At 70.8% G+C, this 57,671-nt stretch carries 45 protein-coding genes, 2 tRNA genes, 1 pseudogene and 1 riboswitch (1 of these 49 running past the window's edge); of the genes and pseudogenes, 35 read left to right on the top strand and 13 right to left on the bottom strand.

Annotated features, from left to right (window positions below):
* On the bottom strand, positions 1–343 hold the beginning of the coding sequence (locus tag NGB36_RS08005) for a TetR/AcrR family transcriptional regulator (protein WP_255919447.1). It extends 389 nt beyond the left edge of the window; the window shows 343 of its 732 coding nt (coding positions 1–343); it begins with the start codon at positions 341–343; its stop codon lies beyond the left edge, outside the window.
* Complete coding sequence (locus NGB36_RS08000) at positions 340–1,329, bottom strand: acyl-CoA desaturase (protein ID WP_255919446.1); 990 nt, start codon at positions 1,327–1,329, stop codon at positions 340–342. The genes NGB36_RS08005 and NGB36_RS08000 overlap by 4 nt, the downstream gene beginning before the upstream one ends.
* A 299-nt stretch (positions 1,330–1,628) precedes the next feature.
* On the opposite strand from NGB36_RS08000, the gene NGB36_RS07995 reads away from it, so the two are divergent.
* The 6 genes from NGB36_RS07995 to NGB36_RS07970 all read left to right on the top strand — a co-directional run bounded on the left by NGB36_RS07995 (position 1,629) and on the right by NGB36_RS07970 (position 6,465).
* Positions 1,629–1,700, top strand: a tRNA-Gln gene (locus NGB36_RS07995).
* Between the two features lie 127 nt (positions 1,701–1,827).
* Complete coding sequence (gene glmU / locus NGB36_RS07990) at positions 1,828–3,291, top strand: bifunctional UDP-N-acetylglucosamine diphosphorylase/glucosamine-1-phosphate N-acetyltransferase GlmU (RefSeq protein WP_255919445.1); 1,464 nt, start codon at positions 1,828–1,830, stop codon at positions 3,289–3,291.
* A 162-nt stretch (positions 3,292–3,453) separates the two neighbouring features.
* On the top strand, positions 3,454–4,431 hold the full coding sequence (locus tag NGB36_RS07985) for a ribose-phosphate diphosphokinase (RefSeq protein ID WP_255919444.1): 978 nt from the start codon (positions 3,454–3,456) through the stop codon (positions 4,429–4,431).
* A gap of 181 nt (positions 4,432–4,612) precedes the next feature.
* Positions 4,613–5,218: a 50S ribosomal protein L25/general stress protein Ctc gene (locus NGB36_RS07980; RefSeq protein ID WP_255919443.1), complete on the top strand. Its 606-nt coding sequence runs from the start codon at positions 4,613–4,615 to the stop codon at positions 5,216–5,218.
* A gap of 119 nt (positions 5,219–5,337) precedes the next feature.
* Positions 5,338–5,922, top strand: coding sequence for an aminoacyl-tRNA hydrolase (gene pth, locus NGB36_RS07975; protein WP_255919442.1), 585 nt, complete (start codon positions 5,338–5,340; stop codon positions 5,920–5,922).
* Positions 5,923–5,970: 48 nt separating this feature from the next.
* A complete protein-coding gene (locus tag NGB36_RS07970) occupies positions 5,971–6,465 on the top strand; it encodes a hypothetical protein (protein ID WP_255919441.1) in 495 nt (164 codons plus the stop codon).
* Between the two features lie 28 nt (positions 6,466–6,493).
* Here the strand turns inward: NGB36_RS07970 and ppc are convergent, their stop codons facing one another.
* Entirely contained in the window at positions 6,494–9,241 is a 2,748-nt protein-coding gene (ppc, locus tag NGB36_RS07965; protein WP_255919440.1) for a phosphoenolpyruvate carboxylase, read from the bottom strand.
* 273 nt (positions 9,242–9,514) lie between these two features.
* Here ppc and NGB36_RS07960 point away from each other — a divergent pair, with 273 nt between their 5' ends.
* On the top strand, positions 9,515–10,861 hold the full coding sequence (locus NGB36_RS07960) for a sensor histidine kinase (RefSeq protein WP_255919439.1): 1,347 nt from the start codon (positions 9,515–9,517) through the stop codon (positions 10,859–10,861).
* Positions 10,862–10,904: 43 nt separating this feature from the next.
* Here NGB36_RS07960 and NGB36_RS07955 read toward each other — a convergent pair whose 3' ends face one another.
* Positions 10,905–11,429 (bottom strand): SUKH-3 domain-containing protein, encoded by a 525-nt coding sequence (locus NGB36_RS07955; protein WP_255919438.1) that lies wholly within the window; start codon positions 11,427–11,429, stop codon positions 10,905–10,907.
* Positions 11,426–11,869, bottom strand: a complete 444-nt coding sequence (locus NGB36_RS07950; protein ID WP_255919638.1) for a YwqJ-related putative deaminase — start codon at positions 11,867–11,869, stop codon at positions 11,426–11,428. Before NGB36_RS07950 ends, NGB36_RS07955 begins: the two co-directional genes overlap by 4 nt.
* Positions 11,870–12,267: 398 nt before the next feature.
* Between NGB36_RS07950 and NGB36_RS07945 the strand changes: the two genes are divergently transcribed.
* The 18 genes from NGB36_RS07945 (at position 12,268) to NGB36_RS07860 (ending at position 36,713) form a co-directional block, all read left to right on the top strand.
* Positions 12,268–13,284, top strand: a complete 1,017-nt coding sequence (locus NGB36_RS07945) for an HNH endonuclease (protein ID WP_255919437.1) — start codon at positions 12,268–12,270, stop codon at positions 13,282–13,284.
* A gap of 8 nt (positions 13,285–13,292) precedes the next feature.
* Positions 13,293–15,401 carry an SUKH-4 family immunity protein gene (locus NGB36_RS07940; protein WP_255919436.1) on the top strand — a complete coding sequence of 703 codons (2,109 nt, stop codon included), beginning with the start codon at positions 13,293–13,295 and terminating at the stop codon, positions 15,399–15,401.
* Between the two features lie 267 nt (positions 15,402–15,668).
* A complete protein-coding gene (locus tag NGB36_RS07935; RefSeq protein WP_255919435.1) occupies positions 15,669–16,577 on the top strand; it encodes a DivIVA domain-containing protein in 909 nt (302 codons plus the stop codon).
* 528 nt (positions 16,578–17,105) lie between these two features.
* A complete protein-coding gene (locus NGB36_RS07930) occupies positions 17,106–17,915 on the top strand; it encodes an ABC transporter ATP-binding protein (protein ID WP_255919434.1) in 810 nt (269 codons plus the stop codon).
* Entirely contained in the window at positions 17,912–20,497 is a 2,586-nt protein-coding gene (locus NGB36_RS07925; RefSeq protein ID WP_255919433.1) for an ABC transporter permease, read from the top strand. Before NGB36_RS07930 ends, NGB36_RS07925 begins: the two co-directional genes overlap by 4 nt.
* 178 nt (positions 20,498–20,675) lie before the next feature.
* The gene (gene mfd, locus NGB36_RS07920; RefSeq protein ID WP_255919432.1) at positions 20,676–24,218 is read left to right on the top strand and encodes a transcription-repair coupling factor; all 3,543 of its coding nucleotides are present in this window, start codon (positions 20,676–20,678) and stop codon (positions 24,216–24,218) included.
* A 114-nt stretch (positions 24,219–24,332) separates the two neighbouring features.
* Complete coding sequence (locus NGB36_RS07915) at positions 24,333–25,016, top strand: SurA N-terminal domain-containing protein (protein ID WP_255919431.1); 684 nt, start codon at positions 24,333–24,335, stop codon at positions 25,014–25,016.
* Positions 25,017–25,068: 52 nt separating this feature from the next.
* On the top strand, positions 25,069–26,076 hold the full coding sequence (locus NGB36_RS07910) for a nucleoside triphosphate pyrophosphohydrolase (RefSeq protein WP_255919430.1): 1,008 nt from the start codon (positions 25,069–25,071) through the stop codon (positions 26,074–26,076).
* On the top strand, positions 26,073–26,786 hold the full coding sequence (locus NGB36_RS07905; protein ID WP_255919429.1) for an endonuclease V: 714 nt from the start codon (positions 26,073–26,075) through the stop codon (positions 26,784–26,786). Before NGB36_RS07910 ends, NGB36_RS07905 begins: the two co-directional genes overlap by 4 nt.
* Positions 26,787–26,892: 106 nt before the next feature.
* The gene (locus NGB36_RS07900; RefSeq protein ID WP_255919637.1) at positions 26,893–28,146 is read left to right on the top strand and encodes a cytochrome P450 family protein; all 1,254 of its coding nucleotides are present in this window, start codon (positions 26,893–26,895) and stop codon (positions 28,144–28,146) included.
* 387 nt (positions 28,147–28,533) lie between these two features.
* A riboswitch (cyclic di-AMP (ydaO/yuaA leader) is annotated at positions 28,534–28,659 on the top strand.
* A 5-nt stretch (positions 28,660–28,664) separates the two neighbouring features.
* Complete coding sequence (locus NGB36_RS07895; RefSeq protein ID WP_255919428.1) at positions 28,665–29,348, top strand: LysM peptidoglycan-binding domain-containing protein; 684 nt, start codon at positions 28,665–28,667, stop codon at positions 29,346–29,348.
* A gap of 229 nt (positions 29,349–29,577) precedes the next feature.
* Positions 29,578–30,858, top strand: a complete 1,281-nt coding sequence (gene eno / locus NGB36_RS07890; RefSeq protein WP_443741172.1) for a phosphopyruvate hydratase — start codon at positions 29,578–29,580, stop codon at positions 30,856–30,858.
* 139 nt (positions 30,859–30,997) lie between these two features.
* Positions 30,998–31,480, top strand: a complete 483-nt coding sequence (locus NGB36_RS07885; protein ID WP_255919427.1) for an FtsB family cell division protein — start codon at positions 30,998–31,000, stop codon at positions 31,478–31,480.
* Between the two features lie 42 nt (positions 31,481–31,522).
* Complete coding sequence (locus NGB36_RS07880; protein ID WP_255919426.1) at positions 31,523–32,083, top strand: DUF501 domain-containing protein; 561 nt, start codon at positions 31,523–31,525, stop codon at positions 32,081–32,083.
* Positions 32,080–33,042: a Ppx/GppA phosphatase family protein gene (locus NGB36_RS07875; protein WP_255919425.1), complete on the top strand. Its 963-nt coding sequence runs from the start codon at positions 32,080–32,082 to the stop codon at positions 33,040–33,042. The genes NGB36_RS07880 and NGB36_RS07875 overlap by 4 nt, the downstream gene beginning before the upstream one ends.
* Before the next feature lie 201 nt (positions 33,043–33,243).
* Positions 33,244–33,411 carry a hypothetical protein gene (locus NGB36_RS07870; RefSeq protein WP_255919424.1) on the top strand — a complete coding sequence of 56 codons (168 nt, stop codon included), beginning with the start codon at positions 33,244–33,246 and terminating at the stop codon, positions 33,409–33,411.
* A gap of 422 nt (positions 33,412–33,833) precedes the next feature.
* A complete protein-coding gene (locus NGB36_RS07865; protein ID WP_255919423.1) occupies positions 33,834–35,216 on the top strand; it encodes an NAD(P)/FAD-dependent oxidoreductase in 1,383 nt (460 codons plus the stop codon).
* 168 nt (positions 35,217–35,384) lie between these two features.
* Positions 35,385–36,713 carry a class I SAM-dependent methyltransferase gene (locus NGB36_RS07860; RefSeq protein WP_255919422.1) on the top strand — a complete coding sequence of 443 codons (1,329 nt, stop codon included), beginning with the start codon at positions 35,385–35,387 and terminating at the stop codon, positions 36,711–36,713.
* On the opposite strand, the gene NGB36_RS07855 is transcribed toward NGB36_RS07860, so the two are convergent.
* The gene (locus NGB36_RS07855; protein ID WP_255919421.1) at positions 36,700–39,264 is read right to left on the bottom strand and encodes an ABC transporter permease; all 2,565 of its coding nucleotides are present in this window, start codon (positions 39,262–39,264) and stop codon (positions 36,700–36,702) included. The two genes, NGB36_RS07860 and NGB36_RS07855, sit on opposite strands and share 14 nt — an antisense overlap.
* Positions 39,265–39,305: 41 nt before the next feature.
* A complete protein-coding gene (locus tag NGB36_RS07850; RefSeq protein ID WP_372509391.1) occupies positions 39,306–40,097 on the bottom strand; it encodes an ABC transporter ATP-binding protein in 792 nt (263 codons plus the stop codon).
* A 479-nt stretch (positions 40,098–40,576) separates the two neighbouring features.
* Between NGB36_RS07850 and NGB36_RS07845 the strand changes: the two genes are divergently transcribed.
* Positions 40,577–40,658 (top strand) — tRNA-Leu (locus tag NGB36_RS07845).
* A gap of 137 nt (positions 40,659–40,795) precedes the next feature.
* The gene (locus NGB36_RS07840; RefSeq protein WP_255919420.1) at positions 40,796–41,641 is read left to right on the top strand and encodes a Bax inhibitor-1/YccA family protein; all 846 of its coding nucleotides are present in this window, start codon (positions 40,796–40,798) and stop codon (positions 41,639–41,641) included.
* A 96-nt stretch (positions 41,642–41,737) separates the two neighbouring features.
* On the opposite strand, the gene NGB36_RS07835 is transcribed toward NGB36_RS07840, so the two are convergent.
* Positions 41,738–41,971 carry a DUF4287 domain-containing protein gene (locus NGB36_RS07835; RefSeq protein ID WP_255919419.1) on the bottom strand — a complete coding sequence of 78 codons (234 nt, stop codon included), beginning with the start codon at positions 41,969–41,971 and terminating at the stop codon, positions 41,738–41,740.
* Between the two features lie 458 nt (positions 41,972–42,429).
* Here NGB36_RS07835 and NGB36_RS07830 point away from each other — a divergent pair, with 458 nt between their 5' ends.
* On the top strand, positions 42,430–42,762 hold the full coding sequence (locus NGB36_RS07830; RefSeq protein WP_372509390.1) for a hypothetical protein: 333 nt from the start codon (positions 42,430–42,432) through the stop codon (positions 42,760–42,762).
* A 1-nt stretch (position 42,763) separates the two neighbouring features.
* On the opposite strand, the gene NGB36_RS07825 is transcribed toward NGB36_RS07830, so the two are convergent.
* The 3 genes from NGB36_RS07825 to NGB36_RS07815 all read right to left on the bottom strand — a co-directional run bounded on the left by NGB36_RS07825 (position 42,764) and on the right by NGB36_RS07815 (position 46,256).
* Positions 42,764–43,561: a hypothetical protein gene (locus NGB36_RS07825; protein WP_255919418.1), complete on the bottom strand. Its 798-nt coding sequence runs from the start codon at positions 43,559–43,561 to the stop codon at positions 42,764–42,766.
* A gap of 265 nt (positions 43,562–43,826) precedes the next feature.
* Positions 43,827–45,047, bottom strand: coding sequence for an acetyl-CoA C-acetyltransferase (locus NGB36_RS07820; RefSeq protein ID WP_255919417.1), 1,221 nt, complete (start codon positions 45,045–45,047; stop codon positions 43,827–43,829).
* A gap of 69 nt (positions 45,048–45,116) precedes the next feature.
* Complete coding sequence (locus NGB36_RS07815; RefSeq protein ID WP_255919416.1) at positions 45,117–46,256, bottom strand: SGNH/GDSL hydrolase family protein; 1,140 nt, start codon at positions 46,254–46,256, stop codon at positions 45,117–45,119.
* A gap of 137 nt (positions 46,257–46,393) precedes the next feature.
* On the opposite strand from NGB36_RS07815, the gene NGB36_RS07810 reads away from it, so the two are divergent.
* Positions 46,394–47,782 carry a cystathionine beta-synthase gene (locus NGB36_RS07810; RefSeq protein WP_255919415.1) on the top strand — a complete coding sequence of 463 codons (1,389 nt, stop codon included), beginning with the start codon at positions 46,394–46,396 and terminating at the stop codon, positions 47,780–47,782.
* A gap of 310 nt (positions 47,783–48,092) precedes the next feature.
* Here NGB36_RS07810 and NGB36_RS07805 read toward each other — a convergent pair whose 3' ends face one another.
* Positions 48,093–48,527 (bottom strand): hypothetical protein, encoded by a 435-nt coding sequence (locus NGB36_RS07805; protein ID WP_255919414.1) that lies wholly within the window; start codon positions 48,525–48,527, stop codon positions 48,093–48,095.
* Between the two features lie 204 nt (positions 48,528–48,731).
* Between NGB36_RS07805 and NGB36_RS07800 the strand changes: the two genes are divergently transcribed.
* The 4 genes from NGB36_RS07800 to NGB36_RS07785 all read left to right on the top strand — a co-directional run bounded on the left by NGB36_RS07800 (position 48,732) and on the right by NGB36_RS07785 (position 54,097).
* A complete protein-coding gene (locus NGB36_RS07800; protein WP_255919413.1) occupies positions 48,732–50,138 on the top strand; it encodes an AMP-binding protein in 1,407 nt (468 codons plus the stop codon).
* 114 nt (positions 50,139–50,252) lie between these two features.
* Positions 50,253–52,394 (top strand): MMPL family transporter, encoded by a 2,142-nt coding sequence (locus tag NGB36_RS07795; RefSeq protein ID WP_255919412.1) that lies wholly within the window; start codon positions 50,253–50,255, stop codon positions 52,392–52,394.
* Positions 52,395–52,571: 177 nt separating this feature from the next.
* The gene (locus NGB36_RS07790) at positions 52,572–53,414 is read left to right on the top strand and encodes a MurR/RpiR family transcriptional regulator (RefSeq protein ID WP_255919411.1); all 843 of its coding nucleotides are present in this window, start codon (positions 52,572–52,574) and stop codon (positions 53,412–53,414) included.
* A 101-nt stretch (positions 53,415–53,515) separates the two neighbouring features.
* Positions 53,516–54,097: a hypothetical protein gene (locus tag NGB36_RS07785; RefSeq protein WP_255919410.1), complete on the top strand. Its 582-nt coding sequence runs from the start codon at positions 53,516–53,518 to the stop codon at positions 54,095–54,097.
* On the opposite strand, the gene NGB36_RS07780 is transcribed toward NGB36_RS07785, so the two are convergent.
* Positions 54,081–55,439 (bottom strand): type III PLP-dependent enzyme domain-containing protein, encoded by a 1,359-nt coding sequence (locus NGB36_RS07780; protein WP_255919409.1) that lies wholly within the window; start codon positions 55,437–55,439, stop codon positions 54,081–54,083. The two genes, NGB36_RS07785 and NGB36_RS07780, sit on opposite strands and share 17 nt — an antisense overlap.
* A gap of 176 nt (positions 55,440–55,615) precedes the next feature.
* Between NGB36_RS07780 and NGB36_RS07775 the strand changes: the two are divergent.
* Positions 55,616–55,723, top strand: a pseudogene (locus NGB36_RS07775) (proline racemase family protein); the annotation flags it as partial.
* 113 nt (positions 55,724–55,836) lie between these two features.
* Positions 55,837–57,537 (top strand): urocanate hydratase, encoded by a 1,701-nt coding sequence (gene hutU, locus NGB36_RS07770; protein WP_255919408.1) that lies wholly within the window; start codon positions 55,837–55,839, stop codon positions 57,535–57,537.
* The last annotated feature ends 134 nt before the right edge of the window (positions 57,538–57,671 follow it).

Here is a 57,671-nt window from a genome sequence, read left to right as displayed (position 1 = left end):
GCGCGCTGGTCACCAAGTCCAGCAGCATCCGCATCTCGCGGTCCACGACGACGGCGTACAGGCCCTCCTTGCCGCCGAAGTGCTCGTAGACCACCGGCTTCGAGACACCGGCCTTGTGCGCGATCTCCTCGACCGACGTGCCCTCGAAACCGCGTTCCGCGAACAGTGTGCGCCCGATGTCGAGGAGCTGCTCGCGGCGCTCCTTGCCGGTCATCCGCACCCGCCGGGTGCGCCGTGCCGGCGGCGCACCCGGCGCACCCTGACTCGCCTTGCTCTTGCGCGCGGTCGCGCTCGTACTTCCCGCAGTGCCCGCCCTGCCGTCGATCGCCACGGGCACAATCATGCCGCCTCGGCGACGCCTTCCTTACGACGGGAGGCGATACGGTCCTCGCTCGGCCAGCGCACGTCGGTCGCCCATCCGAGCTGTTCGAACCACCGGATGAGCCGCGCACTGGAATCGAGCTGCCAGCGCAGCACGCCGTGGCGCGCCGACGTCGGGTCGGCGTGGTGCAGGTTGTGCCAGGACTCGCCACACGAGAGCACTGCGAGCCACCACACGTTGCCGGACTTGTCGCGCGACTTGAACGGGCGCTTGCCCACCGCGTGGCAGATCGAGTTGATCGACCAGGTGACGTGGTGCAGCAGCGCCACGCGCACCAGGGAGCCCCAGAAGAACGCCGTGAACGCGCCCCACCACGACATCGTCACCAGACCGCCGACCAGCGGGGGCAGCAGCAGCGAGACGGTCGTCCACAGCACGAACTGCTTGGAGACCGCCCGGATCGCCGGATCCTTGATCAGGTCGGGGGCGTACTTGTGCTGCGGGGTCTGCTCCTCGTCGAACATCCATCCCATGTGCGCCCAGAACAGGCCCTTGAGCAGTGCCGGAACGGTCTCGCCGTAGCGCCACGGGGAGTGCGGGTCGCCCTCGGCGTCGGAGAACTTGTGGTGCCTGCGGTGGTCCGCGACCCAGCGCACGATCGGGCCCTCGACGGCCATCGAGCCGGCGATCGCGAGCGCGATGCGCAACGGGCGCTTGGCCTTGAACGAGCCGTGGGTGAAGTGCCGGTGGAAGCCGACGGTGATCCCGTGGCAGCCGAGGAAGTACATTCCGGTCATCAGGCCGAGGTCGAGCCAGCTCATTCCCCATCCCCAGGCGAACGGAATCGCCGCGAGGAGGGCGAGGAACGGGACGCCGATGAAGAGCGCCAGGGTGATCTGCTCGACGGACCCCTTGGTGTCCGCGCCGAGCGTCGCGCTCGGCAGCTGTTGCTGATCGGTGGTGGCGGGATCCCGGGACTCGGTGATCACTTCAGGTGTGGTGGTCATGGTGTCCCTCGTGGGGCTGGGGGTGGCTACGGTTCCGTAACCTACGGCGACGTAAGTATGGCAGTGCTTATTCGGAGCGGAACAGGGCCACGTGGGTGCGGAGCGCGCAGTGGTATGAGGATTTTCACCCGATCAGGCGGACTTGCGGCGAAGGACGCGCGAACCGTCGCGTACCCTCGGTCGGCCATCTGCATGCCGCTCAGGCGGGTATGCCGTCGCGTGGCGGTGCCGGCGTACGGCATAGTGGTGGGGGTCAATCCGGCAGCCTGATCAACTGTCCGGTTTGGTGGTATTTTCTATCCGCTGTGGTGTAATTGGCAACACTGTGGGTTTTGGTCCCATCATTCCAGGTTCGAGTCCTGGCAGCGGAGCACTTCCCGGCTGCGGTCCGCGCGGCCATCCGGCCGACCGGCCGGTCAGGGCCCGCGCGCGTATGGCCTGTTCAGAACCGCTCGGTATCCTCGAGGTGTCCAGCACTCAACGCCGAGGAGCCCCCGCGTGAGCCCCATTCGTCCGGCTGCCGTCGTCGTCCTCGCCGCGGGTGAGGGCACCCGCATGAAGTCGGCCACCCCCAAGGTCCTGCACGAGATCGGCGGCCGCTCGCTGGTCGGCCACGTCGTCGCCGCGGCACGCGAGTTGGCGCCCGAGCACCTGGTGGTGGTCGTCGGGCACGCGCGCGAGCGGGTCTCCGCGCATCTCGCCTCCATCGACCCCGCGATCCGCAGCGCCGTCCAGCACGAGCAGAACGGCACCGGGCACGCCGCCCGCATCGGCCTCGACGAGCTGTCGGCGCAGGGCGTCGCACTCGACGGCACCGTGATCATCACCTACGGCGACACCCCGCTGCTGACCGCCGACACCCTCCGCGCGCTCACCGCGGCCCACGAGGCCGAGGGCAACGCCGTCACCGTGCTGACCGCCGAGGTCCCGGACCCGACCGGCTACGGACGGATCGTGCGGGCGGACGACGGCGCGGTCTGCGCAATCGTCGAGCAGAAGGACGCCACCGCCGGGCAGCGCGCCATCACCGAGATCAACTCCGGCGTCTACGCCTTCGACGCGGCGCTGCTCACCGACGCCCTCGGCAAGATCACCACCGACAACGCCCAGGGCGAGGAGTACCTCACCGACACCCTGTCCATCCTGCGCGAGGCTGGGCACCGCGTCGGCGCCACGGTCGCCGACGACCACCGGGAGATCCTCGGGATCAACAACCGCGTCCAGCTCGCCGAGGCGCGCCGCCTGCTCAACGACCGGCTGCTGCGCGAGGCGATGCTCGCCGGTGTCACCGTCGTCGACCCGGCGACGACATGGGTGGACGCGGAGGTCGAGTTCGAGCCCGACGCCGTCATCCACCCCGGCACCCAGCTGCACGGCGCCACCCGGATCGCGTCCGGCGCAGAGGTCGGCCCCAACTGCACCCTCACCGACACCGAGGTGGGCCGCGGCGCCCGGGTGATCAACGCGGTCGCCGACAGTGCCCGGATCGGCGAGGACGCGAGCGTCGGCCCGTACGCGTACCTGCGCCCCGGCACCGTGCTCGGACCGGGTGCCAAGGCGGGCACGTACGTCGAGATGAAGAACGCGGTCATCGGCGAGGGCACCAAGGTGCCGCACCTGTCGTACGTCGGTGACGCCACGATCGGCGAGCACACGAACATCGGTGCCGCGAGCGTCTTCGTCAACTACGACGGCGAGCACAAGCACCACACCACCGTCGGCAGCTACTGCAAGACCGGCTCGGACAACATGTTCGTGGCGCCTGTCACCGTCGGGGACGGCGCCTACACCGCGGCCGGGTCGGTGATCACCAGGGACGTCCCGGCCGGCGCCCTCGCGGTGGCCCGCGGTCAGCAGCGCAACATCGAGGGCTGGGTGGCGCGCAAGCGCCCCGGCAGTGCAGCGGCCCAGGCGGCCGAGCGGTCCGCCCGCGCCGACGACGACGGGGCCGGTGAGTCCTGACGAGGGTTACGAAACGGGCATAGGAAAACGGGCATACGGGGGCAACAGCGTATGCCGGGTGCACGGGCGCTCCGCGCGCGGCGTACCGTGTGAGGTGCACACAATTCCGCCGGCTTGCCATACCAGGGGCGAAGCTGCGTTGAACACCAAGGAGACGGTGCAGTGACCGGGATCAAGACGACCGGTGAGAAGAAGCTGATGCTCTTCTCCGGCCGCGCCCACCCCGAGCTGGCGGAGGAGGTGGCGAAGGAGCTCGGCGTCGGCCTGGTGCCGACCAAGGCCTTCGACTTCGCGAACGGCGAGATCTACGTGCGGTTCGAGGAGTCGGCGCGCGGCTGCGACGCGTTCGTCATCCAGAGCCACACGGCGCCGATCAACAAGTCGATCATGGAGCAGCTGATCATGATCGATGCGCTGAAGCGGGCCTCCGCCAAGCGCATCACCGTGATCGTGCCGTTCTACGGCTATGCGCGGCAGGACAAGAAGCACCTGGGCCGAGAGCCGATCTCGGCGCGGCTGATGGCCGACCTGTTCAAGACGGCGGGCGCCGACCGGCTGCTCACCGTCGACCTGCACACCTCGCAGATCCAGGGCTTCTTCGACGGCCCGGTCGACCACCTGATCGCGCTGCCGGTGCTCGCCGACTACGTGGGCGGCAAGGTGGACCGCTCGAAGCTCACCGTCGTCTCTCCGGACGCGGGCCGCGTCCGCGTCGCCGACAACTGGTGCGACCGGCTCGGCGCCCCGCTGGCGATCGTCCACAAGCGGCGCGACCCGCACGTGGCGAACCAGGCGACCGTCCACGAGGTCGTCGGTGACGTCAACGGCCGCGTGTGCGTCCTGGTCGACGACATGATCGACACCGGTGGCACGATCTGCGCCGCGGCGGACGCGCTGTTCGCCAACGGTGCGGAGGACGTGATCGTGGCCTCCACGCACGGTGTACTCTCCGGGCCCGCGGCCGACCGGCTGAAGAATTCGAAGGTGAGCGAGTTCATCTTCACCAACACGCTGCCGACGCCGGGCGAGCTGGAGCTCGACAAGATCACGGTGCTGTCGATGGCGCCGATGATCGCGAGTGCCATCCGCGAGGTGTTCGAGGACGGCTCGGTGACGAGCCTGTTCAACGGCGTGCACTGACCGGCGTGCACTGACCCCTTCTCCAGCGCAGGTAGAATCGTTCCGTTGCTCGGCGAGGGAGGCCGCAACCGCGTTCGTCAGGACGCGGTCGGCGCTCCGTTATCGACGCGCTTTTACAGCAGGTCCGTCGTGGACCGAGCGACGCATTCGTTAACCGTCGTCATCCACGAGGAGTGCTGACATGGCTGAGGTCAAGATCGCAGCTGAGCTGCGCAAGGAGTTCGGCAAGGGCGCCGCGCGCCGTACCCGTCGCGAGGGCAAGGTCCCGGGTGTTGTCTACGGCCACGGTGCCGACCCGGTGCACGTGGCGCTGCCGGGCCACGACCTGATGCTCGCGCTGAAGACCGCCAACGTGCTGATCAGCCTGGACGTCGAGGGCAACACCGAGCTCGTCATCCCCAAGGCCGTGCAGAGGGACCCGATCAAGGGCTTCCTCGAGCACGTCGACCTGCTGCAGGTCAAGCGGGGCGAGAAGGTCTCCGTCGAGATCCCGGTGCACGTCGAGGGCGAGCTGGCGCCGGGCGGCAACCTGATCGAGCACGTGCTGAACGCGCTGCCGGTCCAGGCCGAGGCCACCCACATCCCGGAGTCGGTCACCGTCTCTGTGGAAGGCCTGAACGCCGGTGACTCCGTCGTCGCCAAGGACATCGTGCTGCCGAACGGCACCGTGCTCGAGGTCGACGATGACGCCGTTGTCGTGCAGATCGTGGCCGCGCAGGCCGAGGCCCCGGCCGAGGGCGAGGAGGCCGCCGAGGGCGAGGGCGAGGCCGAGGGCGCCGAGGGCTGAGTGGCCCGCAGGAGCCACGTCTTTGACAGCTGATCCGAACCGCCGCCCGGACGCACCGGGCGGCGGTTCGCCTGTTGTACGTTCCCGGGTGTCCGTTGTTGGAGAGGTGACGCGAGAACATGAGCAGTTCCCCCGCCCCGGAGGGGCCCTGGCTCGTGGCCGGGCTCGGCAACCCCGGGCCCGAGTACGCGGGCAACCGCCACAACATCGGCTTCATGGTGGCCGACCTGCTGGCCGGGCGCATCGGCGGCCGTTTCAAGTCGCACAAGTCCCGGGCCCAGGTGGTCGAGGGCCGCATCGGCGGGCAGCGCGTGGTGCTGGCCAAGCCGATGACGTACATGAACCTGTCCGGCGGTCCGGTGACGGCGCTGCGCGACTTCTACAAGGTTCCGGTCGAGCGGATCATCGCCGTCCATGACGAGCTCGACATCGACTATGCGACGCTGCGGTTGAAGAAGGGCGGCGGTGACAACGGTCACAACGGCCTGAAGTCGATCACCAAGTCGCTGGGTCCCGACTATCTGCGGGTGCGGTGTGGCATCGGCCGTCCGCCCGGCCGGATGGAGGTGGCCGCCTTCGTGCTCAAGGACTTCTCCGCGGCCGAGCGCAAGGAGTTGGAGTGGTTCGTGGACCGCGCCGCCGACGCGGTCGAGTCGCTCATCGAGGACGGTCTGGAGCGCGCGCAGTCCACCTACAACAGTTGACCGGCCGACGGTTGACCTGCGGGCCGTCGATGGCCAAGGATCGCCCGCATGGTCAAACGGAGCCGGGCCCGCCGGATGGGCGAAAGCGCGTACGGCCTGCTGTTGCTCGTCAAGATGCTGGTCGCCGGCGTCGTGGTGCTCGTCGTGCTCGCCGCCGGGGCGTGGGCCTCGTGGACGCACGGGCGGGACGCGATGGTCACCGGCCTGGAACAGGGCACGATGACGGTGCAGGCCTGCGGTGACCACACCTGCACCGGGCCGTTCGCGCCGGCGGACGGTGCGGGGACGGCGCGGCCGAGCGTGACCGTCGACAAGTCGGCGACCAAGGCCACGGGTGAGAAGATCCCGGTCGCGGTGGTGCCGGGCACCGACGACGTGGTGCGCACCGGGCCGGACGGGATCCTGCACGCCTGGGTGCCGTTCGCCGGTGCGTTGCTGCTGGCTTCGCTGGTGATCGCGTTCGGGCTGCGGATGCGGCGAACGGCGGTCGGCGCGGGCCTTGTGGGGGCGGCGCTGCTGGCGGCGGCCTTCGCACTGACCTGAAGACCGCCGCCGCGTCGTCCGGGCGTGCTCAGCCGGTGTTGCGCAGGCCGGCGGCGACGCCGTTGACGGTGAGCAGCAGGGCGCGGGCCAGCGCCGGGTCGGTCTGCTCGCCGCGCGCCGCCGCCGCGCGCTGCCGCGCGAGCAGGGTGACCTGCAGATAGGAGATCGGGTCCAGGTAGGCGTCGCGCACCCGGAACGTCTGCTTCAGCACCGGGTTGGCATCGAGCAGTTCGTGCTCGCCGGTGATCCGCAGCACCTCACGCACCGTCAGATCGTGCTCGGCCTCGATGTCGTCGAAGACGTGCTTGAGCCCGTCCGGCACGAGCGTGTCGACGTAGTGGCGGGCGATCCGCAGATCGGTCTTGGCCAGCGTCATCTCGACGTTGGAGAGGAAGTTGCGGAAGAAGTGCCAGTTGGCGTGCATTTCGTCGAGCACGGCGTCGAGCCCCGCCTCGCGGGCGGCCTTCAGGCCCGAGCCGACCCCGTACCAGCCGGGCACGATCTGCCGGGACTGCGTCCAGCCGAAGACCCACGGGATCGCGCGCAGCCCGTCGAGCCCGGCTCCCGAGTCGGGACGGCGGGACGGGCGGGAGCCGAGGTGGAGCTCGGCGAGCTGGTCGACCGGGGTGGAGGCGAAGAAGTACGCGGGCAGGTCCGGGTCGTCGACCAGACGCCGGTACGCGGCGTGGGCGGCCTCCGAGACCTGCTCCATCGCCGCGTCCCAGCGGGCGAGCGCCTCGTCGGACTGGCGCGGCGCGGTGTGCAGGGCGGAGGCCTGCAGCGTGGCTGCGACGGTCAGTTCGAGGTTCTCCCGGGCGAGGGAGGGCAGCAGGTACTTGTCGGAGATGACCTCGCCCTGCTCGGTGACCTTGATCTCGCCCTCCAGGGTGCCCCACGGCTGGGCGAGGATCGCCTCGTGGGTGGGGCCGCCACCGCGGCCGACGGTGCCGCCGCGGCCGTGGAAGAGGCGCAGCCGCACCCCGTAGCGGTGGGCGACGTCGCGCAGCCGGCGCTGGGCGCGGTGGATCTCCCACTGCGAGGTGGTGATGCCGCCGAACTTGGAGGAGTCGGAGTAGCCGAGCATGACCTCCTGCACGTCGCCGCGGAGCGAGACGAGCTTGCGGTAGGAGGGGTCGGCGAGCATCTGGTCGAGGAGGGTGTCGGCGGCCTTGAGCTCGTCGGTGGTCTCCAGCAGCGGCACGATCCCGATCCGGGCGACGCCCGCGTGCAGGTCGATCAGCCCGGCCTCGCGGGCGAGGACGGCAGCGGCGAAGACATCGTCGGCGCCCTGGCACATGGAGATGATGTACGACTCGACGACGTCGGGGCCGAACCGGTCGAACGCCCCGCGGATGGTGTCGAAGACACCGAGCGTCTTGGCGCCGGCGGCGTCGAGGGGCGCCGGATGCGGGGCGAGCGGGCGGCGCGAGCGAAGCTCCTTGGCGAGCAGCTTGCGCCGGTAGTCGCGCGGCATGTCGGCGTACCGCCATGACTCCTCGCCGAGCCGGTCGAAGAGCTGGCCGAGCGCGTGGTGGTGGGCGTCCGCGTGCTCGCGGATGTCCATCGTGGCCAGCTGGAGGCCGAACGCGCCAAGCGTGCGGATCGTACGGTCGAGGCGGCCGTCGGCGATCAGGCCGCCGCGGTTGGCGCGCAGCGAGTCCTGGATGAGGGTGAGATCGGCGAGCAGCCCGGCGGTGCCGAGGTAGTCGCGCCCCTCAACGTGCGGGGTGCCGCTCGCCAGGCGTTCCCGGGTGTTGAGGAGCTTCTGCCGGATGCAGGTGGCCTTCAGGCGGTAGGGCTCCTCGGCGTTGAGCCGCTTGTAGCGTGGGCTGATCTCCGGGAGGCGGCTGAGGTCCTGCTCCAGGGAGTCGAGCAGCTCCTGGCTCGCGCCGCAGTTGCGGATCGAGTTGGAGAGTGCGCCGCGCAGGAAGTCGACCAGTTCGAGCGCGTCACTGATGCCGTGCTCGTGCTGGAGGATCAGCACGTCCCAGGTGACCTGCGGGGTGACGTTCGGGTTGCCGTCGCGGTCGCCGCCGATCCAGGTGCCGAAGGTGAGCGGGCGGGTGTCGGGCGGCAGGGGAACCCCGATCCGCTCCAGCTCGGCGGCGAGGTCCTCCAGGACGTCGCCGGCCGCGCCCTGGTGCAGCTCGTCGAGGTAGTAGATGGCGTTGCGGGCCTCGTCCGCGGGTTCCGGGCGGACGACGCGCAACTCGTCGGTCTGCCACAGCAGATCGATGTTCTCGGCGAGCCGCAGGTCGAGGCGGCGGCGGTCGCCGGAGGCCTCCTCGGAGGAGTCGAGGAGCTCGGCGATGCGGCGCAGCTTGTTCAGCACGCTGCGGCGGGCCGCCTCGGTGGGGTGCGCAGTGAAGACCGGGCGCACGCCCAGGTGCTTGACGGTCTCGCGGAGGTGGTCGGGGTCGGCGTCCTTGAGCCGGTCGGCGGTGCGGGCGAGCAGGCCGCCCTCGGCGGCGCGGTGGGCGCTCAGCTCGCGGCCGCGGTGGACCTGCTCGGTGACGTTGGCGAGGTGGAAGTAGGTGGAGAAGGCGCGGACCAGCTTGGTGGCGGTCGGCAGGTCGGTCTCGCCGAGCAGGCGGGCGGCGGCCTCGCCGTCGGAGCGGGTCAGCGCCCGTACGCGTTCGACGAGGTCGAGGAGGTCCCGGCCCTCCTGGCGTACGAGCGTCTCGCCGAGCAGCTCGCCGAGGCGGCGGATGTCGGCGCGCAGGGCTGTGTTGTCCGCGGGGTCCGGATGGGTGTCGGCGGTGTCGGCGTTGCTCACGGGTTGCGGCTCCTAGCGTGGGAACGGCTGACGGTGCGGACCGCGCTGTCCGGCGTGACCAGCATATGCAGACGCGTGCGGGCATCCCCTCTTCTGTTCGCTTCTCCGCCCCCTACGCGCCCCGCGGCCGGCCTCGTCCCTCGGCCGCCCTTCCCGGCTCCGCGGGGGTGCCTCCTCCGCTTGCTCACGTGTGTCGCTCACTCCGGCGCGTTGTCCACAGGGCCGGCACAGGTGCCAGGTGTGCTGTCGGAGGGACCGCCTACGCTGGCAGGTATGACGGAAACGGGGGTCACGGTGCCGGGCGGGCCTGAGGGCTCGCCCGGCGGGGGGCCGTGGTGGTGGCCCAGGCGGCGCAGCCTGGTGCTCGATGCGTCACTCGCCGTGATATCGGCGGTCGAGTGCACGGCGGAAGGCGCGTCCTTCGCGCACAACAGCGGCATGGTGCCGGAGCTCGGGGCGGTCCTCGGGATGCTCGTCGGCGCCAGTCTGCTGCTGCGACGACGCTGGCCCACAGCGGTGGTGCTGATCGCGCTCGCGGTCACCCCGGCCCAGACGGGCTTCGTGCTCGGGGTCGTCTCCCTCTACACGCTCGCCGCCTCCGACGTGCCCCGCAGGATCATCGCCGCGCTGGCCTCGATGACGGTTGCCGGGACGCTGATCGTCGCGTTCGTGTCGATGCACAAGAGCATCGTGCGCTCCGGCTACCACACGCCCCAGTGGCTGCTGCTGGCCATCGCGGTGCTGATGGCGGTGGGCCTGACCGTCCCGCCCGTGCTGCTCGGCCTGTACGTGGGCGCGCGGCGCAGGCTGGTGGAGAGCCTGCGGGAGCGCGCCGACGGGCTGGAGCGCGAGCTGTCGCTGCTCGCCGAGAAGGCGGGGGAGCGGGCGGAGCGGGCGCGCATGGAGGAGCGCACGCGCATCGCGCGCGAGATGCATGACGTCGTCGCCCACCGGGTGAGCCTGATGGTGGTGCATGCCTCGGCGCTGCGGTCTGTCGTGCTCAGCGACCCGCAGCGCGCGCAGGGCGCCGCGGAGCTGCTCGGCGACATGGGGCGGCAGGCGCTCAACGAGCTGCGGCAGATGCTGGGCGTGCTGCGGACGGCGCCGTCGTCGCGGATCGACGGACAGATACCGCCTGCGTCGGCTCCGCCGGAGCCGAACGACGCCGACAACGATGCCAGGGGCGCAGAGCGGACGGCGGACGGCGCCGCCGACGACGACGGCGAGGTCGGCCCGTGCCTCGCCGAGCTCGGGGTGCTGGTCGAGCAGTCACGAGCGGCCGGGATGGCGGTGTCCCTCTCGGAGGAGGGCGACCGCAGACCGCTCGACCCGCCCGTCGAGCAGACCGCGTACCGGGTCGTGCAGGAGGCGCTGACCAACGCGCACAAGCATGCCGTGGGCGCGAAAACCCTGGTCAGGGTGGCTTACCGGACCCAGGAGATAGCCGTGCTCGTGGAGAACGGGCCGCCTGCCGCCGAGCCGTCGGCCGGGCTGCCGAGCGGCGGCAACGGTCTTGTGGGGATGAAGGAACGCGTCTCTGCCCTCGGCGGCGGCTTCGTCGCGGGCGTGACGCGCACCGGCGGCTTCCGCGTCTCGGCGGTCATACCGGCCCGCGACTGACGCCGGCCGTAGGCGTCGGCCTCGGCCGCGGGCGCGGTACGGCTCACGCCGTCAGTCGTACCGGGCGGACGCCTGTGACCATCGTCGTCAGGGCCCCGTCGAAGCTTCCGCCGAGATACCAGTCGCCGGTGTGGTCGATCGCGTAGACCCGGCCCTCGGCGTCGATCGCGAGCTTCGCCGCGCCGCCGGACTCCTCACCGAGCGGGCACACCTCGGTCTCCAGCGCCCGGCCCAGATCGGCGAACGTACGCGCCAGGTGCACCCCGCGCATCGGGTCGACGACGACACCGCACGGCGCTACCTCGTGTCCCGTCCCACCGTCCGGGATCACCGACAGCGCGCCGAACTCCGCCCACGCCTCGACCGCCGCGGGGAAGACGGCGTGCCGGTGCCCACCGGGGGAGACATGCGCCCGCAGCCGGTCGGCCCACACCTCGGCCTGCTTGATGTCCCAGCGTCCCGGCTGCCAGCCCGCCGCACGCAGCGCCGCATCGACCTCGGGCGGGAAGCGCGTGGCGGCCCCGGAACGATCTCCGAGCGGCCCGGCCGCCGGCACGGCCGCCCTCACTCCCCTTCCGCGCTCGGGTCGACCGCGCGCACCCCGAAGTGGGCGAGCAGCGGCGTGCAGGCGCGGCACGGCGGTGCGTAGGCGCCGTGCTCGGGGTCCCCGTACTCCCGTATCCGGCGAGCCGTCAGTTTCGCGTGCTTCAGCGACCGTTTCGCCTCGCCGTGGCTGAGGGGCTTGCGTGCGGCGCGCCCCTTGCGTGCCGCATCGGCGGCGGTCAGGTACCGCGAGAGCAGGATGGCCTCGGGGCAGCGGCCGGTGGTGCGTTCGCGCTGCTCGACGGGGAGCGAGCCGAGGAAGTCGGCGACGAGCGGGTGGAGTCGGGGCGGGGCGTCGGCCTTGGAGCCGGTGCACGTCAGCGTCTCTCCGCGGACGCACAGCGCGGCTGCGACGGCCGGGAGGATGCCGTCGCGGCGGTGCCGCAGCACGGGTGCGCCCGTCAGCGCGCCGGGCTCTGCCGCATCGGCCGCATCGGAGGCGCCGGGCGCATCGGAGGCGCCGGGCGCATCGGAGGCGCCGGGCGCGTCCGATGCGTCTGGTGCCGGAGCGGGCGCCTCGTCGCCGGATCTGCCGGCTCGCCAGGTGAGGCGAGGATCATGGGCGGTTGTGCCGCTTTTATGTTGTTGCGTTGCATGTGTGGTACGCAAGGCCGTGCTTCCTCCTGTGCATCCCCCGTTGCGAAGGTCAGCCTGCCAAACGTGGCTGGTGGTATGGAAGCCGGGAGGAGATACGGGAGGTTCGTGACGAGTCTGTCCGGAGCTTCAGGGCCGTCAAGTCGACCCCATAGGCTGTTCCCACGCCCTACGCAGCAGAGGGCCAGATCAAGCAGGGGGCATCCACCATGACGACAGGTCGGCTCGGGCAGCAGGCCGCCCCGCCGAACGCGGCTTACGCCGGGCAGGTCGTGCACTTCCCGGACCCGGTCCGGGCCGCCCGTTATCCACAGGGTGTGTGGGTGGACGAGAACGGGTATCCGGATTTCTCGCCGTACGCGAGAGCCGCCGCCGAGATCGCCGATCCTCCCGAGGGTTTCGGTGTCGACGAGCTGCGGCTGACCGACTACGTCTCCGCCAACGCGGCGTCGTATCACGCGGGCCATGAGCTGTGGGAAGAGCTGACGCCGGTCGCCACCCCGCACGGCTGGACCTGGCACCACGTCGTGGGCGGCCGCCGCATGGAACTGATCCCGGCCGAGGTCAAGGCGTTGCTGCGGCATCACGGGGGTCTCGCGACGGCCCCCGCCGACCACGACAAGCGCGGCACACGCCCGTTGCAGGAGACCCGCCCCGTCCACTTCGGGCTGCCGGGCGTCGGTGCGGGCCCTGTCTCCGACGACGAGCAGGCACCGGTTCCGGTGGATGAGAAGCGCGTTCGCGACATTGAGGACTACCTCGGCTACCAGCTGCCCGCTGCCTACCGGGACTTCCTCAAGGCGGCAGGCGGCTGCGCGCCTGTCGGGGTGGCTCTCGACCCGGAGTTGGGGCTCCTCGTCGACCAGCCGTTGTTCACCCTGCGCGACGAGCCGGACGTCGACGACCTGCGCTATGTCAACAAGTGCCTGCGCGACCACCTCACCAAGGACTACCTGGGCATCGGTTACGTTCAGGGCGGACTGCTCGCGCTGAAGGTGAAGGGCGAACAGACCGGCACCGTGTGGTTCTGCGCCTACGACGACGTCCGCGACACCGAGGGCGCCTGGGACTCGCCGCAGCAGCGGGTCGGCTCCCTGCTCCTGCCGTGCGGTGACGATTTCGATGCCTTTCTGCTGCGGCTCGCGGGCAATCCGCCGGAGCTCGAGACCGTGGCCAACCTGATGGTGGACGGCGGATTCGCACGTGCCGTCCCGGTGGAGGAGTGAATCGTCCAGTGGTCACGCATCAGCAGGCGCAGGAGCGCGCCGAGCAGTGGATCAACGCTGACGTGCCCCCCCACCAGCGCCGGGAGGTGCAGGTGCGCCAGTTCGACCTGGGCTTCGTCGCCTGGGCGGAGGACGCGCACGACGCGCACGACGGGCAGGGCGGCCGGTCGCGACTGGTCATCGCGCACGAGGACGGACAGGTCACGCTCTGGCCGGGGCTCCCGGTCGACGAGGTGATCCGGCAGTACGCGCTGGAGTACGGCGACGGCGAACCGGACCCGGAGCCGGGACCCGTGCAGGCCCAGCAGCGCGTCGACCTGGAGGCGACGTCCTTCCTGCTCAGTCCGCCGCAGTGGCTCCAGGACGCCGCCGACAAGCTGGGCATCCCGGACCGCAGGCGCACCACGCCGGTGCTGGAGAAGCAGCAGCCGGTGGAGCGGCAGGAACAGGAGCAGGCACGCGAGCAGGAGCAGCGGGAGGAGACCCCGGCCTCGGCGTCCGCTGCGGCGCCGGCCTCCGCCCCGGCGTGGTCCGACGCGGACACGCCGGCGGTACCGCCCGCGACCGTCTCGGCACCGCCGATCAGCGGTTCCGACGCCGAGGTCCGGTCACCCCTCGTCCGGCCGGACGCCAAGACAGAACTGCTTCCTCCGCCCACCGGCACACCGGTGCAAGGCGGTTACATCCCGACCCAGCTCGTGCCGTCGCTCGGCGGTGACGAGACGGAGCTGAGCGCGCCCAGCGCGCCCAGCGCCCCCGGCACGCCTCCTCCTCCCCCGCCCCCTCCCGTGGTCGGTGCCGACGGCGATCCGCATGCCGCGGCCACGATGCTGGCCAAGCCCCCGGGCGGCCCCTCCCACGGTCCCGGTGTCCCAACGCCGCCTCCGCCTCCGCCGCCCCCCGCAGCGGCCGCGCCCGCACCGATGCCGCCGTCGCCCCCGTCGCCGCCATCCCCGCCGCCCGCGTCCCCGCACGCCGCGCCCACGGTGCTCGCCGGTCCGCCCGGTCCGCCGGTTCCGCCCGTGCCGCCTCCGCCGCCGGCCCCGGGCGGTCTCCCCGCGGGCTACGGCTACCCCCAGCCACCTCAGCCGCAGTCCCAGCCGCAGGTCCCGCAGGGCGCACCGATCGTGGGCCCCGGCTATATGGCCGTGCTCCGCTACCGTGCGGGCGACGGCTCCGAGCAGCAGATCATCCGGCGCTCCGCCCCCGGCACCCCGCACCCGGAGTGGCAGATCCTGCATGAGCTGCACGGCCTCGGGGTTCCGCCGCAGCAGGTGCTCGAACTCCACACCGAGCTCGAATCCTGCGACCTGCCTGGCGGATACTGCGCGCGGATGATCCGCGAGACCTGGCCGCAGGTGCGGGTCAGCCACACCGCCCCGTACGGCCGCGACCACGCCTCTCGCCAGCAGGGGTTCCAGCAACTCCTTGCCCACCAGGGTGAGTTGCACCAGGTGGCGGACGGCCCGGCCCGTCCGCGCCCGCAGCGCGTCCCGCTGCCGGCCCCGCGGCAGGTGCAGCCCGCGCCCCCGATCCCGCTCGAAGCGATCGGGCAGGAGCTATTGCAGGCGTTCGGGCCGCAGACGGTCTTCCGGTACGACCAGCGCGCGGTGGCGCGCGCCGGTGTGCCGGACGTCGTCGCGCAGTCCCTCGTCTGGGCGGGGCTGCCGCGGGACTTCGGTCCGTTCTTCTGGGGCTACGTCCCGCAGCCCGGCCGTCCCGTGCCGACGCTCGCCGAGGTCGCGGCCGAGCGCGGCGTGCAGGCGGCGCCCGACGCCTCCTCGTACCTGGTGATGGGCAACGATTTCGGCCGCCAGCTGTGCGTGCAGTACGGTACGGCGCACATCATGGCCGTGCCGCTGGAGGCGACGCAGGGCGCCGCGCCGGGCCAGGCGAGTCCGGCGCAGTTCGTCAACTCCAGCCTGCCGGAATTCACCCGCTGTCTGGCCCTGCTCGGGCGGATGTGGCGGCTGCGGCTGGGCCTGACGCCTGATCAGGCGGGCCGCTGGACGGTCGATTTCCAGGTCCAGCTCGCGGCGCTCGACCCGGCCGCGCTGTCCTCGCCCGACAACTGGTGGGCCGTGCTGCTCGAACAGATGTGGGACGGGTTGTTGTAGTGACGAGTCAGGGCGGGCCCCGTTGTCACGACGGGGCCCGCCTTTGCGTTGTCTTCCGTGAGAGCAGGGCGTGAAGAGTTTGCCGCGCGCCGTCTGCGATCTCCGTGATTCCGTCGGCGATTCCATCGGTGGTCGCAGGATGACCGATTCCGGGTAGGGAGTGAGCGGAGTGTTGCAGTACTGACAATTCGCTCAAATCGGTAAAGATGGACGCGGCTGCAATCGCGCGCCGACGGCGACAAGGGCGACAAGGGCAAGGGGCAGTGCATGAGTACCTCGGTGACCCCCCATGGCTTCGACTTCGGCAGCGCTCGGGGCCGTGGCTACCAACCCGACCAGGTCGATCAGTTCCTGGCCGACCTGTCCGAGGAACGCGATGTGGCCTGGGAGCGCGCCGCGCGCCTGACGGTCCTCGCCAACGAGATGGACGCCGAGGCGTCCAAGCTCCGCGCCGCCGTCGAGGCGCTCGGCCCGACGACGTACGAGACGCTGAGCGCAGGCGCGCAGGAGCTGATGGATCTGTGCGAGAAGGAAGCCGCGGATCTGCGGGAGCGTACGGAGAAGGCGGCGGAACGGGAGCGCGACGAGGCGGAGCGCGCGGCACGCGCCACTCGCGACGAGGCGAATGCGCGGGCCCAGGAGCGCCGCTCTGCGGCCGACGCGCACGCCGCGAGCGTGACGGCCGACGCCGACGAGCAGGCGGCCGAGATCCTCGGCTCGGCCGGGGCGGAGGCGGCGGTGCTGCGGGCCGAGGCCGAACAGGTCCTCGAAGGCGCACGTCAGGAGACCGCCCGGGTCCTCGCCGAGCAGGAGAAGCGGCAGGGCGAGCGGCTGGACACCCTGGCCACCGAGTTCGCGGAGCGCGAGGCGAGCCTGGACGCTCGCCTGGGTCAGCTGATCGAGCAGGCCGCCCGCACCCTCGCCGAGGCCGAACAGACCCATGCCAACGCCGACGAGGCGGCCCGACGGCGGCAGGAGGAGGCCGAGGCCGAAGCCGCCGGCATCATCGCTCAGGCCCAGGCGACGGCGGACCGTGTCGCCCGTGAGATCGAGCGCGAACAGCGTGAGCACGAAGTCCGCCGGGAGGAGATCAAGGGCCATCTCGCGCACGTCCGCCAGAGTCTGGCCACCCTGACGGGCCGTGTCACCGCCGAGGAGCCCCGGTCCGCCGAATGACGTGACGACGGACCGACGAGCCGACGAGCCGACGAGCCGACGAGCTGACGGTATGTCAGGCTGTTGGCGTCGGATCGTGTCGTGGCGGTGCCCACCCCCGAGCAGATGCTCGGGCCGGTCCACCGCCGTCACATCGACTGGGACCGGACGGTCACGCCCACCGGCTGAACCCCACCCCACCGCACCGTCCTGTCCGCTTCCCCGTCTTCCCCCACTCCCCGTGGGGGAAGACGGGGAAGCGGCGTGTTCCGGTGCCCACGGTCTCCTGCCCGCGGAGTAGTCCCTTAGGGGGAAGACCCCCGGACCTCCTACCCGCGGTTCGTCCCGGCGGATGAGGAGCGGCGGCTTTACCGTCCCTAGCCTGGAGTAGGCAGCAGGGCGGGGGTGGGGACAACCCCCTCCTGGATACGGCGCCCTGCCCCATCGCTCCACCCACCCCCGGTCAAGCACGCTGGCGGCGTGCGGATCCCGCACGCCTGACCACACCTCACCACACCGCGACCACGCCGACACTTCAGGAGACCTCACGTGACAACGGCTGTAGCAGTTCCCCGGGCGGGCGGCAGCGGAGGGCGCACGGCCATCGCCGCAAGGGCACGCCAGGTGACCAAGGCGTACGGCAATGGCGAGACCAGGGTCGTCGCCCTGGCGGACGTCGACGTCGACATCGCGCGCGGTCAGTTCACCGCGATCATGGGCCCGTCGGGATCCGGTAAGTCGACGCTCATGCACTGCCTCGCCGGGCTCGACTCGCTCACCTCCGGACGCATCTGGATCGGCGAGACCGAGATCACCAAGCTGAAGGACAAGCAGCTCACGCGGCTGCGCCGGGACCAGATCGGCTTCATCTTCCAGGCGTTCAACCTCCTGCCCACGCTCAACGCGATAGAGAACATCACCCTCCCCATGGACATCGCCGGCCGTAAGCCGGACAAGGAGTGGCTGCACAAGGTCGTGGGCACCGTGGGCCTCGGCGACCGCCTCAAGCACCGGCCGGCCCAGCTCTCCGGAGGCCAGCAGCAGCGCGTCGCGGTCGCGCGTGCCCTCGCCGCCAAGCCCGAGATCATCTTCGGTGACGAGCCGACCGGGAACCTCGACTCGCGGGCCGGCGCCGAGGTGCTCGGCTTCCTGCGCCGTTCCGTCGACGAGCTCGGCCAGACGATCGTGATGGTCACCCACGACCCGGTCGCCGCCTCCTACGCCGACCGTGTCCTCTACCTCGCCGACGGCCGCATCGTCGACGACATGGCCGATCCGACCGCCGAGGCCGTGCTCGACCGCATGCAGCGCTTCTCCAGCGTGGTGGCCGCGGGCGACGCGCAGGGGAGGACCTGGTGATCGTCCTCAAGACCTCACTGCGCAACTTCTTTGCGCACAAAGGCAGGATGGCGCTCTCCGCGATCGCCGTCCTGCTCTCCGTCGCGTTCGTGTGCGGCACGCTCGTCTTCACCGACACCGTCAACGCCACGTTCGACAGGCTCTTCAACACCACGGCCTCCGACCTGACCGTCAAGCCCAACAGCGACGACGCGGGCAACCAGCAGCGCTCCGCCGGTGCCCGGCCGGCCACGCTGCCCGCCTCCGTCGTCCAGAAGGTGGCCGCACAGCCCGGCGTCAAGACCGCCTTCGGCACGGTCGAGTCGACCTCGGTCACCGTCGTCGACCCGGAGAACGACACCAACATCGGCCCGACCTCCGGCGCCCCCACCATCGCCACCAACTGGGAGGTGACGCCCAACGCGGCGCTCAAGCTCACCTCGGGCCAGGCGCCGCACGGTCCCGGCCAGGCCATGCTCGACGCCGACACCGCCAACAAGGCCCGCCTGGGCATCGGCGACGACATCAAGGTGGTGACGGCGCTCGGCACCTTCACCCAGAAGATCACCGGCATCGCGACCTTCCAGACCACCAACCCCGGTGCCGCGATGGTCTTCATGGACACCCCTACCGCACAGCGGGAACTCCTCGGCAGCACCGGCGAGTTCACCTCCGTCCAGGCCTACGGCGACGGCACCAGGAGCGACGACCAGCTCAAGGCGGAGGCCGCCTCCGCGCTCGGCCACGGCTACACCCTCCAGACCAAGGCCGAGGCGGCTGCCGACGACAAGTCGAGCGTCGGCAGCTTCCTCAACGTGATGAAGTACGCCATGCTCGGTTTCGCCGGCATCGCCGTCCTCGTCGGCGTCTTCCTCATCGCCAACACCTTCTCGATGCTGGTCGCCCAGCGCACCCGCGAGATCGGCCTGATGCGGGCCATCGGCGCCAGCCGCAAGCAGGTCAACCGGTCGGTGCTGACCGAGGCCGTGCTGCTCGGCGTCGTGGGCTCCGCGCTCGGCATCGGCGGCGGTATCGGGATCGCGGTCGGACTCATGCAGCTCATGAACTCCATGGGCATGCATCTCGACACCAGCGAGCTGACGATCAAGTGGACCACCCCGGTGGCCGGCGCCACCGTCGGCGTCATCGTCACCCTCGTCTCGGCCTATCTGCCGTCCCGCCGTGCCGCCAAGGTCTCCCCGATGGCCGCGCTGCGCGAGTCCGGCGGCGGGGGGCAGGCCACAGCGCGCTCCACCGTCGTCCGCTCGGCCATCGGCCTGATCATCACGGGCACCGGCGCCGCCGCGCTCGTCGCGGCCGGAGCGGCGAAGGCCGCAGGGACCGGCAGCGCCTTCCTCGGCTTCGGCGTGTTGCTCACCCTCATCGGCTTCATCGTCATCGGCCCGCTGCTCGCCGCCGGTGTCGTCCGTGTGCTCGGCACGGTCACCCTGCGCCCCTTCGGCTCCATAGGCCGCATGGCGCAGCGCAACGCCCTGCGCAACCCGCGGCGCACCGGAGCGACGGCCGCCGCCCTGATGATCGGCCTCGCGCTGGTCGCCGGGCTGTCGGTGGTCGGCTCGTCGATGGTCGCCTCCGCGAGCGACCAGATCAACAAGTCGGTTGGTGCCGACTTCATCATCCAGACCACCACCGGGGCGTTCACCCCTGACATCGTCAAGGCGGTGAAATCCACGCCCGGCCTCGGCCATGTCACCGAGTACAAGGAGCTGCCCGTCACGCTCGCCCTGCCGGACGGCGGGAAGTCCAAGCAGGTCCTGTCGGGCACGGACGCCAGCTACGTGCAGGACCTGCGGCAGCCGGTGGTCGCCGGCACGGTGCTGGACGCCTACACACGCGGCGGCATCACCGTGGGCGAGAGCTTCGCCGACAGCCACCGGCTGGAGGTCGGCGACGCGTTGGGCGTCACCTTCCTGGGTGGTCGCACCGCACAGCTGAAGATCTACGCGATCACCTCGAAGAGCACCGCGTTCGACAACGGGGCGATGTACGTCGGCCTGGACACCGCGGCGAGGTACATCCCGGCGCAGCTGATGCCGCAGGACGTCATGCTCTTCGCCACCTCGGCCGACAGCAAGAACACGCAGACCGCCTATACCGCGCTCAAGGTCGCGGTCCACGACTACCCGCAGGTCCAGGTGCGGGACCAGGCCGATTACAAGACGCTCCTGCAGAACCAGATAGGCCAGATGCTCAACCTCGTCTACGGCCTGTTGGCGCTCGCGATCATCGTCGCCGTTCTCGGCGTGGTGAACACGCTCGCTCTCTCTGTCGTCGAGCGGACCCGTGAGATAGGCCTGATGAGGGCGATCGGGCTCTCCCGGCGGCAGCTGCGCCGGATGATCCGCCTGGAGTCGGTGGTGATCGCGCTCTTCGGCGCGGTGATCGGCCTCGGCCTCGGCATGGGCTGGGGCACGGCGGCTCAGAAGCTGCTCGCCTTGCAGGGCCTCGGCACCCTGGCCATCCCGTGGTCGACGATCACCGCGGTGTTCATCGGCGCGGCCGTCGTCGGTCTGCTGGCGGCGCTGGCTCCCGCGTTCCGAGCCTCGCGGATGAACGTGCTGAACGCGATCGCAACGGAATAGCCGCGCCGCCGCGAGCAGGAGGGGCGGGGGTCACGGGGGTGCCCCCGCCACTCGGCTTGTCCCCGGGCAGGCCCACGGCCCCGGTGCGCCCGCACCGGGGCCGTTACCCTGGAGCACCGGGCACGCGACACGCCGCGCGCCCGGAAAACCCTCTGGGACGGATTACGGATACCCCTTCATGAGCCTGAACGGTCTGCTCGACGTTGTCGTCAACGATCCGGCGCTCGCCGAAGCGGTGAAAGCAGCCGCTGACCGCAATCGGGACCACCTGGACCTCGTCGGTCCGCCCGGTGCGCAGCCGTTCGCGCTTGCTGCGCTCGCCGCTCGCGCCGGTCGCCCGCTACTCGCGGTGACCGCGACCGGGCGTGAGGCCGAGGACCTGGCGGCGGCCCTGCGCTCGCTGCTCCCTGCCGACTCGGTCGTGGAGTACCCGGCGTGGGAGACGCTCCCGCACGAGCGGCTCTCGCCCCGCTCCGACACCGTCGGGCGCCGGCTCGCGGTGCTGCGGCGCCTGGCGCATCCGCGGGCGGACGACCCGGCGGCCGGTCCGGTCTCCGTCGTCGTCGCCCCCGTGCGCTCCGTGCTGCAGCCGCAGGTCAAGGGGTTGGGCGATCTGGAGCCGGTGTCGCTGTCCACCGGGCAGACCGCCGACCTGGAGGAGATCGTCGACGGCCTCGCGGCCGCCGCCTACAGTCGCGTCGAACTGGTGGAGAAGCGCGGCGAGTTCGCGGTGCGCGGCGGCATCCTCGACGTCTTCCCGCCCACCGAGGAGCATCCACTCCGCATCGAGTTCTGGGGCGACGACGTCGAGGAGATTCGATACTTCAAGGTCGCCGACCAGCGGAGCCTCGAAGTCGCCGAGCACGGCCTGTGGGCCCCGCCCTGCCGCGAGCTGCTCCTCACCGAGGAGGTCCGTGAGCGCGCCGCCGCGCTCGCCGAGAGGCACCCGCAGCTCGGCGAGCTGCTCGGCAAGATCGCCGAGGGGATCGCGGTCGAGGGCATGGAGTCCCTGGCCCCCGTGCTCGTCGACGACATGGAACTGCTGATGGACGTCATGCCGGCCGGCAGCCTGACGGTGATGTGCGACCCGGAGCGGGTCCGCACCCGGGCCGCCGACCTCGTGGCGACCTCGCGCGAGTTCCTGGAGGCCTCCTGGGCGGCGACGGCGATGTCCGCAACCGGCGAGGCACCGATCGACCTCGGCGCCGCATCGCTGTGGTCCATCGCCGACGTGCGCGATCACGCGCAGGACATCGGCATGCCGGTGTGGTCGGTGAGCCAGTTCGCCGGCGACGTTGAACTGGACGACGACACCCTGCAGCTGGGGATGCGCGCCCCCGAGGCGTACCGCGGCGACAGCGCCCGCGCCCTCGCCGACACCAAGGGCTGGCTCGCCGACGGGTGGCGCGCCGTGTACGTGACGGAGGGCCACGGCCCGGCCACCCGCACCGTCGAGGTGCTCGGCAACGAGGGCATCGCCGCCCGCTTCGACGCCGACCTGCCGAACGCGCCAGAGCCCTCCGTCGTCCACGTCGCGTGCGGATCGATCGAGCGCGGCTTCGTCGCCCCGGCGCTCAAGCTCGCCGTCCTCACCGAGACCGACCTGTCCGGCCAGAAGGCCGCCAGCAAGGACATGGGCCGGATGCCGTCCCGGCGGCGCAAGACCATCGACCCGCTCACCCTGCAGGCCGGCGACTACATCGTCCACGAGCAGCACGGCGTCGGCCGCTACGTCGAGATGGTGCAGCGCACCGTCCAGGGCGCGACGCGCGAGTACCTGCTCGTCGAGTACGCGCCCGCCAAGCGCGGCCAGCCCGGCGACCGGCTCTTCGTCCCCACCGACCAGCTGGAGCAGATCACCAAGTACGTCGGCGGCGAGGCACCGACCCTGCACCGGCTCGGCGGCGCCGACTGGACCAAGACCAAGGCGCGGGCGAAGAAGGCGGTCAAGGAGATCGCCGCGGACCTGATCAAGCTGTACTCGGCACGCATGGCCGCACCCGGCCACGCCTTCGGCGCCGACACCCCTTGGCAGCGTGAGCTCGAAGACGCGTTCCCCTACGCCGAGACCCCCGATCAGCTCACCACGATCGCCGAGGTCAAGGACGACATGGAGAAGTCGGTCCCGATGGACCGGCTGATCTGCGGCGACGTCGGATACGGCAAGACCGAGATCGCCGTGAGAGCCGCCTTCAAGGCGGTGCAGGACGGCAAGCAGGTCGCAGTGCTCGTCCCGACGACGCTTCTCGTCCAGCAGCACTTCGCCACCTTCTCCGAGCGCTACTCCCAGTTCCCCGTCGTGGTCAAGGCGCTCTCCCGCTTCCAGACCGACGGCGAGGCCAAGGCCGTCGTCGACGGGCTGCGCGAGGGCTCGATCGACATCGTCATCGGCACGCACCGCCTCTTCTCCCCCGAGACCCGGTTCAAGGACCTGGGCCTGGTCGTCGTCGACGAGGAGCAGCGCTTCGGCGTCGAGCACAAGGAGCAACTGAAGAAGCTGCGCGCCAACGTCGACGTGCTGACGATGTCCGCCACACCGATCCCGCGCACGCTGGAGATGGCCGTCACCGGTATCCGCGAGATGTCGACGATCACCACACCGCCGGAGGAGCGCCATCCGGTGCTCACCTTCGTCGGCCCCTACGAGGAGAAGCAGATCGCCGCCGCCCTCCGGCGTGAACTGCTGCGCGAGGGCCAGGTCTTCTACATCCACAACCGTGTGGAGTCCATCGACCGTGTCGCCGCCCGGCTGCGCGAGCTCGTGCCGGAGGCACGCATCGCCACCGCGCACGGCCAGATGGGCGAGCACCAGCTGGAGCAGGTCGTCGTCGACTTCTGGGAGAAGCGGTTCGACGTGCTGGTCTCGACGACGATCGTCGAGTCCGGCATCGACATCTCCAACGCCAACACCCTGATCGTCGAGCGCGGTGACACCTTCGGCCTCAGCCAGCTCCACCAGCTGCGCGGTCGTGTCGGACGTGGCCGCGAGCGCGGCTACGCCTACTTCCTCTACCCGCCGGAGAAGCCGCTCACCGAGACCGCGCACGAGCGGCTCGCGACCATCGCCCAGCACACCGAGATGGGCGCGGGCATGTACGTGGCGATGAAGGACCTGGAGATCCGCGGCGCGGGCAACCTGCTCGGCGGGGAGCAGTCCGGTCACATCGCGGGCGTCGGCTTCGACCTGTATGTACGGATGGTGGGCGAGGCCGTCGCCGATTACCGGGCCGCGCTGGAGCCGGGCGGGGCCGAGGAGGAGGCACCGCTCGAAGTCAAGATCGAGCTGCCGATCGACGCCCATGTGCCCCACGACTACGCGCCCGGTGAGCGGCTGCGCCTGCAGGCGTACCGCTCGATCGCCGCGGTCAACTCCGAGGAGGACATCAAGGCGGTACGCGACGAGCTCGCCGACCGCTACGGCAAGCTGCCGGAGCCGGTGGAGAACCTGCTGCTCGTCGCCGGGCTCAGGTTGCTGGCGAGGCGGGCCGGGGTCACCGACATCACCCTGCAGGGCTCCAACATCCGCTTCAGCCCGGTCGAGTTGCGCGAGTCGCAGGAGCTGAGGCTCAAGCGGCTCCACCCGCGCAGCGTGATCAAGCCGGCGGTCAAGCAGGTGCTGGTGCCGCGCCCGTCGACCGGCACCATCGGCGGCAAGCCGGTGGTCGGCCGTGAACTGCTGGTATGGACGGCCGAGCTCCTCACCTCGGTACTGGGCGCCTAGCGGCTCGTTGAGCGCAGTAGTGGCGGAGTAGTGGATAACAGGCCCCGCCACTCCTTATTCTCGATCAGCGCCAGGTCGAAGCAGAGCCGCTCGATCAACCCGCCGGGAGGCACCATGGTCCGCCGCCGCACTGCAACGCTCTCCTTGTCCACCGTGTCCGCTCTCGCGCTGCTCGCCGCGGCGCCGATGATCACCTCGTGCGGCAGTACGCACGCAGGGGCGGCGGCCGTCGTGGACGGGCAGACGATCTCGGACTCGGCGTTGGAGTCGCAGGTCAAGGCGGTACGGACGGCGCAGAACCAGACGTCGCAGGCGGGGCAGCTGATCGAAGCGACCAGCGGCCTCGACCGCTCGATGCTCGGCAACCTGGTCTTCGACCGGGTCATCGACCGGGCAGCGCAGAGCGCCGGGATCACGGTGAGCCAGGCCCGGATCCAGCAGCTGGAGGCCGCCGCGGCGCAGCAGGCGGGCGGCATGAGCATGCTGCGCACCCAGCTGCTGGAGCAGTACGCCGTCGCGCCGGGCCAGGTGGACGGCTTCTACCGGGTCCAGGCGGAGGCCCAGGGCATCGCCCGCTCCCTGGGCGTGGACCTGAGCACCCCGCAAGGCCAGGAATCGGTGACCAAGGAGCTGGCGAAGACCTCGCAGCAGCTGCACATCGACGTCAATCCGCGGTACGGGACGTGGAACAACCAGACGCTGACGCTCGGCTCGGCGAGCGAGCCGTGGCTGCGGCAGGCGGCCGCACCGTCGCCGAGCGCGCTGACCGGACAGACAGGACAGACGGCTCAGAGCTGACAGACCGGACAAGGCTGATGGGGTTGTCGGTGCGGCGAGGTACGTTCAAGGGGTGAACGACTCATCGGCCTCCGCGTCCTCGCAGTCTTCGCCGTCCGCCGACGACCCCGGTCGCCTGGTCCTGCTCACCACCAGCCACCGGGTGGCCCCAGGGCTGCTCTCCTGGCCCGCCTGGCATGCGCTGCGCACGGCTGACCAGGTGATATGCCCGGATCCCAGCCACCCTCAGCTGCCGTACCTGCGGGAGGCCGGCATCACGGTCGAGCACGCCGCGCCCAGTGGCCGCGAGCTCGTCGACCGGGCGGCGGGCGGCCGCACGCTGCTCGTCATACCGGCCGCCGACGGCGATCCGGCGCTCACCGACGAGCTGGCGCGGCTCGCGGGCTCCGGACGGGTGCGGATGCCCGAGCTCGAACTGCTGCCCGCCTCCTACGACCTGCCGGGCGCACGCCTGCTCGATCTGGTCCAGGTGATGGACCGGATCCGCGAGGAGTGCCCGTGGAGCGGCAGGCAGACCAGCGAGGGCCTGGTGAAGTACCTGATCGAGGAGGCGTACGAGCTCGTCGAGGCGATCGAGGACGGTGACCGGGACGCGTTCCGCGAGGAGCTCGGCGACGTGCTGCTGCAGGTCGTCTTCCACGCGAGGATCGCGGAGGAGGACCCCGAGGAGCCGTTCTCCATCGACGACGTGGCCGGCACGATCGTGGAGAAGCTGATACGCCGTCACCCCCATGTCTTCGGCTCGGAGACAGCCCAGACCCCGGAGGAGGTCAAGGCCCACTGGATGCGCGAGAAGGCGGCCGAGAAGAAGCGCGACTCGGTCACCGACGGCATCCCCTTGGACCAGCCGGCGCTGGCGCTCGCGGCGAAGCTGGCGAGCCGGGCGCGCACGGGCGGGGTCGAGGTCAAGCTTCCCGTCGGCAGTGCGCACGACTTCGGCGACCGGCTCCTGGAGCTCGCGATCTCCGCCGAGAGCAAGGGCTCCGATCCGGAGGCCGCATTGCGCGCCGCGGCCCGCCGCTACCGCGACGCGATTCGCGACGCGGAGAAGCAGGCGTGACGGGCATCGTCGTCCCGCACCCGTGGCCGCGCGACGAGCACGAGGCCGCGGCGATCCAGGAGCGGCTGCGGCCGCTGGTCGACCGCGACGGACCGGGGCCGCAGCGGCCCCGGCTGGTCGCAGGTCTCGATGTGGCCTACGGCGGCGACGGGGAGGATGACGGTGCCGACGGTGCCTGCCGGGTCGCCGCGGCCGTCGTCGTGCTCGACGCCGAGAGTCTCACCCCGGTGGAGGAGGCGACCGCTGCCGGCGACGCCGCCTTCCCGTACATACCGGGCCTGTTCGCCTTCCGTGAACTGCCGGTGCTGGTTGAGGCGTTGGGCCGCCTGCGCAACATCCCCGACCTGTTGCTCTGCGACGGGCAGGGGCTCGCCCATCCACGCCGCTTCGGGCTCGCCTGCCACCTCGGCGTGATCACGGGCATCCCGTCGGCGGGCGTCGCCAAGACGCCGTTCACCGGCTCGTACGACGCGCGGGCGCTCGGGCCCCAGCGCGGCGATGGCGTGCCGCTCGTCGACGCCGGGGAGACGGTCGGCCGGGTGCTGCGCACGCAGCGGGGCGTCAAACCGGTGTACGTCTCCGTCGGCCACGCCATCGATCTCGACACCGCCTGCCGCCATGTGCTCGCCCTCGCCCCGTCCTACCGCCTTCCTGAGACCACCCGCCTCGCGGACCGCCTGAGCCGCGATGCGCTGCGGGCCCATGGGTGACGAGGCGACGCGGGACTGACCGGCGAATGTGCCCGTTCAAACGGAGCTGCGCGCCGGCGGGGGAGCACCGGATACGGTCGGTTACGTGCACGACGAGAACTCCGACATGACGGACCAGGTCCCGGCTCCCAGGCCGCCGAGCCTGTTCACGTGGGAGTTCGCTGCCGATCCGTATCCGGCATACGCATGGCTGCGGGAGCACTCGCCGGTGCACCGCACCGCCCTGCCCAGCGGTGTCGAGGCGTGGCTGGTCACCCGGTACGCGGACGCGCGCCAGGCCCTCGCCGACTCCCGGCTGTCGAAGAATCCCGTGCATCATTCCGAGGGCGCGCATGCCAAAGGAAAGGTCGGGATTCCGGGTGAGCGCAGCGCCGATCTGATGACTCACCTGCTCAATATCGACCCGCCCGACCACACCCGGTTGCGGAGGCTGGTGTCCAAGGCGTTCACGCCGCGCCGCGTCGCCGAATTCGCGCCGCGGGTACAGGAATTGACCGACCGGCTTATCGACGGATTCGCGGCGCGCGGTGAGGCGGACCTGATTCACGAATTCGCCTTCCCGCTGCCGATTTACGCGATCTGCGATCTGCTCGGCGTTCCGCCGGAGGACCAGGACGACTTCCGCGACTGGGCCGGAATGATGATCCGGCACGAGCGCGGGCCGCGCGGCGGCGTCGCCCGGTCGGTGAAGCGGATGCGCGCCTATCTCGCCGAGCTGATCCACCGCAAGCGGGCGGCGCTCGGCGACGACCTCATCTCCGGTCTGATCCGTGCGAGTGACCACGGAGAGCACCTCACGGAGAACGAGGCCGCGGCGATGGCGTTCATCCTGCTCTTCGCCGGGTTCGAGACCACGGTCAACCTCATCGGGAACGGGACGTACGCGTTGCTGCGCCATCCCGTTCAGCGCCATCGGCTCCAGGACGCGCTGCGGCGCGGTGACGGCGATCTGCTCGCCACCGGTGTCGAGGAGCTGCTGCGCTACGACGGGCCGGTGGAGCTGGCGACATGGCGGTTCGCCACCGAGCCGCTGACGATCGGCGGTCAGGCGATCGGGGCGGGCGACCCGGTGCTGGTGGTGCTCGCCGCGGCCGACCGGGACCCGCAACGGTTCGCCGGTCCCGACACCCTCGACCTCGCCCGGAGTGACAATCCCCACCTCGGCTTCGGGCACGGCATCCACTACTGCCTGGGGGCTCCGCTCGCCCGGCTGGAGGCGCAGACCGCGCTGAGCACGCTGTTCACCCGGATTCCCGATCTCCAACTTGCGGCAAATCCGGACGAATTGCGGTGGCGCGGCGGTCTCATCATGCGCGGTTTGCGGACGTTGCCGGTCCGCTTCACCCGTGAGGAACCATAGCCGCCTGCCTCACTCCAGGCGAATCCGACATTCCAGACTCTTCCGAAACGTTGCCTCCTGATGGTGCGTTACGTCTGTGACATACCTCTCCCGCCCGAATGTCGGGGTCGACCCCCAATCGATCTCTTTACGCCGTCGCGACCTGCGATTCTCTTATTTCCCAGGCTGTCAAATCGCGGTGGTTCGGGGGCGGGTCGGGGACAAATGGGAGTTTGAACTCGCCCCAGGGGGTGTGCTTATCGTCATCACCGCTCGCCACCGCGAGCCCCGTCGGCCAGGAACGCCGAGTCCTGCCGCCGGCCGATGGGAACAGTCGACGCGAAAGCGCCGTAGGCAGGAGCGGGGGACCCAAGGTTCACCGCCGGGCCTGTTGCATACGGGCAGTTGTGCGAGCAACCGCCGTATGCGCGGAAACCGGCTAGGGGTTAAGCCGCGCGCGGGAAAAGCGCGCGGCCGGGCACTCACTCGGCCCGAACCCGACAGCTGACCTCGCAGGCGTCGGTGAGGATGACTTCTCCATGGCTAAGCACCGTCGTGCCTCCAAGGCTGTTCGTTTCGCCACCCTCGCGGGTATCACCGGCGCCGCCATCGCCGCCCCGCTCATGACTGCCACCTCGGCCAACGCCGCAACCCAGTCCCAGTGGGACGCCGTCGCGCAGTGCGAGTCCGGCGGCAACTGGTCCATCAACACCGGCAACGGCTTCTTCGGCGGCCTGCAGTTCACCTCCAGCACCTGGGCGGCGTACGGCGGCACCCAGTTCGCGCCCGAGGCCAACCAGGCCACCGAGTCCCAGCAGATCCAGATAGCCGAGAAGGTCCTGGCCTCCCAGGGCAAGGGCGCCTGGCCCGTCTGCGGCACCGGCCTCACCGGCGCCCCGTACGCCGGCTCGTCGAGCAGCTCCGCCGGCAGCTCCTCCTCCGCGAGCAGCAGCTCGGCGGCGAGCCAGGACAACACGGACAACAACGCCTCGGCCCAGACCGAGTCCACCGCCCCGGCCCGGACCGCACCGGCTGCCCCCGCTCCGGCCGCTCCCTCCTACAAGGGTCACGGCAGCTACACCGTGAAGTCCGGCGACACGCTCTCCGGCATCGCCGCCGCCCACCACATCTCCGGCGGCTGGAAGAAGCTCTTCCAGCTGAACAAGGACGTCGTCAAGGACGCCAACCTGATCTACCCGGGTCAGCACCTGCGCCTCGGCTGAACCCGAGCTGAAACGGTTATCCCGATTCAGCCGCCTCGGCCGGCTCATTCGGATCAGTCGCTTCCGGCGAATGCTGATCACACATAGTCCCCGGCCGGGCACGCCCTCCCCCCGAGCGTGCCCGGCCGGGGCATTTTCATCTCAGTGACCGGCCCATCGGGCGCTCCGGCGCCCCCCGCCGGATAGGCTCATGCCGCAGAGCAAGACACACATCCTGAAGGAGATGCTCGTGCCGTCCATCGACGTCGTCGTAGCCCGCGAAATCCTCGACTCGCGAGGCAACCCCACCGTCGAGGTCGAGGTCGGCCTCGACGACGGCAGCACTGGTCGTGCAGCCGTCCCCTCCGGTGCCTCCACCGGGGCGTTCGAGGCCCTCGAGCTGCGCGACGGGGACAAGGCCCGTTACGGCGGGAAGGGCGTCGAGAAGGCCGTGCTCGCCGTCATCGAGCAGATCGGCCCGGAGCTCGTCGGCTACGACGCCACCGAGCAGCGGCTGATCGACCAGGCCATGCTCGACCTGGACGCCACCCCGGACAAGTCCTCGCTCGGCGCCAACGCCATCCTCGGCGTGTCGCTCGCCGTCGCCCACGCCGCCTCCGAGGCGTCCGACCTCCCGCTCTTCCGCTACGTCGGCGGCCCGAACGCCCACGTGCTGCCGGTCCCGATGATGAACATCCTCAACGGCGGCAGCCACGCGGACTCCAACGTCGACATCCAGGAGTTCATGATCGCGCCGATCGGCGCCGAGTCGTTCTCCGAGGCGCTGCGCTGGGGCGCCGAGGTCTACCACACCCTCAAGGCGGTGCTGAAGGAGCGCGGCCTGTCCACCGGCCTCGGTGACGAGGGCGGCTTCGCGCCGAACCTCGACTCCAACCGCGAGGCGCTCGACCTGATCGTCGAGGCGATCAAGAAGGCCGGTTTCCAGCCCGGCCAGGACATCGCGCTCGCCCTCGACGTCGCCGCCTCCGAGTTCTACAAGGACGGCGCCTACGAGTTCGAGGGCAAGGCCCGCAGCGCCTCCGAGATGAGCGCCTACTACAGCGAGCTGGTTGCCGCGTACCCGCTGGTCTCCATCGAGGACCCGCTGTACGAGGAGGACTGGGACGGCTGGAAGACCATCACCACCGAGCTGGGCAGCAAGGTCCAGATCGTCGGCGACGACCTGTTCGTCACCAACCCCGAGCGGCTGCAGCGCGGCATCGACAACGACACCGCCAACGCGCTGCTGGTGAAGGTCAACCAGATCGGCTCGCTCACCGAGACCCTCGACGCCGTCGAGCTCGCCCAGCGCAGCGGCTACAAGTGCATGATGTCGCACCGCTCCGGCGAGACCGAGGACGTCACCATCGCCGACCTGGCCGTCGCCACCAACTGCGGCCAGATCAAGACCGGCGCCCCGGCCCGCTCGGACCGCGTCGCCAAGTACAACCAGCTGCTGCGCATCGAGGAGATCCTCGACGACGCGGCGGTCTACGCCGGACGCTCGGCCTTCCCGCGGTTCAAGGGCTGAACCGGCTGAACCGGCCCCGAACAGCTGCCGCTCCGCATGTCCCCGGCCGTGGTCCCGTACCGTGGCCGGGGACGTGTTGTGAAGTGACATCAGCCCACTCCGTCGGCGGGCGGTGCACAGGCAGGCGAGGGGAGACGACGTGGCGTCGGACCGGTTCTCCACCGCGGCGAGGTTCAAGGCCATCGGTGAGCAGGCGCAGGCCCGCGTCTACCGTGCCACCGGGCGGCAGCCCGACGGTCGTCCGGTCCGCCGCAACAGGCTCACCGGGCGGGCCGCGCTGCTCGCGCTCACCGTCTGCGCGCTCGTCGTGGCCCTCGCCTATCCGACGCGGCAGTACCTGGCCCAGCGCTCGCAGATCGCCGACCAGCGGCAGCAGGCGCAGCAGGCGCAACAGCAGGTCGAGCGGCTGCGCGAGCAGAAGGCCCGCTGGTCGGACCCGGACTTCGTCAAGGCGCAGGCGCGCGAGCAGCTGCACTTCGTCATGCCGGACGAGTCGGGCTACACCATGCTGGGCCAGCACGGCTCCGGCTCCGGCGACGACCAGTCCTCCGATGCCAGTGCTAACCGCCCCTGGTACGACAATGTGTGGGACGGCGTGAACTCCGCCGACGCCCAGCACTGATCGGCCCAGCACCGATCGGCCCAGCACCGAACGAAAGCTTCCATGGACATCCATCCACCCCGCACCGAACCCGCCCCGCCCACCGACGCCGACCGCGCCGCGATCGGTGAGCAGCTCGGCCGCATGCCACGCGGGCTGCGGGCCGTGGCGCACCGCTGCCCGTGCGGGCTTCCCGATGTCGTCGAGACGGCGCCGCGGCTCGAGGACGGCACCCCGTTCCCGACGCTGTACTACCTGACCTGCCCCCGCGCCGCTTCCGCCATCGGCACGCTGGAGGCCGAGGGGGTCATGAAGGAGATGACCACCCGGCTCGCGGAGGACCCGGAGCTCGCCGCCGCCTACCGCGCGGCCCACGAGGACTACATCAAGCGCCGCGACGCCATCGAGGTGCTGGAGAACTTCCCGAGCGCCGGCGGCATGCCCGACCGCGTGAAGTGTCTGCACGTGCTAGTCGGCCACGCGCTGGCGGCCGGGCCCGGAGTCAATCCGCTCGGGGACGAGGCGATCGCGATGCTGCCCGAGTGGTGGCGCAAGGGCCCGTGCGTCGAGCAGTGCGGCGGGGCGTCCGAGGGGGAGCAGGGGGAGCAGGGGGAGCGCGCATGACCAGAGTGGCCGCCGTCGACTGCGGTACGAACTCCATCCGGCTGCTCGTCGCCGACGTCAACCCCGCGACCGGGCAGCTGAAGGACCTCGACCGCAGGATGCAGATCGTCCGGCTCGGTCAGGGCGTGGACCGCACCGGGCGACTCGCCCCCGATGCCCTGGAACGCACTTTCGCCGCCTGCCGCGAGTACGCGGAGATCATCCGTGATCTGGGCGCCGAACGGATCCGCTTCATCGCGACGTCGGCGTCGCGCGACGCCGAGAACCGGGACGACTTCGTGCGCGGCGTGGTGGGAATCCTGGGCGTCGAGCCCGAGGTGATCACGGGCGCACAGGAGGCCGAATTCTCCTTCACCGGCGCGACCAAGGAGCTCACCGGCCGGGACGACCTGCGCACGCCGTATCTGGTGGTGGACATCGGCGGCGGTTCGACCGAGTTCGTCGTCGGCGACGGTGCGGTGCGCGCCGCCCGCTCGGTCGACATCGGCTGCGTACGGATGACCGAACGTCACCTGGTGCACGGCGGCCGCGTCAGTGACCCGCCGACCCCCGGCCAGGTGACCGCGATCAAGTCCGACGTCGCCAAGGCGCTCGACCTGGCCGCCGAGACGGTGCCGATCGGCGAGGCCGGGACGCTGGTGGGCCTGGCCGGGTCGGTCACGACCGTGGCCGCGATCGCGCTGGGCCTCCCCGAGTACGACTCGTCCCTCATCCACCACTCCCGGATCACGATCGATCAGGTCCGCGACGTCACCGGCCGCCTTCTGGCCTCCACGCACGCCGAGCGCGCGGCCATCCCCGTGCTGCACCCGGGCCGGGTCGACGTGATCGGCGCGGGAGCGCTGGTCCTGCTGGAGATCATGGAACGCACCGGGGCCGACGAGGTCGTGGTGAGCGAGCACGACATCCTCGACGGTATCGCCCACAAGGCGGCGGAAGACCTCGCTGACCAGCGGTGATATGAGAGTCAGGGCCGGGGGCGCCCGCCGTCGTTCACCCGTCCGGACCACTGCGGTCGCCGGTGACGCGCCGGTCGGATGTGATGGCCACGGCGCCGCGCGATCGGCAGTGTGCGCCGCAGGAGGGACCGCCCCCGGTGATCCGGCCGGCGACCTCCTGCTCCCCTCCATCGATCTTTGGGAGAACTCATGCCCCATAACATGGGAGAGCGCGTCGAGTACCGGGACGATCAGCGCGTGAAGCAGATCGGCAGGATCCAGGAGGTCCAGGGCAAGGGCAAGGCGGCCCGCTACAGCGTCCTCAACGAGCAGACCCAGAAGCTCGACCAGTGCAGCGAGCAGGACATCGAGCGCGAGCTGGAGCGCTAGCGCGCACGGTCAGGGGTGTCCTTGTGCGCCGCGGTTTGCCGTCTACCGATGGGTCGACGGCAGGCCGCGGCGCGGCGTTCTCGGACGGCCTGGCGGGGCGCGCGAGAAAGTTCGTGAAATTATTCACATGAACTTCCCGTCTGATGGAGCAGATTCATTGGCCCCGTGGCCCCGTCGGAGCGCGATCCCTCGCAACTGAGCGCCGAACTCCCTTGTTTCGGCAGGGTTAGCGACCCCGCAGCCTACCGGTCGGCGGCCGATCGTCGCTGCTCAAGGGGGTCCCGGGACGTCCCGGCTCGAGAGGAGGTTCCGGGGGCGGGTGTGGCGTCGATCACGAAATCGCGCAGTGTAGCAGAACCCCGCAAGAACCTTGTGAAGGGGCTCACGAGGGGGGCCCAATGGGGTGCTGGATACTCGTGTCCATGAGCACCACGGAGCGTCCACGGATCCTCGTAGTAGGCGGCGGTTACGTCGGCCTGTACGCGGCGCGCCGCATCCTGAAGAAGATGCGGTTCGGCGAGGCGACCGTCACGGTCGTCGACCCCCGCTCGTACATGACGTACCAGCCCTTCCTCCCCGAAGCTGCGGCCGGCAGCATCTCTCCGCGCCACGTCGTGGTTCCGCTGCGACGCGTGCTTCCCAAGGCGGAGGTCCTCACCGGCCGGGTCACCTCTGTCGACCAGGACCGCAAGGTGGCCGTGATCGAGCCGCTCGTCGGAGAAAAGTACGAGCTGCCCTTCGACTATCTTGTCGTCGCGCTCGGCGCCGTCTCCCGCACCTTCCCGATCCCCGGCCTCGCCGAGAACGGCATCGGCATGAAGGGCGTCGAAGAGGCTGTCGACCTGCGCAACCACATCCTCGAACAGCTCGACCTGGCCGACTCCACCACCGATGAGGAGCTCCGCCGCAAGGCGCTGACCTTCGTCTTCGTCGGCGGCGGCTTCGCGGGTGCCGAGACCATCGGCGAGGTCGAGGACATGGCTCGCGACGCGTGCAAGTACTACACGAACGTCAAGCGCGAGGACATGCGGTTCATCCTCGTCGAGGCCGCCAACCGCATCCTCCCCGAGGTCGGCCCGGAGCTCGGCACGTGGGGCCTCGAGCACCTGCGCGAGCGCGGCATCGAGATCTACCTCGAGACGTCCATGAAGTCGTGCATCGACAAGCACGTGGTGCTCGCCAACGGGCTCGAAGTCGATGCGTCCACCATCGTATGGACCGCGGGCGTCAAGCCGAACCCCGCGCTGGCCAACTTCGGCGTCCCGCTCGGCCCGCGCGGCCACGTGGACACGCTCCCCACGCTCCAGGTCAAGGGCACGGACTACATCTGGGCCGCCGGCGACAATGCCCAGGTGCCCGACCTCGCGGCCGGCGAGGGCGCCTGGTGCCCGCCGAACGCGCAGCACGCCCTGCGTCAGGCCAAGGTGCTCGGCGACAACGTGATCTCCGGGATGCGGGGCTTCCCGCAGCACGAGTACAAGCACAAGAACATGGGTGCCGTCGCCGGCCTCGGCCTGCACAAGGGCGTCGCCCTGCTCTTCGGCAAGATCCGCCTCAAGGGCCGGCTGGCCTGGTACTGCCACCGTGGTTACCACGGCATGGCCGTGCCGACCTTCAACCGGAAGTTCCGGGTGCTCGCCGACTGGACGCTCGCGATGTTCCTCAAGCGCGACGTCGTGGCGCTCGGCGCACTGGAGAACCCGCGTGAGGAGTTCTACGAGGCGGCCGCGCCGGTGACGGCGGCCGCGGCGGCCAAGGCCACCCAGCCCGCGCCGGGCAGGGCCGAGAAGGCCAAGGCCTCCTGACCGGGCCGGCCTGATCACCGGTCAGGCACACGACGCCGAGGGTGTCCGCCGATCCGTGGGGCGGACACCCTCGGCGTTTTTTGCGTTTCGGGACTACACATGGCTCATGAATCTGTTTTCGTGGTGAAAGGACCCATAGGGTGACCCACCATCACGGAGGTTTGCGCCATGGCCCACGCTGCCGGACGGCTCGCTGCACTCGCCGAAACGGTCCTCGGATCGCCGCTCCCGGTTCGTATCCGCGCCTGGGACGGGAGCGAGGTCGGCCCTGCGCAGGCGCCCGCCCTCGTCCTGCGCAACCCGCGGGCGCTGCGCCGACTGCTGTGGAGGCCCGGCGAGTTGGGTCTGGCACGCGCCTGGGTCGCCGGTGACCTGGAGGTCGACGGCGATCTCTACGAGGCGCTCGACCTCCTCTCCGGGACGGTGTGGCAGCGCGACGAGCCGACGGCCGGCGCGCGGAAGCGCTCCGGGGCCTTCACCGTGGCGGCTGCGCTCTTTGATGCATCCGTACGCCGGACGGCCCGCGAGGCGCTCGCCCTCGCCGGACCGGGGCTGCCGCCCTCCGCCCCGCCGGAGGAGGCGCGGGGACGCATCGGAGCTCGTCACAGCCTGCGCCGCGACCGGCAGGCGATCAGCCACCACTACGACGTCGGCAACGACTTCTACGAGCGGGTGCTCGGGCCGTCGATGGTCTACTCGTGCGCCTACTGGGACGAGGGCGCCGAGACGCTCGAGGACGCCCAGCAGGCCAAGCTCGACCTGATCTGCCGCAAGCTGTCGCTGCGCGAGGGGCAGCGGCTGCTCGACGTCGGCTGCGGCTGGGGCTCCATGGTGCTGCACGCGGCGAAGCGTTACGGCGTGCGGGCGGTGGGTGTCACCCTCTCGGTCGAGCAGGCGGCCTTCGCCCGCAAGCGCATCGCCGAGGAGGGGCTGACCGACCGCGTCGAGATCCGCGTGCAGGACTACCGTGAGATCACCGACGGGCCGTTCGACGCGATCTCCTCGATCGGCATGGCCGAGCATGTCGGAACGACACAGTACCGGGCCTACGCCAAGATGCTGTACGGCCTGTTGCGGCCGGGCGGGCGGTTGCTCAACCACCAGATCGCGCGCCGTCCGCTGCAGCGCGAGGAGAGCTACGAGGTCGACGAGTTCATCGACCGCTACGTCTTCCCCGACGGCGAGCTCGCCCCCGTCGGCTCGACGGTCGCCCTGATCGAGGAGGCGGGGTTCGAGGTACGGGACGTGGAGGCGCTGCGCGAGCACTACGCGCGCACGCTGCGCCGCTGGGTGGCCAATCTCGAGGAGCACTGGGACGAGTGCGTGCGGCTCACCTCGCCGGGTCGGGCTCGGGTATGGCGCCTGTACATGGCGGCGTCCGCCCTCTCGTTCGAGCGCAACCGCATCGGCGTCAACCAGATCCTGGCGGTTCGCACGCCCGCGTCCGGCGAATCCGGGATGCCCCCGACGCGCGGGGCGTGGCTCACTCCGTCATGATCGCGTCCAGGACGTCGAGCCGCGCCGCCCGCCGAGCAGGCCACACCGCCGCGAGGACACCGACCAGCGCCGCCAGGCCCAAGAAGATCGCGATGCGGCCCCAGGGCAGCACCATCACATAGGCCTGCAGGTCCGCGCTGATCGTCCGGCCCGTCGCCCAGGCGATGAACAGGCCCAGCGCAACGCCGGACACGGCACCGAAGAGCGAGATCACCACGGCCTCCAGGCGGATCATCCGCTTGATCCTGCTCCGGTCGAGGCCGATCGCGCGCAGCATTCCGATCTCGCGGCGCCGCTCGAAGACCGACATGGCCAGGGTGTTGACGACCCCGAGCACGGCGATGATCAGCGACATGCCCAGCAGCCCGTACATGATGTTGAGCATGTTGTTGATCACGCCGCCGAACGTGTTGCGGATGCCCTGGCGGTCCATGATCGAGATGGCCGGGTTGTTGCCCAGGCCGTCGGCGATCGCCTCGGCTGTCTTCGCATCGGCGCCGCCCGTCGTCTTCACCAGCACCTGCGGCACCTCGGGCTTGTCCACGTGGGGCGCGAGCAGTGTGTCCGACATGACGACGGGCGACAGGACGAGGTTGTCCGCGAAGGTGCCGCCGATCGTCACCTCGGCCTTCGTACCGTCCGGGTAGGAGGCCTGGACCACGTCCCCGGCCTTCCAGCCGCGGCTCTTCGCCGTCTTGTCGTCGACGAGGATCTTGCCCTCCGCCAGTGCCGTCTGCGGCGACTGCGACCCGGTCACCGTCGTCACACGCACCGTTTCGGCGAGCCCGCGCGGATCGGCCGCGGTGACGGCGGAGAACCTTCCGTCGACGTCGAAGTACGCCGATTCGAGGGCCGTGGCCGCCGTCACGCCCCGCACCTTGGAGATCTCGCCCGCCACCGAGGGGTCGAGCGGCATGCCGCTCGCCATGCGCACCATGTAGTCGGCCGACAGGTTGTCCACCGTCGCCTCGTCGACGCTGCGGCCGACGGAGACGCCGAGCACCGAAAGGCCGGTGATGAGCGTGAGCCCGATGGCGAGGGCGGAAGCGGTCGCGGCCGTACGACGCGGGTTGCGGCGGGCGTTGCGCGCCGCAAGATTCCCGGAGACGCCGAACACGCGCGCCAGCGGCGCACGTACCACGGTCAGCACCGGCCGGGAGAGCAGCGGCGTCAGCACGATCAGGCCGACCAGCAGCAGGAACGCGCCGATCCCCACCGCCCGGCGGCCCGAGTCGCGCCCGGTCGCCGCGCCGGCCACCACCAGTCCCGCGCCGCCGCAGGCAAGAATCACTCCGACGACGTTCCGAAGCAGCAACGACTTGGCGGGCGCGGGGAGTTCCGCGCTGCTCATCGCGGCCACCGGAGGGATCCTGGCGGCCCGGCGTGCGGGCAGCCACGCGGCGACCATGGTGATCAGCACGCCGACCGCGAAGGCGGCAACGACCGTCGTCGGCGCCACGATCAGCGGCCCGGCCGGCACCTTGGCGCCGAGCCCGTTCATCGCCGAGCGCAGCCCGGAGGCGATGGTGACGCCGAGTGCGAAACCGGCCGCCGACGCGGTGCCGCCCACGATGAGGGCCTCGGTGAGCACCGAGCGCGTCACCTGACGGCGACTGGCGCCCAGCGCCCGCAGCAGCGCCAGCTCCTTGGTGCGTTGCGCGACGAGCATGGTGAAGGTGTTGGCGATCAGGAAAACGCCGACGAACAGGGCGATGGCGGCGAAGACCATGAGCATCGTGCTCATCGCGCTGAAGCTGTCCTCGATCTGTTTGGCCTGTGCGTCGGCGAGCTCCTTGCCGGTCTGCGCGTCGGCCGTGCCGTCCTTCGGCAGCAACGGCTTGACCTCGGCGAGGATCTGCTGCTGCGAGGCGCCCTTGGCGCCGACGACGGTGATCTCCTGGTAGTGGCCGGGCGTCAGGTACAGCTGCTGCGCGCTCGCGGTGTCGAACAGGACGAGCGAGCCGCCCGCGCTGACCGCGCCGTCGTCGGTGGTGAAGATGCCGCTGACCGTGTAGGTCCGCACCGGGCCGTTGGTGGCCACCTCGACGGGGTCGCCGACGTGGAAGCCGCCCCTGGCCGCGGTCTCCTTGTCGAGCGCGACGTCTCCGGCCTGCGCCGGGCCGTTGCCGGAGACGAAGGTGTAGCGGGGGTCCTTGCCGTCCGGCCCCGGCGCGAAGTTGGCACCGGTGTTGGACCAGCCGCTGCCTATCAGCCTGCCCTTGGAGTCGGCGGCGCCCGCGAAGCCGCTGACGCGCCCGATCGCGGAGGCGACCCCCGGCAGCTTGGATATCCGGTCGAGGGTCTGCTGGGTGAGCCCCTCGTCCGCTGCCGCGTCCTTGGACCTGGGGTGAGTGGTGCCCCCCGCGCTGCTGCTGATGGCGACGGCCACGTTGTCGTAGGACTTGGCCGACTGGTTCTTGTAGGCGGTACCGAGCGTGTCGGTGAAGACCAGCGTGCCGGAGACGAAGGCCACGCCGAGCATCACGGCGAGCACGGTCATCAGCAGTCTGGCCTTGTACGCGAGGACGTTGCGCAGGGCGGTACGGAACATGGTGACGGGTCCTGGGTGTGCTTGGGCGTACGGGGGGCGGGTCAGCTGTGCACGGTGCTCGGGAAGCGCCGCATCCGTTCCAGCACCGCCTCCGCCGTGGGCGACCGGAGTTCGTCGACTATGCGCCCGTCGGCGAGGAAGATCACCCGGTCCGCGTACGAGGCCGCGACCGGATCGTGGGTCACCATGACGACGGTCTGGCCCAACTCCCGTACCGAGTTGCGCAGGAACCCCAGGATCTCCGCGCCCGATCGCGAGTCGAGGTTGCCGGTCGGCTCGTCGGCGAAGATGATCTCGGGCCGGGCGGCCAGCGCACGCGCCACCGCGACGCGCTGCTGCTGCCCGCCGGAGAGCTCGGCCGGCCGGTGCGAGAGCCGGTCGGCGAGGCCGACCGTCTTGATGACCTTCTCCAGCCACGCCTCGTCGGCTTTGCGGCCCGCGATGTCCAACGGCAGCGTGATGTTCTCCGCAGCCGTCAACGTGGGCAGCAGATTGAACGCCTGGAAGACGAAGCCCACCTTGTCCCGGCGCAGGCGCGTGAGTTGCTTGTCTCTGAGCGCCGACAGCTCGGTGTCACCTATTCGTGCCGATCCCGCCGTCACCGCGTCGAGCCCGGCCATGCAGTGCATGAGCGTCGACTTGCCGGAGCCGGACGGCCCCATGATCGCGGTGAATTCGCCCTTGCGGAACTCGGTCGAGACGCCGTCGAGTGCGACCACGCGCGTCTCGCCCTGCCCGTAGACCTTGGTGAGGTCGGTAGCGCGGGCGGCCACCGCGACCGCGCGGTCGTCGGAGTCGTCGGCGCGCGTTCCTGAGGGGGTTGAGGTGGTCACGGTGGCGACTCCTGTCGTGTCCTGTCGTGTGTCGTGCCGGTGGCGTCGGGTCTCTATCTTCCCCGTGCCCCCGGGCGCGACGGATCAGCCCTCATCCTGGTCTTTCGGGAAGCCCTCGGAGGTACGGCAGCGGCCGGTCTCATCCCCAGGTATGAGCAACGGGGCTGAGCGGCAGCCATGAGCCGCTGTATGACGGCCGATTTTGGTTGAACCCGGTACGGAATTCCTGGCGGTGGATGAGGGGTCGGCGAATTCACGTCATTTGCATGGCGTGCCGCCATGCCGGTGCTGGCCGGGCGCGGAGCCTATGCGGGCCGGTCCGGACATGGAACGCCTGCATTCGGGAGTTGCTGACACATCCTCACCTGCCCATAAAATCAGACAACATGGAGCAGGGATTCACCTGTTCGGGGGGTTGGAGCGGGCTAGGCTCGTGCTGCCCTCAGGGTCACCTGTCGTGTCCCGAGCGAGTGTTATTTGCCCGGATGGTGGAATGCAGACACGGTGAGCTTAAACCTCACTGGCCTTCGGGTCGTGCCGGTTCGAGTCCGGCTCCGGGCACGCCGTCGCCCGCGACGCCGTGGGCACATGTCCGCGGCTTCGCGGCAGGCTTGCCTCCCGTTTCCTTTGCAAACCCATTACTCTTGTTCGGAGTCGTGCCTTGCGGCGGTCGTGCCGTGCGGCGATGGAGGGGTGAGATGAGGAGCAGCAACCCGATCTTCTCGCGTCGGGGTTTCAGCCGCAGCAACGAGTACGCGGGGTTCCACCAGGGCGCGCCGCAACCCGGGAACCCCTACGCGGCCCACGCGGGCGCACCGCGGGACCTCACCGCCGATGAGCTGCGGGCGATGTACCGGGCCCCGGCGGCGGGGCCGGTGCAGACCGGGCGGATGACCATCGATGACGTCGTCGTGCGCACCGGCTTGACGCTCGGCACGGTGGTCGTCGGCGCGCTCCTCGCGTGGTTCACGCTGCCGGTGAGCGGCACCGGCTACGCCATCGCGTTCGGCTCCGCGGTCGTCGCGTTCGTCCTGGCGGTGATCCAGGCGTTTCTGCGCACACCGATGCCCGTGCTCATCCTCGGATACGCCCTCTTCGAGGGCGTCTTCCTCGGCGTCGTCAGCAACATGTTCAACGCGGCGTGGGCCGGCGCCCCGGTCCAGGCGGTGCTGGGCACGATGGCGGTCTTCGCGGGCATGCTCATCGCATACCGGAGCCGGCTGATCAGGGTCACCCGGCGCTACTACCGGGCCGGCATGGCGATCGCCATCGGCTTCGTGCTGCTCATGCTGGCCAACCTGCTCTTCGCGGCCTTCGGCGGCGAGGGCCTCGGCCTGCGCAGCGGCGGTCTGGGCATCGCTTTCGGCATCGTCGGCGTGTTGCTGGGCGCGTTCTTCCTCTCCCTCGACTTCAAGATGATCGAGGACGGCATCCGCGGCGGCGCCCCGCAGAAGGAGTCGTGGCTGGCGGCCTTCGGCCTGACGGTCTCGCTGGTGTGGATCTACCTGGAGATGCTGCGGCTGATCGCCATCCTGCGCGACTAGCGGGATCCGGCCGGGCGGCCGGTACGGCAGCAGGCCCCGAGGCGGTGGTCGCCGCCCGGGGCCCGTCGGTGTCCTGAGGGGGGTGGGCCGGTTGCGCTACTGGAGTTTGCGGTGGGCGCGCCTGAGGTCGTATTCGTGAACGATTGCCCTGGCGTGGCCCGAAGAGAGGCCTTCGTACTCGCGGCGCAGCCAGTTGACTTTCTCCTCGAACCGGAGCAGTGCGGGCCCGTCTTCGAGGGCGCGGAGCCAGTCATCGATTTCTCGGCCGGTGCATTGGGGGATACGGGAGAGCAGGTTCCGGTGGGTTTCTTCGGAGATGATCTGGGACATCGGCGCCTCCGGGATGCGATCCGTTACCTTACGGTGCCTGACGCGCCAGCCATTGGCAACCGTCGGTTTTCAGGCGACCGGCGCGTGTCTGCGCACGCGCGCCCGTAGCGGCCACCTGCCCGCGCCTCCGTGCGGAGGCTGGAGCCTCCGGCGGTAGGGCCCGCCGGTGGCCCGTGCCGAGGGGAGTCGCCTGCCCGGACGCCCTGCCTGCGGCGGGGGGCCTCCGGGCTGCGCCGCACTCTCCCCGGCAGTTGCGCGTGGGGGTGCCCGTGTGCTGGGCACCGCTGCGCCCGTCGACGGGGTCGGTTGATGCGGCACGGCCTCACGCGGCATGCTCAGGCCCCTGGCCCTCCGGGCAAGGGGAACCCCCAGGCCCTCGGCCCTCCCATAGCCCTTCGGGCATGGGGGACCGCTTCTTCACCCGCGGTCCCTACCGCCGGAGGCTCTATGCTCCACGCATGCCGCCCGCCCTGCTCGACTGCGTACCGCTCCTCGACGCCGTGGATCAGCTCGCCGGCCGCTACCGGTCGCTGCCGCAGAGCAGGTTGCGGCGGGCGGCTGCCGTGGGGCTCGCGCTGGCGCGCGAGCTCAGCGCCGAGGCGCAGCGTCTCGAGCACCCGGACGCGCCGGTGCGGCAGATGCCGGACGACGGGATGTTCGTGATCGCTGAGCAGATCGCCGTCTCCGGTCATGATCTCGCCGCGGCGCTGGCCGCGCACCCGGACCGGCAGGGGCAGGACGTACTCGACCGCGCCCTGCGGCGCGTCGCGGAGACCGCCGCCGAGCTGTGAATCAGATGGACGCTACGACGCGGTCGGCGAGGATGAACACGTTCTCGTCGCCGTAGGCGAACGTCAGTGTGAAGGCACCGGAGACGCCGGAGCCGCCCACCAGGACCGGTGCGTCGCCGCGGTCGATGGCGGCGGCGAGCTTGTCGGCGGTATCGGAGTGGCCGGGGGTCAGGCACAGCGTCGTACCGTCGGCGAACACGTACAGGTCGAGCGTGCCGAGCGGCCCCGGCCGTACGTCGGCGAGCGGGGTGGCCGACTCCGCGAGCTCGGCGAGCCGCGCCACGGTGCCGGCGGGGTCGGTGATGATCGGGGAGTACGAGCCGGACTCCGGGTCGGAGGGGTGCCTGCGCACCGGTTCGAGCCCGGCCAGGTCGGGCTGCCGCGGCAGGAACGGCGCCACCTCGAACTCGGCGTCCGTGTTGTCGCCGGAAGCGGCCGCGACGTCGCGCAGCTCGTGAAGCCCTTGCAGCTCGTGCACGTCGTGCGTGTCGAAGACGGGGGCCTCGGCGGCGTCCCGGGCGTCCTGCGCGGCCCAGAAGGCGCGCGCCTCTGCCAGCTCGCGCTCCCGCTCATCGGCAAGGGCCGCGGCCACGGCGCTGCGTATCTCCTCGGTGTCCGGCGCCGTACGGGCTCCCGGCACCGTTACGTGCGGGGCGCTGGCCTCGGCGCGGTGCGCGGCTAGCTCCTCGCGCAGCTCCGCGAGGCGGCGGTACAGGCTGCGGGCGACGAGCAGGGCCGCGACCCCCGCGAACGCGGCGACGGCCGCGACGAGCAGCAGTGTCAGCATGATGGCGGTCACGGGCGGGTCTCCTGGCAGGCGGGGACTGAGGTCGATGGCGGCTGTTGTTCCTCCCCGTACACCACTGTGCCGTCTCACCCTTGGCCTGTGCAGTGCGGAATGTCACGAATAGGGCATGACTTCGGCGCGACGTGATTCGGTCACAACGCCCCCGACCTGGGCAAAAGCTGCCCCTCCGGGTCATTTTGCGGCCCGGAGGGACATTCGTAATGAGACGCAGATCTCAGGCAGTTCTCAGGCGGAACCGGCTGATCTCAGGGCGCTCTCAGCTGAGGCGCTCGATGATCATCGCCATGCCCTGGCCGCCGCCGACACACATCGTCTCGAGCCCGAACTGCTTGTCGTGCCACTGCAGCGAGTTGATCAGAGTCGTGGTGATCCGTGCGCCCGTCATCCCGAACGGGTGGCCCACCGCGATCGCGCCGCCGTTGACGTTGAGCCGGTCCAGGTCGATGCCCAGGTCGCGGTAGGACGGGATCACCTGTGCGGCGAAGGCCTCGTTGATCTCGACCAGGTCGATGTCGCCGATCGACATCCCGGCCCGCTTCAGCGCCTGCTTGGTCGCCTCCACCGGCCCGTAGCCCATGATCTCCGGGGACAGGCCCGAGACACCCGTCGCGACGACGCGCGCCAGCGGCGTGAGACCCAGCTCGCGCGCCTTGACGTCCGACATCACCACCAGCGCCGCGGCGCCGTCGTTGAGCGGGCAGCAGTTGCCGGCCGTGACCAGGCCGTCCGGGCGGAAGACGGGCTTGAGCCCCTGCACGCCCTCCAGCGTGACGCCGGGCCGTGGGCCGTCGTCCTTCGAGACCACCGTGCCGTCGGGCAGCGTCACCGGGGTGATCTCCCGCTGCCAGAAGCCGTCCGCGATCGCCTTCTCCGCGAGGTTCTGCGACCTGACCCCGAACTCGTCCATCTCCTGTCGGGTGATGCCCTTGAGGCGGGCGAGGTTCTCGGCGGTCTGCCCCATCGCGATGTACGGGTCGGGCAGCAGGCCGTCCTCGCGAGGGTCGTGCCAGTCCGCGCCCTCGCTCTCGGCTCGGGCCGCGGTCCGGGCCTCGGCCTCGGCGAAGAGCGGGTTGTGGGTCTCGGGCATGCCGTCCGAGGTGCCCTTCACGCTGCGCGAGACCGTCTCCACACCGGCGGAGATGAACACGTCGCCCTCGCCCGCCTTGATGGCGTGGAAGGCCATCCGCGTCGTCTGCAGCGAAGACGAACAGTAGCGGGTGATGGTGCACCCCGGCAGGTGGTCCATGCCCATCTGCACGGCGACGACACGGCCCAGGTTGTGGCCCTGCTCGCCGCCGGGCAGGCCGCAGCCGAGCATCAGGTCGTCGATCTCACGGGGGTCGAGTTCCGGGACCTTGGCGAGCGCGGCCTGGATGATCGCGGAGGTCAGGTCGTCCGGACGCATGTCCTTGAGCGACCCCTTGAAGGCGCGCCCGATCGGCGACCGGGCAGCGGAGACGATGACGGCTTCAGGCATTCTCTTCCTCCGGGGGGTGTGCGGGGCTCGCTCGCTCACAGGGAAGTTACCCACACGTAGCACTGACAGTCACGACCGGTGCGTTGTGACGTTGCGCTCCTCTCCGTCCGGCTCCTCCCCGTTGCGCCGCTCCCCGTCGTGCTCTTCCCCGTACTCCTGCGGTGCGGGCGGCTCCGGCGCCTCCTGGGCTGCGACACGCCGCAGCCGGCGGTGCTTGAGCAGCGCCCACGGGCCGCGCCGGCCCGCCGCCGCCTCGGTCGGCGCACCGGGCGCCCCCGCGGGCCCCGCCGCCGCGACCTCGGTGCCGCCCTCCGCGGCCGCCTCCGCCGCCGCCTGGGCCACCGGCAGGATCGTCTCGCCACGGAAGCTGTCGGGACGCTCGTCCTCGGGCCACAGCCCCAGCGCCGCGCACAGCGTGGGCAGCACCGCCATCGCCGCCGTCGCATACCCCGTGGCCGACGGGTGGTAGTTGTCCGGGCCGAACATCTCGCGCGGGCTCGCCTCGAACTCCGGGCCGAGCAGCTGACCCAGCGAGACCGTCCGGCCGCCGAGCTCGACCACCGCGATCGTCTGCGCAGCGGCCAACTGACGGCTCAGCCGCCGGGCGACCCACCGCAGCGGCTGGTAGACGGGCTCGATCGTGCCCAGGTCGGGACAGGTCCCGACGATCACCTCGGCCCCCGCGGCGCGCAGCGCACGCACCGCATCCGCCAGATGGCGCACCGACCGTGCCGGAGGCATCCGGTGCGTCACATCGTTGGCACCGATCATGATCACGCAGACGTCGGGAGGCCGCGCGGAGCCGTCGAGCAGCAGCCCGACCTGACGCCCCAGGTCGTCCGACTGGGCGCCGGGCAGCGCCACATTCACCAGGTCGACCGGCCGCTCGGCGATCGCCGCGAGCCCGGATGCGAGCAGCGCGCCCGGCGTCTCGCGCACCCGGTGCACCCCCTGCCCCGCTGCCGTCGAATCACCGAGAAAGGCGAGCCGCAGCGGTCCTGCGCCGTCGCACGCATGGGCGAAGGCGGCACCGTACCGGCCGTCCGCGACCGGCGGTACGTCCTCCGAGCCGCCGACCACACGCCGCGCCAGCTGTACTTCGGTCAGCAGCAGACCGATCGCCGCCCCACCGAGCAGGCCGATCCCGCCGCCTCCATATGCCGCGGCCGCCGCTATGCGGCGCGCCACCCTCGCCCTCGACATCGGCATCCGCTCCCGTCGTCCTCCCGAGCTCCGAGGCCTGTACATGCTTGTTGCCCGATCCGACCAGATGTGCAACGCCGCCGGTCGGGGCGTTGAACGCTTAGGCTCGGACCCACCATTACGGAAAACATCCGGAGGACGTCGTGCAGTTCCACGACTCGATGATCAGCCTTGTCGGCAACACCCCGCTGGTGAGGCTCAACAGCGTCACGGCCGGAATCCAGGCCACGGTGCTGGCGAAGGTCGAGTACTTCAACCCCGGCGGATCGGTCAAGGACCGCATCGCGCTGCGCATGATCGAGGCCGCTGAGCAGTCGGGCGAGCTGAAGCCGGGCGGCACCATCGTCGAGCCGACCTCGGGCAACACCGGCGTCGGGCTTGCCATCGTGGCGCAGCAGAAGGGTTACCGCTGCATCTTCGTCTGCCCGGACAAGGTGTCGACCGACAAGATCAATGTGCTGCGGGCCTACGGCGCGGAGGTCGTGGTCTGCCCGACGGCCGTCGACCCGGAACACCCCGACTCGTACTACAACGTCTCCGACCGCCTGGTGCGCGAGACGCCCGGCGCCTGGAAGCCGGACCAGTACAGCAACCCGAACAACCCGCGGTCGCACTACGAGTCGACCGGCCCCGAGCTGTGGAAGCAGACCGACGCACGCATCACCCACTTCGTCGCCGGCATCGGCACCGGCGGCACGATCTCCGGCACCGGCCGCTACCTCAAGGACGTCTCGGAGGGCCGGGTCAGGATCATCGGCGCCGACCCCGAGGGCTCGGTCTACTCCGGCGGCTCCGGCCGTCCGTACCTCGTCGAGGGAGTCGGCGAGGACTTCTGGCCGACCGCCTACGACCGGACGGTGACCGACGAGATCATCGCCGTCTCGGACAAGGACTCCTTCCAGATGACCCGTCGTCTCGCCAAGGAGGAGGGCCTGCTCGTCGGCGGCTCCTGCGGGATGGCCGTCGTCGCGGCGCTCCGGGTCGCCGAGCGGCTCGGCCCCGACGACGTGGTCGTGGTGCTGCTCCCGGACTCCGGCCGCGGCTACCTCAGCAAGATCTTCAACGACGAGTGGATGGCCGACTACGGCTTCCTGGAGGAGGGCGCAGGCCAGCAGGCGCGCGTCGGCGACGTGCTCGCCCACAAGTCCGGCGGCATCCCCGAGCTCGTGCACATGCACCCCGAGGAGACCGTCGGCGAGGCGATCGAGGTGCTGCGCGAGTACGGCGTCTCGCAGATGCCGATCGTCAAGCCGGGGGCCGGGCACCCGGACGTGATGGCCGCAGAGGTGGTCGGCTCGGTGGTGGAACGGGAGCTGCTCGACGCGCTGTTCACCCAGCGGGCACAGCTGACCGACCCGCTGGAGAAACACATGAGCGCACCGTTGCCGCAGGTCGGCTCGGGCGAGACGGTCGGCGACCTGATGGAGGTGCTGCAGGGCGCGGACGCCGCGATCGTGCTGGTCGAGGGGAAGCCGACCGGTGTGGTGAGCCGGCAGGATCTGCTCGCGTTCATGGCGCGGGGCGCCAAGTAAGCGTGCCGGGTCATCCTCACGTCCGCGAAACGGTACGCCCGCGACACGTGCGTGCAGCACGGGCTTAACACGCGTCGGGCACATTGGTTGTCGTCGGCACGGCAGGCACGGCAGGCACGGCAACACAGACACCACAAGGGGACACCACAAGGGACAACAAAAGGTGTGGCAGCGAGGATCGACGGAGCGGCTCCCGGACCTCCTCAGTTGCCCCGGACGCGGATGAGCCGGCCCTGACCCGGCCTCGCGTCCCCACGGGGACCGCCGTCGTCCCGCCCCTCGCCCCCGGGCGAGGGTGCGGCGGTCCCCGTCACCATTCCCTCTCCATGTCACGGTCGCGGCGGTCGCCGCGCTCGTGGAAGATCGCGCCCATCGAGTGCGCGATGTTCACCCCGACGATCCCGGCCCAGGTCGCCAGCAGTCCCGGAAGGTGGGCGTTGACCGCGGCGATCGCCGACAGCGGGATGGCGAAGACGAGGGACACGCTCGCCAGGCCGAAGCGGCGGTTGCGGGTGCCGTCGTCGCGGCCCCGCGGGCGGCGCGCGGGCGCGCCCACGCGGGCGGCGGAGGTCCGGGCCTGTGTCAGTTCGCGGCGTATGCGGCGCTCCACCTGGCCGTCGAGGCGCTTTTCCATCGTGGCGAGGAATGAGTCGATCAGCTCGGACTCGTACTCGGGACCCAGCTCCTTGCGAGCCTGCAGCGTGGCGTCGAGTTCCTTCTTCAGCTCTTGGTCGGGCGCACTCATGGGCTCACCGTAGGACCGGGGATCCGCGTAAGGCACTGGGGGCAACCCCCGAATCTTCCCTGGGGTTGTTCCCTGGGGGACGGCTGTTCCGCGGGGCCGGGTGGGTACGGTCGGCGCAGGACTGCCACGTGGAGACGGCCACGTGGAGACGGCCACGTGGAGACGGCCACGTGGAGACGGCCACGTGGAGACGAAGGGAGCGGCATGGAGCTGCTGACGGCGCTGGGCTCATCGGATGGCGACGCACCGGATGCCGTACGGGTGGACGACCACGCGCTCTCGCGCGAGGAGCTGCTCGGCGCCGCCGGGGCGGTCGCGCGGCGTATCGCCGGTGCGCCCGCGGTCGCGGTGCACGCGGCGCCGGTGGCCGGGACGCTGGCCGCGGTGGTCGGCGGGCTGCTCGGGGGGGTGCCGGTGGTGCCCGTGCCGCCGGACGCGGGGCGCGCCGAGCGCGATCACATCCTGCGGGACTCCGGGGCCCGGCTGCTGCTCGCGGCCGACCCGCAGGTGTGGCCGGACGCTTGCTGCGAGACCGTCCCGGTGCGGCTGGACGAGCGTGCCGACGCGCCGGCCGGCGAAGAGCGGCCGGAAGCGCCCGCGTTGATCCTCTACACCTCGGGCACGACGGGCGCGCCGAAGGGCGTGTTACTCTCGCGGCGCGCGATCGCAGCCGACCTCGACGCGCTCGCCGCGGCATGGGCGTGGACGCCCGAGGACACCCTCGTCCACGGGCTGCCGCTCTTCCATGTGCACGGTCTCGTCCTGGGCGCGCTCGGGGCGCTGCGGGTGGGCAGCCGTCTGGTGCACACCGGGCGGCCCGCCCCCGCCGCTTACGCGGCCGCCGCGGGCAGCCTCTACTTCGGTGTGCCGACGGTGTGGTCGCGCGTCGTGCAGGACGCCTCGGCGGCGAAGGAGCTGGCCGGGGCGCGGCTGCTGGTCTCGGGGAGCGCTCCGCTGCCCGCCCCCGTCTTCCGCGACCTGGAGGCGCTGACCGGGCAGCGGCCGGTGGAGCGGTACGGGATGACGGAGACCCTGATCACGGTCAGCACCCGGGCGAACGGGGAGCGGCGCGCGGGCTCGGTGGGGCTGCCGGTGGCCGGGGTGTCGACGCGGCTGGTCGGTGAGGACGGCGAGCCGGCGCCGTACGACGGCGCCACCGTCGGCGAACTGCAGGTCGGCGGCGCGACGTTGTTCGACGGGTATCTGGGCCGGCCGCAGGCGACTCAGGCCGCGCTCACCGCGGACGGCTGGTTCCGCACCGGCGACATGGCCGTGATCGAGCCGGACGGCATGCACCGCATCGTCGGCCGCGCTTCCACCGACCTGATCAAGTCGGGCGGCTACCGGATCGGCGCGGGCGAGGTGGAGAACGCGCTGCTCGACCACCCCGCGGTGCGGGAGGCTGCGGTGGTCGGGGCTCCGCATCCGGACCTGGGTCAGCAGGTCGTGGCGTTCGTGGTCGCGGACGGGGTGAGCGAGCGCGACCTGATCGACTTCGTCGCCGGGCATCTGTCCGTGCACAAGCGGCCGCGGGTGGTCCGTTTCCTCGACGCGCTCCCGCGCAACGCCATGGGAAAGCCCCAGAAAAAACTGCTTCCGAGGCTGGATTAAGATGGGGGAGCCCACGACCACCCGGCCGGTCAGTAAGTGAATTGGCCGGATCGCCGTACCCGGGTTCCGCTCCGTAGGGTGGCGGTGACTCATCTGCCATGGAGGCAGCACCGCATGTTCCACCGCATAGGACGCACCGTCGTCCGCCATCCCATATGGACGATCGTGGCGTGGCTCATAGCCGCCGTCGCGATCGTCGCCACCGCACCGAGCCTTCCGTCCAACAGCGACGAAAGTAGCTTCCTCCCCAAGAGCTACGAATCCATTCAGGCGTCGGACCTGCAGCAGAAGGCGTTCCCCAGCGCCTTCACGCCGTCCGCGATCGTGCTCTACCAGCGCACGGACGGCGCCGCGCTGACGCCCGCCGACAAGCAGGACGCGCTGCGGATCACCGGCGCACTCACCGGCGAGCACATCGACCAGGTGCAGAAGGTCATCCCCGGACCCCCGTCCAAGGACGGGAAGTACGACATGGCCCTGGTCCAGATGGACCCGAAGAACGCGGGCCAGCCCAAGCAGGCGGACGCGGCCAGGACGCTGCGCGCCGACGCGAAGGACCTGACCAAGGGCACCCACCTGGAAGCCCAGTTGGGCGGTTCGGCAGCCCAGGCCCTCGACCAGCAGGATTCATCGCAGCGCGGTCAGGCGCTGATCGGCATCGGCACCTTCGTGATCATCCTGGTGACGCTGCTGATCATTTTCCGTGCGCCGATTCTCGCCGTGCTGCCGCTGCTGCTCATCGGCGTGGTCTCGGCGGTCGCCAACGGCCTCATCGCCTACGCCACCAAGCTCTTCGGGCTGCAGGCCAACAGTTCGGTCTCGTCCATCCTCATCGTCGTGCTCTTCGGCGTCGGCACCGACTACTTCCTGTTCCTGATGTTCCGTTACCGGGAGCGGCTGCGAGCCGGTGACGAACCGAAACAAGCCATGATCAACGCGGTCGCGCGGGTCGGAGAGGCGATCGCCTCCGCCGCCGGTGCGGTCATCATCGCCTTCCTGGCGCTGGTGCTCTCCACCCTCGGCTTCCTCAAGCAGATGGGCCCGGCGCTCGCCATCGCCGTCGCCGCCACGCTGGTCGCCGGTCTCACTCTCGTCCCGGCCGTGGTCTCGCTCATCGGCCCGAAGGTCTTCTGGCCGTCGAAGTCGTGGCAGCGGGAGCCGGAGAACGCGCGGTTCGCGGCGCTCGGCCGTACCGTGCAACGGCGCCCGTCGCTGGCCGCCGCCGTCTCCGGGGTGATCATGGTCGCGCTGGCGATCGGCACCTTGGGCTTCAACGCCACCTTCGACCTCGCCTCGGGCTCCATGCCGAAGACCAAGGAGTCCATGGTCGTCCAGACCGAGATGCAGCAGGCCTACTCGGCGGGCGCGGCCGAGCCGACGGACGTCTACCTGACGAGCACCGACGGCCGGCCGCTCGACAAGTCGGCGCTGCCCGCCTACGCGAGCAAGCTGCAGACCGTCGACGGGGTCGCCTCCGCGCGCCTGACCGCCCTGAGCAAGGACGGCACGACGGCCGACATCACCGTCACCCTCACCTCGGAGGCCTCGAGCGACCAGGCGATCAGCACCGTCGGCCACGTCCGCGACGTGGCGCATGCCGACGCGCCGACCGGCACCAAGGCTCTCGTGGGCGGCATGTCCGCGATCTACAAGGACATCGACACCGCCGTCAACCACGACTACAGGACCGTCTTCCCGGTCGCGGCGGTGCTCATCATGGTGATCCTGGCGCTGCTGCTGCGCAGTGTGGTCGCGCCCTGGTACCTGATGGCATCGGTGGGACTCGGCTTCGGTGCGACCCTCGGGGCGACGGTGCTCATCTTCCAGAAGGCGCAGGGGCATTCGGGTCTGATGTTCATGCTCCCGGTGATCATGTATCTGTTCGTCGTCGCTATCGGCACCGACTACAACATCCTCATGATCGCCCGGCTTCGCGAGGAGGCCCGCGAGGGCCGTGATCCGCGCGAGGCGGCGGGCATGGCGCTCCGGCACGCGGGCCCGACGGTCGCCGCCGCCGGTTTCATCCTGGCGGCGACCTTCGCCACGATGATGTTGGCAGGCAACTCGCTGCTCACCGAGATGGGCTTCGCGGTCTCGTTCGGCATCGTGGTGGCGGCCTTCGTGATGGCGATGTTCTTCACGCCGAGCCTGACGGCGCTCATCGGCCACGCCGCATGGTGGCCGGGTCACGGCGACCGCGGCTCCGAGCTCCCGGCGGGCGATGAGCCAAGGGTTGCCGAGCCGGTCCACAGCTGAACATGGTCGACGGCTGAACAGCCAAGGAGGGACAGGGGCCGGGCGCGCTGGGTGCGCGCCCGGCCCTTCTTCCTCGGCGGGGGTGAGGCACGGGGGCGGACTCTTGCCAGGCTGCATGGATTCATGCAGAGTCGAGATCCACTGAATGAAACGCGTGGTTCCAGCCAGGAGGGTGCAATGGCGACGCAGGACGGGGGAGCGGCGCGCTTGATGCGGATGTTCGACGGGCACCGGCTCACGCCGACGCAGCGCCGGATCGCGCACTGCCTGGTGCGCAGGGCCGCGGATGCGCCGTTCCTGTCGAGCGTCGAGGTCGCCGAGCTGGCCGGGGTGAGCCAGCCGTCGGTGACCCGGTTCGCGGTCGCCCTGGGCTTCGACGGCTACCCGGCGCTCCGGCGGCATCTGCGCGAGGTCGCACCCGCACCGCAGGAGACGCAGGCCGTCACCGACAACGAGTACCAGCAGGCCGTACTCGCCGAGATCGACAATCTGCGGCACCTCGCCGCGCTGCTCGCCGACCCGGAGCCGGTGGCGCGGGCAGGACGGCTGCTCGCCCTCTCCCAGCCGCTTCCGGTGCTCGGCTTGCGAGCCGCGGGGCCACAGGCGCGCGGATTCGCCTACTTCGCGGCGAAGGTGCACCCGGACGTGCGACTGCTCGACGAGGGCGGCACGCTGCTCGCCGACCGGATCGACGCGGCGGTGCGCGCGGGCGCGAACGCGCTGCTGTGCTTCGCGCTGCCACGCCACCCGCGCGAGGTGGTCGCGGCGCTGGAGTACGCCAAGGGCGCGGGGCTCACCGTCGTCACCGTCGCCGACAGCTCCTTCGCGCCGGTTGCCAAACACTCCGACCTGCTGCTTCCTGCCGCGGTCGGGACCGGTTTGGTCTTCGACACCGCGTGCGCGCCGATGATGCTCGGCCGGGTGCTGCTGGAGGCGATGTGCGACGAGCTGCCCGACGCGCAGGCGAGGCTGGAGGAGTTCGACGCACGGGCGGCGGAGCGTGGTCTGTTCGTCGAGTGAGCACGCATCGACCGCCCCGCACCCTCACGCAATTTTGAGATTTTCTGAGTACCCTCCGCACCGGATGCCCTGTAGCAGGTGGATGGGGAAGGAGCGCGGTCGTGGGGCGCGGGGCGTATGCGCTGGCTCGGGTTGCGGTGATGGTGCGGACGGCGGCGCTGTGGTGCTGGTGGCTGGGCGCGATCGCGGCGTTCGCCGGAGCGTTCGTGCCGGGGTTCACCGGGCGGACGATCGGCCTCGTCGCCGGAGCCGCGCTCTTCCTCGTCGCGGCTGCCACCGCGTTCCTGGTGCACCGTCGGCGCTATACGGAGCTGGAGAACGGCGCCACGCGCGCCGCCAAGACCGTCATCCTGCAGGACCGGCGCGTGACGGCGCGCGCGTGGCTGCGTGCGCGCCGCTGGTGGCTGCTGCTTGCCCTCACCCTCGCCGTCGCCTCGTCCCTCGCCGCCCCAGCGGCCGGTGGCATGCTGCTCGCCGGGCTCGGCGCGGGGCTGTGGGCGAAGGCGGTGGCAATCGGGCGCTGGGAGCGCCGGAACGAGGCGCTGCTGTGGGTGCGGCCGGAGTGGGCGAGCCGCCGCGGCCCGGCGGGCCGGGACGTGAAGTCGTACCTGACCACCGGACCGGTCGCGGGTGACGCCCGCCCCGGCGGGGCCAGGCGGAGAGCGGTCAGCGCGGCCCGGTGAGGGCGTCGGCGTTGGCGGAACCGCTCTCCGCGACGATCTCGTCCAGGGTCTGCGGGGCGCGCACAGTCGTGAATCGGACGCCGTGCGGCTCGTTCGCGTCGCCATCGTACCCGTAGATCCCGGGCCGTGGCAACGAGTTGTACGCGTAGTGCGTGGAGAAGTAGTACGCGCCCGTGTCCGGCAGCGCGACCAGGTCGCCCTCGGCGAGCAGCGGGAGTTCGCGCCGGTGCGCCACGATGTCGCCCGCGAAGCAGCAGGGCCCGGTCACGTCCTGCACGACCGGCTCGCCGCTCTTCGGGCGGCCCTTGGCGTCGAAGGCGAGCACTCGCAGCGGCCACGATCCGGGGTCGAAGACTGTACGGGTGGCGACCTGGGCGCCCACATGAGTGATCGCGAGGGCGCGTCCGCCCGCCGTCTTGGTGTACTCGACGCGCGCGAGGATCGTGCCGTGCTTGGCGACCAGCGACCGGCCGAACTCGGTGACCAGGGCATAACGGCCGTCGAAGAGACCGGGCACGGTGGTCCGCAGCAGCTCCGCATAGGCGCGGAAGGTCGGTGTGACCTCGTCCGAGGCGAAGTTGACGGGCAGGCCGCCGCCGATGTCGATGGTGGTGATCTGTTGCCGGCCGGTGGCGGCGCGGGCGTGGACGTTGATGCGTTCGGCGAGCTCGTACGCGGCGCGCACACCCACGGCCATCAGTTCCAGCGGGATACCCTGGGAACCGGTGTGGGCGTGGAGGCGGCTGAGCCAGGGATGGTCGGCGTAGGCCCTGACGATCCGGTCGGTCGCGCCCTCGTCGCGCAGCGCGAAGCCGAACTTGGAGGTCGCGGTCGCGGTGCTGAGCGCCTCGATCGTGCCGCCCCCGACCTGCGGATTGACGCGCAGCCCGATCGGGGACGCGGTGCCGGTCTCCCGGACGAGGGCGTCAAGACGGGCCAGCTCCTGCGGGTTGTCGGCGTTGACGGCGACGCCGAGGGCCAGGGCCGCGCGCAGCTCCGCGGTGGTCTTGGCGGGGGAGTCGAAGACGATGCGGTCCGCGGGCAGCCCGGCGGCGCGGGCGAGGGCGAGCTCACCGGCGCTGGCGACCTCGCAGCCCACACCTTCGGCGGCGAGCAGTCGCAGCACCGGCACGAGCGAGGCGGCCTTGACCGCGAAGGTGTGCGTGACGGCCGTACCGGGGGTGGCGAAGGCCGCGTGCAGCTCGGCCGCCGACTCCTGGATACCCGCCGCGTCGAGCAGCCCGATCACCGGCTGGTCCTCACCGACGAGCTCCTGTTCGGCCGCGGCCTGCACCGCTGCCGTGCGGCGTGCGGCGGCGTCGTGGGCGAGTGTGGGCGTCATGGGATCAAGCCAACCACGCGCGCGGCGGTCTTGTTGGGCTCGCCGTGAGGGAGTTAGCGTCGCCGACGTTCCCTCCGTGAGAGGAGACCTCCATGGCCGGACCACACGCCGCCACCCTCGCCGGTTTCATCGTCGCCACTGCGCTGCCGTAGGCATCCGATCCCTCCGCACCAGCAGGGCTCCGGCCCGTTGTGCCCGAGGTGACGGGGCGCGGGTGGATCACCGGCATGGGGCAATTCCTCCTGGATCCGACCGATCCGTTCCCTCGCGGCTTCACGCTCTAGCGGCCTCCTGGCGGTCGTCCCGGTGGCCTAGGTGGCGCGGCCTGTTGACTGGAAGTATTCAGACAGTGAGGATGTGAATGAATCAATCCAGCGAGGTGTAGGAGGCGACCCGCATGACGGCATCGGCAGGCGCAGGGGCAGGCGCAGCCGCGGCAGAACCCGGACCCCGACCGGTACGGGCTCCGCGAGGCACGCAGCTGAGCGCGCGCGGCTGGCAGCAGGAGGCGGCGCTGCGGATGCTGCAGAACAACCTCGATCCGGAGGTTGCCGAGCACCCCGACAAGCTCGTCGTCTACGGCGGCACCGGCAAGGCGGCGCGCGACTGGCGCTCGTTCGACGCGATGGTGCGCACCCTGCGCACGCTGAAGCAGGACGAGACGATGCTCGTCCAGTCGGGCCGCCCCGTCGGCGTGATGACCACGCACGAGTGGGCGCCGCGCGTGCTGATCGCCAACTCCAACCTCGTCGGCGACTGGGCCAACTGGGAGGAGTTCCGCCGCCTGGAGGCGCTCGGTCTGACCATGTACGGCCAGATGACGGCCGGGTCCTGGATCTACATCGGCACCCAGGGCATCCTGCAGGGCACCTATGAGACGTTCGCGGCCGTCGCGCAGAAGCACTTCGGTGGGTCGCTCGCCGGGACGATCACGCTCACCGCGGGACTCGGGGGGATGGGCGGCGCCCAGCCGCTCGCCGTCACCATGAACGATGGCGTGGCCATCTGTATCGACTGTGATCCGCGCGCGATCGAGCGCCGCATCGACCACCGCTACCTGGATGTGAAGGCCGACTCGCTCGACCACGCCCTGGAGCTGGCCACGCAGGCCCGCGACGAGCGCAAGCCGCTCTCGATCGGCCTGCTCGGCAACGCCGCAGAGCTGCTCCCGCGGATGCTCGCGATGGGCGCGCCCGTCGACATCGTCACCGACCAGACCAGCGCCCACGACCCGCTCTCCTACCTCCCGGTCGGCGTCGACTTCGACGACATGGCCTCGTACGCGAAGGAGAAGCCGGCCGACTTCACGCAGCGTGCCCGCGAGTCCATGGCGGCGCACGTGGAGGCGATGGTGGGCTTCATGGACGGCGGCGCCGAGGTCTTCGACTACGGCAACTCCATCCGCGGAGAGGCCCAACTCGCCGGTTACGGCCGGGCATTCGCCTTCCCCGGGTTCGTCCCCGCCTACATCCGGCCGCTGTTCTGCGAGGGCAAGGGGCCGTTCCGGTGGGCGGCGCTCTCCGGAGATCCCAAGGACATCGCGGCGACCGACCGCGCGATCCTGGAGCTGTTCCCGGAGAACGAGTCGCTGGCCCGCTGGATCCGGTTGGCGGGGGAGCGGGTCCACTTCCAGGGCCTGCCCGCGCGCATCTGCTGGCTCGGTTACGGCGAACGCGACAAGGCCGGTGAACGCTTCAACGACATGGTGGCGAGCGGCGAGCTGAGCGCGCCGGTCGTCATCGGCCGTGACCACCTCGACTGCGGCTCGGTGGCCTCCCCGTACCGCGAGACCGAGGCCATGCTCGACGGCTCGGACGCGATCGCCGACTGGCCGCTGCTCAATGCCATGGTCAACGTGGCATCCGGCGCGTCGTGGGTGTCGATCCACCACGGCGGCGGCGTCGGCATGGGCCGCTCCATCCACGCGGGGCAGGTCACCGTCGCCGACGGCTCGCCGCTGGCCGGCGAGAAGATCCGCCGTGTCCTCACCAACGACCCGGGCATGGGCGTCATCCGCCACGTCGACGCGGGCTATGACCGCGCCGATGCCGTCGCTGCCGAGCGCGGTGTCCGGATCCCGATGCGGGAGGAGGCGTGAGCGACGCGCGCGTGGCCGCCGGGCCGCAGATGAGGACGATGCCTGTGCCTGTGCGCCGCGCGGGCGGAGAAGCGAACAAGGAGGAGGCGTGAGCGACGCGCGCGTGGCCGCCGGGCCGCAGATGAGGACGATGC

The sequence above is a fragment of the Streptomyces humicola genome (assembly GCF_024436035.1).
GTDB classification, from domain to species: Bacteria; Actinomycetota; Actinomycetes; order Streptomycetales; family Streptomycetaceae; genus Streptantibioticus_B; species Streptantibioticus_B humicola.
Note: the sequence above shows the minus strand (reverse complement) of the source record. Positions and strands in the feature narration are given on the sequence as shown.

Excerpts from the sequence above, each read along its gene's own strand:
- NGB36_RS07870 (WP_255919424.1), top strand. The coding sequence starts at position 33,244 with ATGGGAGAGCGCGTCGAGTACCGGGACGATCAGCGCGTGAAGCAGATC.
- NGB36_RS07815 (WP_255919416.1), bottom strand. The coding sequence starts at position 46,256 with ATGCCGATGTCGAGGGCGAGGGTGGCGCGCCGCATAGCGGCGGCCGCG.
- pth (WP_255919442.1), top strand. The coding sequence starts at position 5,338 with ATGAGCAGTTCCCCCGCCCCGGAGGGGCCCTGGCTCGTGGCCGGGCTC.
- hutU (WP_255919408.1), top strand. The coding sequence starts at position 55,837 with ATGACGGCATCGGCAGGCGCAGGGGCAGGCGCAGCCGCGGCAGAACCC.
- NGB36_RS07970 (WP_255919441.1), top strand. The coding sequence starts at position 5,971 with ATGGTCAAACGGAGCCGGGCCCGCCGGATGGGCGAAAGCGCGTACGGC.
- NGB36_RS07820 (WP_255919417.1), bottom strand. The coding sequence starts at position 45,047 with ATGCCTGAAGCCGTCATCGTCTCCGCTGCCCGGTCGCCGATCGGGCGC.
- NGB36_RS07855 (WP_255919421.1), bottom strand. The coding sequence starts at position 39,264 with ATGTTCCGTACCGCCCTGCGCAACGTCCTCGCGTACAAGGCCAGACTG.
- NGB36_RS07875 (WP_255919425.1), top strand. The coding sequence starts at position 32,080 with ATGACCAGAGTGGCCGCCGTCGACTGCGGTACGAACTCCATCCGGCTG.
- NGB36_RS07895 (WP_255919428.1), top strand. The coding sequence starts at position 28,665 with ATGGCTAAGCACCGTCGTGCCTCCAAGGCTGTTCGTTTCGCCACCCTC.
- NGB36_RS07780 (WP_255919409.1), bottom strand. The coding sequence starts at position 55,439 with ATGACGCCCACACTCGCCCACGACGCCGCCGCACGCCGCACGGCAGCG.
- NGB36_RS07900 (WP_255919637.1), top strand. The coding sequence starts at position 26,893 with ATGACGGACCAGGTCCCGGCTCCCAGGCCGCCGAGCCTGTTCACGTGG.
- NGB36_RS07880 (WP_255919426.1), top strand. The coding sequence starts at position 31,523 with ATGGACATCCATCCACCCCGCACCGAACCCGCCCCGCCCACCGACGCC.
- NGB36_RS07800 (WP_255919413.1), top strand. The coding sequence starts at position 48,732 with ATGGAGCTGCTGACGGCGCTGGGCTCATCGGATGGCGACGCACCGGAT.
- NGB36_RS07945 (WP_255919437.1), top strand. The coding sequence starts at position 12,268 with ATGACGACAGGTCGGCTCGGGCAGCAGGCCGCCCCGCCGAACGCGGCT.
- NGB36_RS07865 (WP_255919423.1), top strand. The coding sequence starts at position 33,834 with ATGAGCACCACGGAGCGTCCACGGATCCTCGTAGTAGGCGGCGGTTAC.
- NGB36_RS07960 (WP_255919439.1), top strand. The coding sequence starts at position 9,515 with ATGACGGAAACGGGGGTCACGGTGCCGGGCGGGCCTGAGGGCTCGCCC.
- NGB36_RS07935 (WP_255919435.1), top strand. The coding sequence starts at position 15,669 with ATGAGTACCTCGGTGACCCCCCATGGCTTCGACTTCGGCAGCGCTCGG.
- NGB36_RS07840 (WP_255919420.1), top strand. The coding sequence starts at position 40,796 with ATGAGGAGCAGCAACCCGATCTTCTCGCGTCGGGGTTTCAGCCGCAGC.
- mfd (WP_255919432.1), top strand. The coding sequence starts at position 20,676 with ATGAGCCTGAACGGTCTGCTCGACGTTGTCGTCAACGATCCGGCGCTC.
- NGB36_RS07980 (WP_255919443.1), top strand. The coding sequence starts at position 4,613 with ATGGCTGAGGTCAAGATCGCAGCTGAGCTGCGCAAGGAGTTCGGCAAG.
- NGB36_RS07795 (WP_255919412.1), top strand. The coding sequence starts at position 50,253 with ATGTTCCACCGCATAGGACGCACCGTCGTCCGCCATCCCATATGGACG.
- NGB36_RS07790 (WP_255919411.1), top strand. The coding sequence starts at position 52,572 with ATGGCGACGCAGGACGGGGGAGCGGCGCGCTTGATGCGGATGTTCGAC.
- NGB36_RS07915 (WP_255919431.1), top strand. The coding sequence starts at position 24,333 with ATGGTCCGCCGCCGCACTGCAACGCTCTCCTTGTCCACCGTGTCCGCT.
- NGB36_RS08000 (WP_255919446.1), bottom strand. The coding sequence starts at position 1,329 with ATGACCACCACACCTGAAGTGATCACCGAGTCCCGGGATCCCGCCACC.
- NGB36_RS07805 (WP_255919414.1), bottom strand. The coding sequence starts at position 48,527 with ATGAGTGCGCCCGACCAAGAGCTGAAGAAGGAACTCGACGCCACGCTG.
- NGB36_RS07860 (WP_255919422.1), top strand. The coding sequence starts at position 35,385 with ATGGCCCACGCTGCCGGACGGCTCGCTGCACTCGCCGAAACGGTCCTC.
- NGB36_RS07835 (WP_255919419.1), bottom strand. The coding sequence starts at position 41,971 with ATGTCCCAGATCATCTCCGAAGAAACCCACCGGAACCTGCTCTCCCGT.
- NGB36_RS07830 (WP_372509390.1), top strand. The coding sequence starts at position 42,430 with ATGCCGCCCGCCCTGCTCGACTGCGTACCGCTCCTCGACGCCGTGGAT.